This window comes from Acinetobacter legionensis, from assembly GCF_048551735.1.
In the GTDB taxonomy this organism is placed as follows: domain Bacteria; phylum Pseudomonadota; class Gammaproteobacteria; order Pseudomonadales; family Moraxellaceae; genus Acinetobacter.
Window position 1 is genome coordinate 1 of sequence record NZ_JBIMBV010000018.1, and the last position, 57671, is coordinate 57671.

General features: G+C 37.7%; 54 protein-coding genes, 3 tRNA genes and 1 pseudogene (1 of these 58 running past the window's edge). 41 read left to right on the top strand and 17 right to left on the bottom strand.

Annotation, left to right across the window (positions count from 1 at the left end; translation table 11 throughout):
* The first annotated feature begins 170 nt into the window (after positions 1-170).
* The 4 genes from ACG9ZL_RS15640 to ACG9ZL_RS15655 all read left to right on the top strand — a co-directional run bounded on the left by ACG9ZL_RS15640 (position 171) and on the right by ACG9ZL_RS15655 (position 1129).
* Positions 171-246 (top strand) — tRNA-Val (locus ACG9ZL_RS15640).
* A gap of 8 nt (positions 247-254) precedes the next feature.
* Positions 255-331, top strand: a tRNA-Asp gene (locus ACG9ZL_RS15645).
* Between the two features lie 182 nt (positions 332-513).
* Positions 514-589 (top strand) — tRNA-Val (locus ACG9ZL_RS15650).
* A 75-nt stretch (positions 590-664) separates the two neighbouring features.
* Positions 665-1129, top strand: a complete 465-nt coding sequence (locus ACG9ZL_RS15655) for a DUF2750 domain-containing protein (protein WP_419328179.1) — start codon at positions 665-667, stop codon at positions 1127-1129.
* 40 nt (positions 1130-1169) lie between these two features.
* On the opposite strand, the gene ACG9ZL_RS15660 is transcribed toward ACG9ZL_RS15655, so the two are convergent.
* The 4 genes from ACG9ZL_RS15660 to yccS all read right to left on the bottom strand — a co-directional run bounded on the left by ACG9ZL_RS15660 (position 1170) and on the right by yccS (position 7715).
* On the bottom strand, positions 1170-1955 hold the full coding sequence (locus ACG9ZL_RS15660) for a YdcF family protein (protein ID WP_419360685.1): 786 nt from the start codon (positions 1953-1955) through the stop codon (positions 1170-1172).
* 124 nt (positions 1956-2079) lie between these two features.
* Positions 2080-4722: a PepSY domain-containing protein gene (locus tag ACG9ZL_RS15665; protein WP_419360687.1), complete on the bottom strand. Its 2643-nt coding sequence runs from the start codon at positions 4720-4722 to the stop codon at positions 2080-2082.
* Between the two features lie 158 nt (positions 4723-4880).
* Complete coding sequence (locus ACG9ZL_RS15670) at positions 4881-5441, bottom strand: SdpI family protein (protein ID WP_336952123.1); 561 nt, start codon at positions 5439-5441, stop codon at positions 4881-4883.
* 99 nt (positions 5442-5540) lie between these two features.
* The gene (gene yccS, locus ACG9ZL_RS15675) at positions 5541-7715 is read right to left on the bottom strand and encodes a YccS family putative transporter (protein ID WP_336952122.1); all 2175 of its coding nucleotides are present in this window, start codon (positions 7713-7715) and stop codon (positions 5541-5543) included.
* Positions 7716-7861: 146 nt separating this feature from the next.
* On the opposite strand from yccS, the gene ACG9ZL_RS15680 reads away from it, so the two are divergent.
* Positions 7862-9079 carry a multidrug effflux MFS transporter gene (locus ACG9ZL_RS15680; RefSeq protein ID WP_419328183.1) on the top strand — a complete coding sequence of 406 codons (1218 nt, stop codon included), beginning with the start codon at positions 7862-7864 and terminating at the stop codon, positions 9077-9079.
* A 475-nt stretch (positions 9080-9554) separates the two neighbouring features.
* Positions 9555-10004: an ABZJ_00895 family protein gene (locus ACG9ZL_RS15685; protein ID WP_105714347.1), complete on the top strand. Its 450-nt coding sequence runs from the start codon at positions 9555-9557 to the stop codon at positions 10002-10004.
* Between the two features lie 107 nt (positions 10005-10111).
* Here ACG9ZL_RS15685 and ACG9ZL_RS15690 read toward each other — a convergent pair whose 3' ends face one another.
* Entirely contained in the window at positions 10112-10534 is a 423-nt protein-coding gene (locus ACG9ZL_RS15690) for a hypothetical protein (RefSeq protein WP_004817681.1), read from the bottom strand.
* Between the two features lie 536 nt (positions 10535-11070).
* On the opposite strand from ACG9ZL_RS15690, the gene ACG9ZL_RS15695 reads away from it, so the two are divergent.
* From ACG9ZL_RS15695 to ACG9ZL_RS15705, 3 genes are all read left to right on the top strand, one after another.
* Positions 11071-12693: a mechanosensitive ion channel gene (locus ACG9ZL_RS15695; protein ID WP_336952119.1), complete on the top strand. Its 1623-nt coding sequence runs from the start codon at positions 11071-11073 to the stop codon at positions 12691-12693.
* 84 nt (positions 12694-12777) lie between these two features.
* Positions 12778-12942: a hypothetical protein gene (locus ACG9ZL_RS15700; RefSeq protein WP_004723765.1), complete on the top strand. Its 165-nt coding sequence runs from the start codon at positions 12778-12780 to the stop codon at positions 12940-12942.
* A 145-nt stretch (positions 12943-13087) separates the two neighbouring features.
* Positions 13088-13240 carry a hypothetical protein gene (locus ACG9ZL_RS15705; protein WP_336952118.1) on the top strand — a complete coding sequence of 51 codons (153 nt, stop codon included), beginning with the start codon at positions 13088-13090 and terminating at the stop codon, positions 13238-13240.
* A 22-nt stretch (positions 13241-13262) separates the two neighbouring features.
* Here the strand turns inward: ACG9ZL_RS15705 and ACG9ZL_RS15710 are convergent, their stop codons facing one another.
* The 5 genes from ACG9ZL_RS15710 to ACG9ZL_RS15730 form a co-directional block, all read right to left on the bottom strand.
* A complete protein-coding gene (locus ACG9ZL_RS15710) occupies positions 13263-14462 on the bottom strand; it encodes a BaiN/RdsA family NAD(P)/FAD-dependent oxidoreductase (RefSeq protein WP_419360689.1) in 1200 nt (399 codons plus the stop codon).
* Positions 14463-14542: 80 nt separating this feature from the next.
* Positions 14543-15406 (bottom strand): 1-aminocyclopropane-1-carboxylate deaminase/D-cysteine desulfhydrase, encoded by an 864-nt coding sequence (locus ACG9ZL_RS15715; protein WP_336952116.1) that lies wholly within the window; start codon positions 15404-15406, stop codon positions 14543-14545.
* 161 nt (positions 15407-15567) lie between these two features.
* Positions 15568-16695: an HlyD family secretion protein gene (locus tag ACG9ZL_RS15720; RefSeq protein WP_336952114.1), complete on the bottom strand. Its 1128-nt coding sequence runs from the start codon at positions 16693-16695 to the stop codon at positions 15568-15570.
* A 75-nt stretch (positions 16696-16770) separates the two neighbouring features.
* The gene (locus ACG9ZL_RS15725) at positions 16771-18423 is read right to left on the bottom strand and encodes an MFS transporter (protein ID WP_336952113.1); all 1653 of its coding nucleotides are present in this window, start codon (positions 18421-18423) and stop codon (positions 16771-16773) included.
* A gap of 11 nt (positions 18424-18434) precedes the next feature.
* On the bottom strand, positions 18435-18983 hold the full coding sequence (locus tag ACG9ZL_RS15730) for a TetR/AcrR family transcriptional regulator (protein ID WP_419328191.1): 549 nt from the start codon (positions 18981-18983) through the stop codon (positions 18435-18437).
* A 209-nt stretch (positions 18984-19192) separates the two neighbouring features.
* Here ACG9ZL_RS15730 and ACG9ZL_RS15735 point away from each other — a divergent pair, with 209 nt between their 5' ends.
* The 5 genes from ACG9ZL_RS15735 (at position 19193) to ACG9ZL_RS15755 (ending at position 22328) form a co-directional block, all read left to right on the top strand.
* The gene (locus tag ACG9ZL_RS15735) at positions 19193-19864 is read left to right on the top strand and encodes a D-Ala-D-Ala carboxypeptidase family metallohydrolase (RefSeq protein ID WP_336952111.1); all 672 of its coding nucleotides are present in this window, start codon (positions 19193-19195) and stop codon (positions 19862-19864) included.
* Between the two features lie 72 nt (positions 19865-19936).
* A complete protein-coding gene (locus ACG9ZL_RS15740; RefSeq protein ID WP_419360692.1) occupies positions 19937-20572 on the top strand; it encodes a hypothetical protein in 636 nt (211 codons plus the stop codon).
* A 96-nt stretch (positions 20573-20668) separates the two neighbouring features.
* Complete coding sequence (locus ACG9ZL_RS15745; RefSeq protein WP_419360693.1) at positions 20669-21430, top strand: class I SAM-dependent methyltransferase; 762 nt, start codon at positions 20669-20671, stop codon at positions 21428-21430.
* Positions 21431-21489: 59 nt separating this feature from the next.
* On the top strand, positions 21490-22050 hold the full coding sequence (locus tag ACG9ZL_RS15750; protein WP_419360722.1) for a hypothetical protein: 561 nt from the start codon (positions 21490-21492) through the stop codon (positions 22048-22050).
* Between the two features lie 104 nt (positions 22051-22154).
* Positions 22155-22328, top strand: coding sequence for an NF038215 family lipoprotein (locus ACG9ZL_RS15755; RefSeq protein ID WP_336952108.1), 174 nt, complete (start codon positions 22155-22157; stop codon positions 22326-22328).
* Between the two features lie 89 nt (positions 22329-22417).
* Here ACG9ZL_RS15755 and ACG9ZL_RS15760 read toward each other — a convergent pair whose 3' ends face one another.
* Positions 22418-24037 carry an oleate hydratase gene (locus tag ACG9ZL_RS15760; RefSeq protein ID WP_419360695.1) on the bottom strand — a complete coding sequence of 540 codons (1620 nt, stop codon included), beginning with the start codon at positions 24035-24037 and terminating at the stop codon, positions 22418-22420.
* Between the two features lie 396 nt (positions 24038-24433).
* Here ACG9ZL_RS15760 and ACG9ZL_RS15765 point away from each other — a divergent pair, with 396 nt between their 5' ends.
* The 4 genes from ACG9ZL_RS15765 (at position 24434) to ACG9ZL_RS15780 (ending at position 26919) form a co-directional block, all read left to right on the top strand.
* A complete protein-coding gene (locus tag ACG9ZL_RS15765) occupies positions 24434-25057 on the top strand; it encodes a LysE family translocator (protein ID WP_336952106.1) in 624 nt (207 codons plus the stop codon).
* 131 nt (positions 25058-25188) lie between these two features.
* On the top strand, positions 25189-25860 hold the full coding sequence (locus tag ACG9ZL_RS15770; RefSeq protein WP_336952105.1) for a CsgG/HfaB family protein: 672 nt from the start codon (positions 25189-25191) through the stop codon (positions 25858-25860).
* 10 nt (positions 25861-25870) lie between these two features.
* Entirely contained in the window at positions 25871-26248 is a 378-nt protein-coding gene (locus ACG9ZL_RS15775; protein ID WP_336952104.1) for a DUF4810 domain-containing protein, read from the top strand.
* Positions 26245-26919 carry a DUF799 domain-containing protein gene (locus ACG9ZL_RS15780; RefSeq protein ID WP_336952103.1) on the top strand — a complete coding sequence of 225 codons (675 nt, stop codon included), beginning with the start codon at positions 26245-26247 and terminating at the stop codon, positions 26917-26919. Before ACG9ZL_RS15775 ends, ACG9ZL_RS15780 begins: the two co-directional genes overlap by 4 nt.
* A gap of 78 nt (positions 26920-26997) precedes the next feature.
* Here ACG9ZL_RS15780 and ACG9ZL_RS15785 read toward each other — a convergent pair whose 3' ends face one another.
* The 4 genes from ACG9ZL_RS15785 to ACG9ZL_RS15800 form a co-directional block, all read right to left on the bottom strand.
* A complete protein-coding gene (locus tag ACG9ZL_RS15785; protein WP_004723740.1) occupies positions 26998-27741 on the bottom strand; it encodes an amino acid ABC transporter ATP-binding protein in 744 nt (247 codons plus the stop codon).
* 13 nt (positions 27742-27754) lie between these two features.
* A complete protein-coding gene (locus ACG9ZL_RS15790) occupies positions 27755-28432 on the bottom strand; it encodes an amino acid ABC transporter permease (protein WP_336952102.1) in 678 nt (225 codons plus the stop codon).
* Between the two features lie 2 nt (positions 28433-28434).
* On the bottom strand, positions 28435-29277 hold the full coding sequence (locus tag ACG9ZL_RS15795) for an amino acid ABC transporter permease (RefSeq protein ID WP_336952101.1): 843 nt from the start codon (positions 29275-29277) through the stop codon (positions 28435-28437).
* 91 nt (positions 29278-29368) lie between these two features.
* Complete coding sequence (locus ACG9ZL_RS15800) at positions 29369-30280, bottom strand: amino acid ABC transporter substrate-binding protein (protein WP_004723734.1); 912 nt, start codon at positions 30278-30280, stop codon at positions 29369-29371.
* 524 nt (positions 30281-30804) lie between these two features.
* Between ACG9ZL_RS15800 and ACG9ZL_RS15805 the strand changes: the two genes are divergently transcribed.
* The 8 genes from ACG9ZL_RS15805 to hisC all read left to right on the top strand — a co-directional run bounded on the left by ACG9ZL_RS15805 (position 30805) and on the right by hisC (position 38592).
* Positions 30805-32253 (top strand): RNA polymerase factor sigma-54, encoded by a 1449-nt coding sequence (locus ACG9ZL_RS15805; RefSeq protein ID WP_419328197.1) that lies wholly within the window; start codon positions 30805-30807, stop codon positions 32251-32253.
* A 177-nt stretch (positions 32254-32430) separates the two neighbouring features.
* Positions 32431-32772 carry a ribosome hibernation-promoting factor, HPF/YfiA family gene (gene hpf, locus ACG9ZL_RS15810; protein ID WP_419360697.1) on the top strand — a complete coding sequence of 114 codons (342 nt, stop codon included), beginning with the start codon at positions 32431-32433 and terminating at the stop codon, positions 32770-32772.
* Between the two features lie 137 nt (positions 32773-32909).
* Positions 32910-33161 carry a BolA family iron metabolism protein IbaG gene (gene ibaG, locus ACG9ZL_RS15815; protein WP_004723729.1) on the top strand — a complete coding sequence of 84 codons (252 nt, stop codon included), beginning with the start codon at positions 32910-32912 and terminating at the stop codon, positions 33159-33161.
* A gap of 6 nt (positions 33162-33167) precedes the next feature.
* On the top strand, positions 33168-34427 hold the full coding sequence (murA, locus tag ACG9ZL_RS15820; RefSeq protein WP_336952097.1) for a UDP-N-acetylglucosamine 1-carboxyvinyltransferase: 1260 nt from the start codon (positions 33168-33170) through the stop codon (positions 34425-34427).
* Positions 34428-34431: 4 nt separating this feature from the next.
* A complete protein-coding gene (hisG, locus tag ACG9ZL_RS15825; protein WP_056515646.1) occupies positions 34432-35127 on the top strand; it encodes an ATP phosphoribosyltransferase in 696 nt (231 codons plus the stop codon).
* 99 nt (positions 35128-35226) lie between these two features.
* Positions 35227-35889 (top strand): DUF4272 domain-containing protein, encoded by a 663-nt coding sequence (locus ACG9ZL_RS15830; RefSeq protein ID WP_336952096.1) that lies wholly within the window; start codon positions 35227-35229, stop codon positions 35887-35889.
* Positions 35890-36017: 128 nt separating this feature from the next.
* Positions 36018-37319 carry a histidinol dehydrogenase gene (gene hisD, locus ACG9ZL_RS15835; protein WP_336952095.1) on the top strand — a complete coding sequence of 434 codons (1302 nt, stop codon included), beginning with the start codon at positions 36018-36020 and terminating at the stop codon, positions 37317-37319.
* A 175-nt stretch (positions 37320-37494) separates the two neighbouring features.
* A complete protein-coding gene (gene hisC, locus ACG9ZL_RS15840) occupies positions 37495-38592 on the top strand; it encodes a histidinol-phosphate transaminase (RefSeq protein WP_336952093.1) in 1098 nt (365 codons plus the stop codon).
* On the opposite strand, the gene ACG9ZL_RS15845 is transcribed toward hisC, so the two are convergent.
* Positions 38589-39935 carry an anthranilate synthase component I family protein gene (locus ACG9ZL_RS15845; RefSeq protein ID WP_336952092.1) on the bottom strand — a complete coding sequence of 449 codons (1347 nt, stop codon included), beginning with the start codon at positions 39933-39935 and terminating at the stop codon, positions 38589-38591. The genes hisC and ACG9ZL_RS15845 overlap by 4 nt on opposite strands.
* Positions 39936-40198: 263 nt before the next feature.
* On the opposite strand from ACG9ZL_RS15845, the gene filA reads away from it, so the two are divergent.
* From filA to filF, 6 genes and pseudogenes are all read left to right on the top strand, one after another.
* Positions 40199-41128, top strand: a complete 930-nt coding sequence (gene filA, locus ACG9ZL_RS15850; RefSeq protein WP_336952091.1) for a putative pilus system protein FilA — start codon at positions 40199-40201, stop codon at positions 41126-41128.
* A gap of 206 nt (positions 41129-41334) precedes the next feature.
* Entirely contained in the window at positions 41335-42168 is an 834-nt protein-coding gene (filB, locus tag ACG9ZL_RS15855) for a putative pilus system C39 family peptidase FilB (protein ID WP_336952090.1), read from the top strand.
* 51 nt (positions 42169-42219) lie between these two features.
* Positions 42220-43436 (top strand): annotated as a pseudogene (gene filC / locus ACG9ZL_RS15860) (putative pilus system protein FilC).
* A 13-nt stretch (positions 43437-43449) separates the two neighbouring features.
* Positions 43450-45114: a putative pilus system OmpP1/FadL family transporter FilD gene (gene filD / locus ACG9ZL_RS15865; RefSeq protein WP_336952088.1), complete on the top strand. Its 1665-nt coding sequence runs from the start codon at positions 43450-43452 to the stop codon at positions 45112-45114.
* Positions 45114-46391: a putative pilus assembly protein FilE gene (filE, locus tag ACG9ZL_RS15870; RefSeq protein WP_419360698.1), complete on the top strand. Its 1278-nt coding sequence runs from the start codon at positions 45114-45116 to the stop codon at positions 46389-46391. Before filD ends, filE begins: the two co-directional genes overlap by 1 nt.
* A gap of 10 nt (positions 46392-46401) precedes the next feature.
* Complete coding sequence (gene filF / locus ACG9ZL_RS15875; protein WP_419360699.1) at positions 46402-48348, top strand: putative pilus system protein FilF; 1947 nt, start codon at positions 46402-46404, stop codon at positions 48346-48348.
* Between the two features lie 103 nt (positions 48349-48451).
* Here filF and ACG9ZL_RS15880 read toward each other — a convergent pair whose 3' ends face one another.
* On the bottom strand, positions 48452-49000 hold the full coding sequence (locus ACG9ZL_RS15880; RefSeq protein WP_419360701.1) for an NUDIX hydrolase: 549 nt from the start codon (positions 48998-49000) through the stop codon (positions 48452-48454).
* A 125-nt stretch (positions 49001-49125) separates the two neighbouring features.
* On the opposite strand from ACG9ZL_RS15880, the gene ACG9ZL_RS15885 reads away from it, so the two are divergent.
* From ACG9ZL_RS15885 to ACG9ZL_RS15925, 9 genes are all read left to right on the top strand, one after another.
* Positions 49126-49740 (top strand): CoA pyrophosphatase, encoded by a 615-nt coding sequence (locus ACG9ZL_RS15885; protein WP_336952084.1) that lies wholly within the window; start codon positions 49126-49128, stop codon positions 49738-49740.
* Positions 49741-49799: 59 nt separating this feature from the next.
* Entirely contained in the window at positions 49800-50333 is a 534-nt protein-coding gene (locus ACG9ZL_RS15890; protein ID WP_336952083.1) for a gamma carbonic anhydrase family protein, read from the top strand.
* Between the two features lie 169 nt (positions 50334-50502).
* Entirely contained in the window at positions 50503-51168 is a 666-nt protein-coding gene (gene tsaB / locus ACG9ZL_RS15895; protein ID WP_419328205.1) for a tRNA (adenosine(37)-N6)-threonylcarbamoyltransferase complex dimerization subunit type 1 TsaB, read from the top strand.
* A 32-nt stretch (positions 51169-51200) separates the two neighbouring features.
* Positions 51201-52025: an undecaprenyl-diphosphate phosphatase gene (locus tag ACG9ZL_RS15900; protein ID WP_336952081.1), complete on the top strand. Its 825-nt coding sequence runs from the start codon at positions 51201-51203 to the stop codon at positions 52023-52025.
* Positions 52019-52837 (top strand): class I SAM-dependent methyltransferase, encoded by an 819-nt coding sequence (locus ACG9ZL_RS15905; RefSeq protein WP_419328207.1) that lies wholly within the window; start codon positions 52019-52021, stop codon positions 52835-52837. The genes ACG9ZL_RS15900 and ACG9ZL_RS15905 overlap by 7 nt, the downstream gene beginning before the upstream one ends.
* 121 nt (positions 52838-52958) lie before the next feature.
* Positions 52959-54377, top strand: coding sequence for a C13 family peptidase (locus tag ACG9ZL_RS15910; protein WP_419360703.1), 1419 nt, complete (start codon positions 52959-52961; stop codon positions 54375-54377).
* 124 nt (positions 54378-54501) lie between these two features.
* Complete coding sequence (gene fghA / locus ACG9ZL_RS15915) at positions 54502-55341, top strand: S-formylglutathione hydrolase (protein WP_336952079.1); 840 nt, start codon at positions 54502-54504, stop codon at positions 55339-55341.
* Between the two features lie 158 nt (positions 55342-55499).
* The gene (locus ACG9ZL_RS15920; RefSeq protein WP_336952078.1) at positions 55500-56606 is read left to right on the top strand and encodes a YjgN family protein; all 1107 of its coding nucleotides are present in this window, start codon (positions 55500-55502) and stop codon (positions 56604-56606) included.
* A gap of 20 nt (positions 56607-56626) precedes the next feature.
* On the top strand, positions 56627-57671 hold the 5' portion of the coding sequence (locus ACG9ZL_RS15925; RefSeq protein WP_336952077.1) for a M48 family metallopeptidase. The gene runs 80 nt beyond the window's last position; 1045 of the gene's 1125 nt are visible here — the first part of the coding sequence; it begins with the start codon at positions 56627-56629; its stop codon lies beyond the right edge, outside the window.

Sequence of the window (57671 nt, forward strand, 5' to 3'; positions counted from 1 at the left end):
GTTGGTTAGAATATCGGCCTGTCACGCCGAGGGTCGCGGGTTCGAGTCCCGTCCGCTGCGCCATTTATCTTTTTTCCTGAGATCAAGATATTTGGAAGTATAGGAATTTGAAAGAGAATTTTGTTTTCTTTTATCTTCTGATAAAGTAATATTGTGATGATCCTCACTCAGGGCGCTTAGCTCAGTTGGTAGAGCGTCTGCCTTACAAGCAGAATGTCGGCGGTTCGATCCCGTCAGCGCCCACCATATACAACGCAGCGGTAGTTCAGTTGGTTAGAATATCGGCCTGTCACGCCGAGGGTCGCGGGTTCGAGTCCCGTCCGCTGCGCCATTTATCTTTTTTCCTGAGATCAAGATATTTGGAACTGTAAGAATTCAAAGTTTTTGATTTTTAAAGATCAAATATTATATGCTTTGTATAGCTTATCCCCATCTTTAGGATAGAACTTAAAATTAAATCATCGATTTTCTATAGGTTCAAACAGAGTTAACAACTTTGTTCATCCTCGCTCAGGGCGCTTAGCTCAGTTGGTAGAGCGTCTGCCTTACAAGCAGAATGTCGGCGGTTCGATCCCGTCAGCGCCCACCATGTTTTCCGATCTAGTTATTTGTTTAGAACTTCTATATAATATATAAGCATAAGTATTTTAAGAATAAATTTTCAATGAGAAATCCATATCAACGTAAAGCTGCGTCCGCAACTCAAAAAAACTCAGTACAAACTCTAGATCAATACAAACATTTTGTGGAAACGATTGTTTCACAAACTAAGGTTTTTGTACTTTATGATGATGGTTGGGCTTTATGTGCATCACCTACCGGGCAACAGTCTTTAGCCGTTTGGCAAAGCCGAAATTTGGCACAAATTTTGATTAAAGATAACTGGAGCCGTTATGCGGTTCAAGAAATTGAACTCATTGTTTTTATTGAACAGATGATCCCTTTTATTAAACAAAATAATACTGCGATTTCTATAAATTTAACCCCAGAAGGGCAAAATATTTTAGTTTCAACAAATAAATTTCTACTTGATATAAAGAATTATTTATATCGAATGTATACGACTCAACCAGAACTATTTCAAAACAATAAGCGCTTGCCTTTACCACGTAAAATTCGCTTACATTAGTAAAGTCGTATATATAATCAACATGATGGCGTTGTGCATTTTAATATTCGCCTAAAATCCAACCACTGATATAGGCAAAATACTCTCTTAACCATGCGTTATAGCGTGTCGTGAGTGGGGTTTCAGCGCCTACTGTAATGAAATTGTGATAGCCTTGTTTTCTTGCGATTGCTGCGGCACGTAAAGTATGAAAATCACTGGTGACAATTGCAATTTTAGAATTTAAAGTCAAATCATGTTCTTTTAAAATCGCTTGGCTATTTTTAAGATTTAAGTCAGTACTGGTGCTTTTATTTTCTTGTAGAATTCTACTGGCTTTGATTTGCATATGCTCTTGTAAATATTGCGACATAATTTCTGCTTCAGGTTTTTCTTCACCAAAATCTAAACCACCACTGACAATGATCAAAGCTTGTGATTGTTGTTTTGCAATTTTACCCGCTTGATCTAAACGTTTTGCGAGGGTCGGTGAGGCTTTTCCTTGGGTAATGCCACTGCCTAACACAATAATTGCTTGTAGATTATTTTCTGCTGTATTTTGTTGGGATTTTAAGTGGATATAACCAAAGAAGCCGATTAAGCTGACAGACCAAAGCGTAAATAGAACCCATCCTAAACGCCAGATTTTCTTTAACTTTAAGTGTTGTGCTAAATACTGCTGAATGTGTTGGCTCCATAGCGCTGTAGTGATAAAGACTAAGCCAATCAGCAAAGGGAGTATTGTTCCTAAGTGGATTTTTTTATATAAAATTAAAATAAATCCATCGAGGAATAAGACAAATCCCAGCAAAAAAAAGACAATGCGGAAGAGTTTATTGTTATTCATGGGTGAAAACAAATCATTAAAAATTAGTCTAATTCTAAACGAAATCTGTGCATTTATTATATATGAATCAAAAAAAACCGAGCAATTGAACTCGGTTTTGGTGGGTAAATTTATTCAATAGCCCCTAATAAACATCACGACGATAACGACCATCTAAACGTAATTGTTCAACTGTGTCTTCTCCAAGGATATCAATTAAAGCGAGATCAACATCAGTCGCCATACCATTGATACTGCCACAGACATAGATCACCGCATCATTGGTAACCCATTTTTTCAGTTCTTCGGCATGATCACGCAGTTTATGATGTACATAAATTTTTTCAGCTTGATCACGAGAGAAAGCTAAATCAATACGTTTTAGCATTGCTGTATTTTGCCAAGCTTGAATTGTATCTTTAAAGAAATAATCGTTTGCTTGTTGGCGTTCACCAAAAATCAACCAGTTTTCAGTATAGTCCATACGGACACGGGCATGAATCAAACTCATTAATCCAGCAATTCCTGTACCATTTCCAATGCAAATAATCGGACGGTTATCCGTAATTAAATGGAATGATTCATTATTACGAATTCTCAACGCAATTTTATCACGTAATTGAACATGTTCCGTCAGCCAACCAGAGCCTAGACCAAGTTCACCTTGAGCATTCAGTTGCTGGCGAACTACTAAACGCAATACTTGCTGACTTGGAATACTGGCAATCGAATACTCACGAGTAGGTAGTGTAGGGAGTTGCTCTAGTAAATGCTGCATGTTGGCAAAAGGTTCAACATCAACCGTTAAATCGCGATCCCAAAGTGCTTCTTGAATACTTTGCTCGAGTGAATCCACGGTTGTATCTGCATGAACTTGATATTTATTTAAAAACAATTGAATACGTTCAGGACTATTCCCAGTTTGAATTTCTGCAATATCGCCAGCTTGCCAATCCGTATCATAGCTTGTTTGTAATTCAAGATTAAATGCGGGTGCGCCTAAGCTGTTTGGATTGAGTAATTCTCGTTTTGTTAGACGCCATTGATCAAATACTTTATCAATAGACATTGTTTGTAGATCGAGTTTTGTGGCTTTTGCTAAAGCATCATTCCAATGTTGGATATCTGCATTATTACCATTGTTGACTTCAAGCGTAGCAAACAATTGTTGCGCGCCAGAATGTTTTAACCATGCATCTATGCGATGCCCAAAGCTACAATAGGTCTCAGGATAGTCTTGTGAACCCAATGCTAGAACCGCATATTTCAAATGCGAAAGATCCAATGATGTAGCCATAAGCTTTTTCTCAAAGTGCGAGGCTAAGTCAGGTGCTTCACCTGTACCATAGGTACTTGCAATCAAGAGAATTTGTTTGGCTTGCTTGAGGTCATCTTCAGAGAGTTGTTGTACAGCTTTTACTGTTGTTGGCTGATGGGCTTCTTGCAGACTGGTTGAGGTGCGCCATGCCAATTGCTCAGACATTCCTGTTTGAGAGGCATAAGCAATTAACCAAGGTGTTGCGTTGGGATCAATTTGAATCGCTGAACCAGATTGTTTTGCAGCAAGGGTGAGTCGCTTTTGCTTACGACGTTTTAAATACAGCATCCATCCAGTAACAAAAAATAATGGCATTGCCAATGCTGCAAGCATTGCGATGAATTGAAAAACTGGGCCAAAGAAACTACCACGGTGCACAGGGAGCATACTTCCCATGATTTTTTCATTGAGTGGTTTACTTTCGTATAAGTCTAATTTTTCAATTTGTGCAGTTTGATAGTTATAGGTTGCTTTGTTTCGTGCACGCTCATGTTGTGGAATAGCATCAACAAAGGTGAGTTCAACTTTACCATCTGGCTTTTTAGGAATCGAAACAGTTAGTGTCGAATAGTCACGTTTAATTTGAGCATTAAACCCATTCCATGTTTGAGTAAGTACATGTTGAATTTGTTCTGGTTTTAAACCTTCTTTATTCTCATGCTTATTTTCACGGCCTGATTGTGCTTGATGACCTGCCGTTGGATTTTGCTTTTCGCCATGTTGTTGTTGAGGATTGCCAGAAGCCCCTTGACGTCCTTGACCTTCTCCACCGCGTACCGCTTGCATTTCAGGCTGAGGTCGTTCAACCCCCATTACTTTAAACATACCATTACGCCACCAGTCATACGACCAATACAGCCCTGTACATGCTAAAAGTAAATAAAAGATCACCACCCATGTTCCGACAACAGCATGTAGATCCCAAAGGAAATTACGACCTTTGAGTTTAGGCTTAATGGCAAACCATTGTTTAAAAGAATGCTTTTTCGGCCAGCGTAAATAGAGACCACTGAGTACAAAGAAAATTAACATCAAGGTACTGGCACCAGTAATTTGTTTACCGACTTCACCCACAGTTAAGTTACGATGTAATTGCTGTATAAATTGAAAAAAATCTTTGCCTTTCACTTCAGGAAGAACTTCGGCCGTGTAAGGGTTTACCATCATGGTATAACCTCTACGTGCGCCTTCTTTGACAATGTTAATATTTGAAGCTTCTTCAGCGGCTTTCGCAACCGTAATACTGTTGATCTTTATTTCAGGGTTTTGGGTTTGGAAATGCTGATAAATTTCAGCAGGCGTGAGTTTTGCCTGATTTTCAACTTTTACCGTGTAGCTATCTGGGTTTAACCATCTTTGAATAGGTTGTTCATAAGAATAGATTGCACCAGTCACTCCCATAATTGAGAGAATTAAACCAGCTGTAATCCCTAGAAACCAGTGAATTTGAAAAAAAGTCTTTTTAAACATGGCAATGCAAAGGGCAGAATATTTTGATAGCAAATTATAGCTGAATAAATCGGAGAGATAATGAATTTTGCAGATAATATTTATTCTCATTATCATTTTTATTAAAATAGCGAAGTACAAAAAAACCTCCAAAAATGGAGGTCTTTTAAAATTTTAAATTAAAGTGTCTTGGGTTCACCAACAACTTCTTTTAAATGTTTACGCAGTGTTTCAAAGGGGAAATTCTTGCTATTCATACGTTTAGGTAGAATATATGCGCCTTGTTGGCCTTTTACTTTAAAGTTTACCAGTAAGAATTCAGGGGTGTTGTACCATTCATAAATGTCTTTCCAAGCCACTGTTCCAACACCTTCTTGTACACCCATTTGTTGACGCATCACAATACCGCTTGGCTGTACACCTAATTTTACACCTTTGATTTCCTGAACTGGAAATTCATTCATCTTGCGTTTTACATACCATTCAAGACCGAACTTGCGAACCAAAAGATAGATGGCAACTGCAGCAAGAACCACCCAAAAAATAATGGTTGAATAGTTTTTAATTAAAGCGATGCCAAGTAATGAGAGTATGACTGCTACACCCATGATTGCCCAAGCTTTAATCCCAATTTTATTGGTACTACGCCAAATTGCAAGTTGAGCGCCGCGTTGTTCGGCTTCCGAAACTTCGTACGGAACAGGTTGTAAGGTATAAGCGTAAATATTCTTGGCAGTCATAGTGTCAGTAATGTATGTAAATCTAGTCAGAGTTTAGCACTAAATCTCAAGATTTAGTGCACCTATTGTACCAAATAACGATGCAATTTTGATGCAGATTTATAAAGAAGCCAATTCAGTAGATTGATCATCTCGTTCATGGCTTAAATTTTGTTTCAAGCTACTCAGTTGCTTTAAAATACTGAACATTAATGACAATTGTTGAAGAATAATGAGTGATTTAGAGTCTTCTGACTCAGATTGGCTTAAACGGGCACGAATGGCTTTCAACATATTATGCGCGGTTAAATCAGGCATTTCATCCCGTAATAAAGCCCCAGAGATATCATCTAAAGCTTGATCCAATAGATTAAGCACCTGTTGATCTTTCACTTGCTCACGATGTGCACCGAGTGCTGCGATATAGCTAAGGAAGGTATGATTTAGACATAAGAACTCAAAAGCTAAGCTTTTTTGACTTGGGTCAAAATCTGGTTCAGTGGCAAGGGTTGAAATCAGTGAGGCAACATCTGCATCGCGATTATGCGCAGCACGACGAACAATTCGATAATCTAAACTATTGTTGCGTCCCTGATGATATTGAACGACAACGTTTGCCAAATAATTGCATTGAGCTTCCAGTGAGCGTTGAATGGTGCGGGGTAAACGACGGAACTTCCAGTCAGGGAAAATAAAACTGACACCGAACCAGGCGAGGGCACAGCCAATAACAGTGTCGATCATACGGGGCAGAGCGGCTTCATACCCCAATCCGTCCAAGTTGAAATTGATCAATGCCATGATGGTAATAAAGGCTGTGGCTTGAGCATATTGTTTACTGCGTAAATCAAAAAACAATACACCACTGAGTACGAGTAATAAGAGTTGTCCTTCAATAGATGGCACAAAATACAAAATCATATAACCTAAAATAATACCACCCAATGTTCCAATAATCCGTAATCTCAAACGACGCTTGGTGGCGTTAAAGTTCGGTTGACTGACAAACAGCGCGGTTAATAGAATCCAGTAACCGTATTCAATATTGGTGAGTTGCACAAAAACGTAGCCAATAAACAAAACAATCGAAACGCGAATTGCATGTCTAAAAAGTACAGACTCGGGGGTTAAATTTTGTTTGATTCGAATGGCAATATCATCCCATCCTTTGAGGTCATCATCTTTGAGTTGGTTTTCAAAATTTTTACTTTGATCGTATTTTATATGTCGTTCAGTTTCGAGATTTTGTAATTGTGCATCAATCGACTTTAAGTTTTGATAAAGCGCAAACAGTGAATTGACCCAAATTAAGTCATAATTTTCTTCTTTTTTGAGTTTATCCAGCGAGTATCTGAGGTTTTTAAAAGCATGCTCAAAACGGACATTATGCTGGTAGGTGGTACGGTGTAAGATACTATCGCTTAGATCCTTGCAGGCTTTGCCTTGCAGCGCTAAAATGCGTTGAAAACGAAATAACACATCACTATGTTCAAACATTTTGGCCAGCTTTTGATAATCAATATGTGCTGAATCGGCCCGTTCATGAATATCTTGTGCAACAAAGTAATATTGTAAACTACGACGCGTATCTCGTTGACCTCGGTCACCCTTTAAACGCGTCAACAAGGCAGTACGCATATCATTAAAAATGCTGATGAGCTGCCCATTTTCCATAGACAAACTAATCATACTGTCTTGATAGCTGGTTGGTGTCATATCGACATCAAACAAATTGGATTTGGAAAATAGAAAATTACCTAATGATGAAAAACATTGAGACAATTTGTCTTGAACTTGCCGTACAGGGAACAGTAAAAAACTGATGGTTGAAATAAGCCCATACCAAATTGCACCAACCACCAATAGACTTGGCTGGATATACCATTGATCAAATAAATGCACCCCAAGCATGGAATACACAGAAACCACCAAACAGCCATAAGAAATGGTGGCATAGCGACGTCCCAAAGAACCCAATAAAATCCAACCGATACAAGAAACAATCAAACCTAAGGCAAACAGAATAGGGTAAGGAAAGAGCAGGCTCACTGAGGCAGCGGTGATAAAGAATCCAATATAGGTATAGATCAAATTCATGATACGTACAGAGAAGCGATCGTCTATATCACTGAGACCTGCTGCAACCACACCTAATGTAAGAGGAATAGTCATTAACTGCTGCCCCAACAGATAAGGTACAAATGCAGTCCCTGTAAAGGCAATGATCATTCTCAAGTTATACATGAAACTTGTGTTGTAGGTTGCTTTTCTGAGTTTTAACAGCCAAGTGTTCAAAGGAAATCCTTGTTAAATCAATAGGGTGTTATTTACTTGGGCAATGCGATTTGGCTTATATGGCTTTTCACTTATCTTTGTGACAAATCATACAATGGACAGTGTAAACTTGTCTGCAACATTCCTTATCAAATTATAAACCATCTATGTCTGAAAAAAACGTTGGTCAGCAGTATTCAACGGGCTGGATTATGCTTTTGGCTTTATTTACCTCTTTGGGCCCATTATCCATTGATATGTATTTGCCAGCATTGCCACAAATGGCGCAAGATTTTAATGTGACGACCCAGCAGATCGCCAATACCTTGCCGGCGTATTTTTTTGGTCTTGCTGTTGGTCAATTGATTTATGGACCAATCAGTGACCGTATCGGGCGTAAGAAACCGCTTTATTTTGGTATGACCTTGTTTGCTTTTGCTAGCTTGTTGTGTGTTTTAGCACCTGATCATTGGTCGTTGATTGCCGCACGTGTTTTACAAGCCTTAGGGGGCTGTGTGGGGGTGGTGATGGCACGGGCTGCAATTCGAGACCGTTTAGATGTGCAAGGTTCGGCGCAAGCTTTTTCCAGTATGATGATTGTGATGGGGATTGCCCCAATTCTTGCTCCAACCTTGGGTGCAGTGATTCTACAATTCTTTAGTTGGCAAAGTGTGTTTATCGCTTTGTTTATAATTGGATTATTTTGCTTGTTTTGTGTACATTTTTTCTTTAAAGAAACACTCGAATCAGAACGCAGGTTGCATCTCAATTTTAAACAAGTTTTTATCCTCTATGCTTCTATTTTTAAAGACCGAAGCTTTCGTTTTCCAATGTTGGCAGGTTGTTTTACCGGAGCAGCATTATTTTGTTATATCAGTTCCGCAGCAGCAGTGTTGATGGATGGCTATCATTTAACTCAGCAACAGTTTGCTATTGCCTTTGGTTTTAATGCTTTCGGTATTATTTTGCTGTCTTCTATCAATAAGCATTTAGCCAACCGACTCTCGGTGATTCTACGTTTAAAAATTGGTGGTGTGATTCAAGTAATAGGTGGGCTGATTGTTGTCTATGCGGGTTTCATGTCTATTGCGCCACTGGCGATTGTGATGTTGGGTTTATTCCTTACGGTTTCAGGTATTGGTTTTACTGGGCCGAATGCGATGGCATTAGCGATGTCTGAACAAGGCTCAAGAGCAGGAACTGCAAGTGCAATTATGGGCAGTATGCAGTTTGCTTGTGGTCTATTGGGTGGTGTTATATTGAATTTTCTCGTATGGAATCATTTATTGAATATGGGAATTTTGATGTTGGCTTTTACAGTCGCTGGGTTTATGGCGATTTTAAAAGTGGCTCAACAGTTCAAAATGAAGCAAACTTCACATTGAGCAGATGTTTAACCAGAGATTGTCTTACTTATTGACAATACAAAAAAGTGAAAATTGTTTTATCAACTACAAGGTGATTTATACATTTTTATTGTGGCATGATTTTAATTGCAAGTTTTAAAATTTTTTTGTCTTAGAACGAGTACACAAAGCACATGTAAGTTTTATCAGCAGAAACGCTAGAAACATAAACGCCAGAAAAACAAAAGCCGACGATTCGAGTGATGAGTAAATCGTCGGCCAAAATACTTCGTTATAAAGATTCAGGCTGCTAAGTTGAATCTTAAGAAGCATAAGTTTTTAGTTTCTCTGAGAGAAGGTCTCCAAATTTTTTTGCGGATGCCGTGCAATCAATTTGGTTGCTGCAGACCTTATACTTATATAACGACAACAGTTTCAAATTGGTTGACAAGAAAATGAAAAAAAGTTGAAAAAAAATTATAATATTGTTCTTTATGCAATCAAGGCTGTATTCATGGTGTCTTTAAACAAATATTTTTTGTGGTTTTTGCTGCTTTGTTTAGTCTTGACCATGGTTGCAGGTGTATTGGCTGCATTATTGCCCAATGAAATTGCTGGCGTGTTAACCGCAATACCTTATTTGATTGCGATGATTATCGTGTTATATCGTTTTCTCAAACAACAACGCCGTGCGCCTACAGACCAAGAGCGTAAAAAACTGACCCTTGGTTATACTGCAATATTTTGGGGCTATAATTTACTTGGGGTATTTGCGGGTGTTTGGTTTTTTTCTCAGAATGATCCAGAAGTGTGGAAAACCTTTGTGATGTATCTGCAAAATACTCAATTTTTGCTCACTGCATTGATCATGTTGCTGATGTTAGCAATCCCTTTATATTTAATTACCTATTGGTTTTATGGAAAGCAAGCGCAGCGTATGGCAGCTAAAATGTTTGGTCAATGAGCTATTTAAATTGTTGACTTTACTTTGAGAAATCAAAGTCATTGATGAAATTTGTATTAATACAAATAAGTAAAAATAAATCTTATTTTTAAGCTATGGATATGCTGTTAGTGTACGAACATATCCATAAATTCGCGTAATTCTTGAATGGCAATTTCAATGTCTGTTGTTAACCACGTCGGTTCAAAGATCCCTGCATAATGTTCTAAACGATCTTGAGGTACAACAAGTCGTATAGGGCAGTCTTCTTCAAGTAAACGCCATGGCACGATTGGAACTTCGTTATCCAGAAATGGCACAATATTGCGAATATCAATAATCATGGCATTGATACATTCTGGGAATGGCATAACTGATAATTCATCTGTACGGCGACGGAAATACTCCAAATCGCCCCATTTTAGAATATAACTTGGCTTATTAAATTCAATAATTCCAATGAGATGATCATCTCTTGAGGTATGTGTGAAGCATTGATGCGTGACATCAGTGTCCAAGTCCAACTCGACACTTTGTCGTTGATAAGCCATATCTACAATAGCCAAAAAATGGGGTACATATTATAGCTCATTTATCTTTCAAGAACTGCCCGAATTAAAATTTACTTTTGCTTAAAATATTTTTACACACAGATCACAAATAGCCTGTTAGTATAAAAATACATCAATTGATGGAGGTGGACGTCATGAAACACGATTTCAATAAACCATCTTATGTAACAAGTACTGAAGATATAACGCATAAGAATCGCTTACCCATTTATATGCTAATTCTTGTGGGGCTATTTCTCGTTTCCTTGCTTGTTTACATGATCGCTGACTGGCTTTAATTTTTATTTATCACATATAAATAAAATATTCATAAGACAAGACTCTAGCTTTAAAGCTGGAGTTTTTTATTTTTTGCATGCTTTTGTTGTATTTATGCAGTTAAATTTGCTCGTTATATAAGCAATAGATAAAGTAGAAGAGTAATTCATCAAGTATTCAATTCAAATAAAGAATGTTGCTTAAAGTCATTTGAGCACGCTCATATTGCTATAAATCTATAACTTGAGGGAATAAAAATGAATGAAATTTTACAAACAAGGGGTCGATTTGATGCCATGTATTATTGGGATCAATTCCATCCGATTCTTGCTGCTGTAGCCATCCTTATTGTTGGATGGATTATTGCACTTATTGTTGCAGCAGGAATTAAAAAAATCCTAGAAAAATTAGGTACAAATACAAAATTATCTTCCGCAACAGGTCATCGTTCAAATATTGAAAATATTCTTTCACGAATTATTTTTTGGGTCGTGATGGTGATTGCTGTGATTGGTGCATTAAATGTGCTTAATCTTACCAGCGTAAGTAGCCCATTCAGTTTGATGATTCAGCAATTCTTATTATTTATTCCACAATTACTTGCTGCTGTAGCTATTGGATTTATTGGTTGGATTGTAGCCAATCTGGTTAAAGTTGGTTTAAAAAAAGCGTTGGATCGTACTCAACTTGATGAAAAATTAAGTGCAGATGTGGGAGTGAGCCCGATCAGCCAAAATATCGCTGATATTGTTTATTGGCTCATCTTATTACTATTCTTACCAATTGTTTTGTCAATTCTAGGTTTACAAGGTTTATTGCTTCCAGTGCAGAATATGTTGACTGAAGCAGTCTCTTATATTCCAAATATTTTCATTGCGGGTGTAATCGTCTTTGTAGGCTATATCTTGGCAAAAATCCTACGAGGGATTGTCGAAGGTTTAATCAACAGTTTAAATTTACAAACCCAAATTGAAAAGGTAGGACTATTTAAAAACTCAAATCAAGGTTTAGCTAAGTTTTTAGGTTCTTTTGTTTTCGCAATTGTCATGATTACTGCTTTAATTGTGGCATTTGAAGCACTTGGTATACAAGCTATTTCACAGCCGGCAACCGCTATGCTGGGTGAAATCATGTATGCGATTCCACATATTATTGCAGCTGGATTAATTTTAATTGTGGCTTATGTGGTGTCTCGTTTTGTGGGGCGTTTGGTTTCAGAAGTTGTTGCTGGAACAGGTGTTGATGAGATTCCTGCAAAATTAGATTTGCAACGCTTTTTGGGTGACACTAAAGTTTCTTGTATCATTGGTTATCTGATTGTTTTCTTTACCATGTTATTTGCAGTTTCCGAAGCGGCAAATCGACTTGGATTTGAACAAGTCAGTCATTTGATCTCCATGTTTATTTACTTTGGTGCCAACATTTTGTTAGGCGCAGTAATTTTGGTGATTGGTTTTTGGTTGGCCAATATCGTGGCGAATGTGGTACAGCGTGGTGAGTACAATAGCTCAAGATGGTTAGGCAACTTGGTTCGGGTTTTGATCATGGGCTTGGTTATCGCAATGGGCTTAAAAGCTATGGGAATTGCTGACTCGATTGTTAACCTTGCATTTGGTTTAACCTTGGGTTCTGTTGCGGTTGCTTTTGCATTGGCTTTTGGTCTAGGTGGCCGTCAACCTGCAGAACGCGTTTTAACCGATTTAATTGATAAAGCCAAGAAAGAGGCAAATCAGCCGAATCCTTTAAAGCAAGAAAATACTTATTCATCACAGCCAAGTAGTACAGACGCTACGCAAGTAACAGCAGATACTCCTACGATTGAAAATGAGTACAAATCACTTACTGATTCGCTCAAACAGGATAAAGATGACCCGAATTAACATTTAAATTCTTTTAAAGATCGATCAGGATTGATGCTTGATCGATCTTTTTATTTTTAGGGCAAAAGTGAGAGGAAAATAAAGATGTCAAAGAAAAAGCCAAATAATTTTATTGCGCCGATTGTGATTGCAGGAATCACTGTAGGTTTTTTAGCAAGTGCTTATAAATTTGTATTTGCAAAACCCAAAAAGCAACCATCAGAAATCGTTAAGCAACAACATGAATCTCAAAACAAATCTCAAGAGTGATTGTATTTGCAACGCATGAATTTTATCGGCTTTTTTAAAGAAAATAGATAGACATCAGATGATTTATTGTCTAAATTTGATGGATAAATATGTAGGCGATATAAAATTTATATATCTGATAAATATCATTTTCAAAGGAATTGAAATGAAGATAATCTTTTTTTTAAACAAAATTCATCAGTCGTTATTTGCAAAAAACAATGATCTAAAGTCGATGGACTTGGCGATTCAACGGGTGACGCAGAAGCAGCAAATCCAAAGCCATCTTATTTTATTTAAAACAGATTATTTAGAATAAGCTTTCTATTGATCACTTTAGATTAAACATATTCTGAAGCGGCATGTGCTGAAGCCCATGCCCACTGAAAATTAAAACCGCCTAAATGACCTGTCACATCTAATATCTCACCAATAAAAAATAAACCTTTTTGTTTTTTACTTTCCATGGTTTTTGATGAAACTTCAGCGGTGTTGACACCACCTAAAGTGACTTCTGCAGTACGATAACCTTCAGTGCCAGAAGGCTTAACTTCAAATTGCTGTAATTTATTGGCTATATTTTCTAGTTTTTCATCACTTAATTGTCCAATCGCCGTTTCAGCCCACTCGGACCAAATGAGATTTTGGAGTTCAATCACCACACTTTTAGGTAGATGTTCAGTCAGTAAGGTTCTGATTAACACCTTCGGTTGGCTTTGCTTTTTGCGCTTTAAAAAAACAAACAGCTCAAGACTTGGTAGAAAGTTAATATGGAATGCTTGTCCTGCATGCCAATAATTTGAAAGTTGTAATGAGCTTGGTCCGCTTAAGCCACGATGTGTAAACAGCAACGCTTCAGTAAATGCAATTAGCTCGTTAGAAAGCGTGGCTTCAACCGCATTCCCGCTTAAACGAGTCGTAACTTCTTTAAATTGATCTGAAAAAGTGAAGGGAACTAAACCTGCGCGTGTAGGATAGATATGATGCCCAAATTGTTTGGCAATTTCATAGCCGATGCCAGAGCCACCCAATGTTGGTATAGATAAGCCACCTGAGGCAACAACAACAGATTCAGCTTGAAAATAGCCTAAATTGGTGGCGACTTGAAAAGTCTGATCGTCAACGGTATTTATCGCTTTGACTTCACAACTAGTTTTGATCTCAACACGATGTGTTTTTTCACATTCGTTGAGCAGCATGCTTAAGATTTCTTTTGCGCCATTTAAGGTAAACAGTTGTCCATGTTTGCGTTCTTCGTAGTCAATGCCATATTCACAGACCATTCCAATAAAGTCCCAATTGGTATAACGCGTCAGGGCAGAGATGACAAAATGTGGGTTATGTGAAATAAAATTTTCAGGCTCGACATAAAGATTGGTGAAGTTGCATTTACCACCACCTGACATGAGGATTTTTTTACCAATTTTATTGGCTTTCTCAACCACTAAGACTTTACGACCACGGGCAGCTGCTTTTGCCGCAAGCATTAAACCTGAAGCACCTGCGCCGAGGACAATCACATCATATTGGTTAGAAGACATATTACACTCATGGAATCTTTGAGCATGGGATTATAGACAAATTTAAATTAATTTTCAGGACAATTATAAACTGATGTGATTCAGCTACGTCCTTGCAAACCACCACTATGCAGGATCAAAATTTTTGAATTTTCTTTAAAGTAACCTTTTGAAATTAAATCAAAAACTCCATAAAACATTTTTCCAGTATAAATCTGTTCAAGCGGAATGCGATATTGCTGCTCAAAGTTATTTATAAAGCTAAGTAATTCATCATTGGTTTTGGCATAACCTCCAAAACAATAATCATCCAATATTTGCCAATTTTTTTTATGAGTGAGTTGACTGATATCTTGTTGTAAAAAATCACCTTTAAGTGCTGAAAATCCTAAAATTTCCTGCTGCGGTGAACTTGCGTTAATCAGACCGGTCATTGTGCCACCTGTTCCTACCGCACAGCAAATTACATCATAATGATTTAAATCTTTTATAGTTAAAATTTCCTGACAACCTTGTATAGCAAGCTCATTGGTTCCACCTTCAGGAATAATATAAGTGTTCGGATAATGTTGTGTTAATTCATCTATCCAGTCATGATTATTTTTTTGCCTATATTTTTCACGTGAAACAAAAACTAGCTGCATACCCAATTGTTGTGCTGTTGTCAGTGTCGGGTTGAGCGGTTTATGCGCTAACTCCTCACCCCTAATTATGCCGATGCTTTTAAATCCAAATAACTGTGCTGCATATGCTGTTGCAGCGATATGATTGGAATAAGCACCACCGAAAGTCAGAATCTGTTTTAGGCCAAGCTGACGTGCTTCAATCAAATTATATTTGAGTTTAAAAAATTTATTGCCAGAAATTTGTGGATGGATTAGATCAAGCCGTTTAACTATAAGTTGAACAGATCCAGCAACATCTAAATTTTGGTAGGGAATAGCTTGGGCAATATGATCAAACATGCTGATTTTTAACTGAATGGGGTTATATGAATCGCTTTGAATTAAGCCTGTTCAAGATATTCTAATCAAACCTGTAAAACAAGACAGGTTTGATTTAGTTTCATCCCTATATGCGTTTTTCAATCTCTAGGTTTTTAACTCAAGCTTTTCAATTAGGCGGATCATGGAGTGCTGGTATCTACGGAAGTCACTACAGACATCCCTGGTCGTAAAAATTCTAAACCTTTCTGATTGGGATCAATCGCGATTCGCACAGAAATACGCTGCACGACCTTGGTAAAATTACCTGTGGTATTGTCAGGTTTAAGTACACTAAACTCAGCACCAGCAGCAGGAGAAATCTGTTCAATACGGCCAGTAAATTTTTGATGTTTCATGGCATCTACTGTAAATGATGCTTTTTGTCCGATGTGCATATCGGCAATTTGTGTTTCTTTGAAATTGGCAATCACCCATGTTTGTTGTGGAATCAGATACATTAACTGGGTTCCAGCTGCAACATATTGTCCCACACGAGGGCTAACTTCGCCCAACTGCCCATCCATTGGTGCCGTAATCAGGCTGTAATCCTTTGTCGTTACCGCTTGATCAAATTGTGCCTTGGCATTGGTGACTTGTGCTTTTAAGCCCGATTGAGCCACTTGTGCTGTTTTTAATGCTTCTTGAGCAACCAATACATTGGCTTCAGCTTGTTTGAGTAAGGCTAAATTATTTTTTACATCCGCAGCCGCTTTGTCTTGCTCTGTTTTGGAGGTTGCACCACTATTTCCCAATTGTTGATAACGATTGAGCTGTGCTGTTGAAAGTTCATAACTTGCTTTGGCTTGTTCAACTTTGGCTTGTGCAGCCACAATGTCCGCTTTACGTTGTTCAATAGTTTGGGTTTGATTGGCTAAAGTGGTGTTGGCCTGATCAACTCCAGCTTCAGCCTGAGTCACTTTTTGATCATAGGTTGTAGTATCAATATGCATTAACGGCTGCCCCTTTTTGACATGATCAAAATCAGTCACCAACACATCTTTGACATAACCATTAATTTGAGAAGATAAAACTGTGGTTCTGCCTTTGATATAACTATTGTCGGTGGATTCTATGGTGCTATCAAAAGGACCAATTTTCCAAGCGCGCATAATCACAGCAATTCCCACTAACAAGACCAAGAGCATCAACAGCAATGTTCTTTTCGCTGTTGGAATAAGCTTACTGGATGGTGGTGGCGCTGCTGCTGTTGCAGGTGCTTGTGGTGGTGTAACTGCTGTTTGCTCTGTTGGTTTTTGATCTTGCGACATAAGAATTCTCAAATATTTTTTAATACATAGCGTGACATCATGGATCATCTGATCTAGAAATAGCCTGAGATCTGTCTAACTGCTATTGAGGAGCTGTTGCTGTTTTTTGAGTTGATAGCGTGTCCAAGCAATATTAAAGCTACTCCAAATCAACAGTAAAATGGCGAAAATTCCATTTAATGCAATCACATCATTATAGGCACGCACTTGCGCTTCTCGTGTCACAATCTGGTTTAAATTGCGATAAGCTTGGTTCTGTTCAAGTGCTACATCTAAAGTATATTTATTGGCTGCTTGCTGATAGGCTGCAAGTCGTTGTACCACCAATGGATCAGTTGGTGACAAGTCACTGACAATTTCAGCCCGATAATTTTGGGTGCGTAATTGTTGATAGGTTGAAAAAAATGAATTTCCAATTAAACCACCAAAGCTTTGTGTTGCAGAGAACAACACCACAAAAGTGACCATGTGTGATGGGCCTTTTTGTAAGGCATTAATAATCCCTGTCAGCAATAATGGTCCAATAAACATACCACTGGCAAAGCCAACGATAAATTGGCTGCGGTAAAAATTTTCTGGTCGTACATCATTGGTGAGGTGATAGTCTAGAGCGCAGGCAATAAGAACCAAGACCACAGCACCGACCAAGTGCCATGAGATGCGTTCTCTTTTAAAGGTCATGGCGCTAAAAACCGTGCCGAGCACAATGCCAAGAAAAATTACGCTATACAAGGTAACGAACTGATCAGGTCCCATGCCCATAGTTTTTAAAAAGTTAACAGCCGCATAACTTTGCTCAGACATAAGCAAACGAATTGCCAATGCACCAAACACAAACTTAAGTGTGGTGGCTGAGCCTAGCCAACGAGTGATGATAAGTGGATTGACACGGTAATGTTCATAAGTCAGTCCTATAATAATAAGACTGAATCCAGCAATTAAGGCATAACCTAACCATTTGACTTCAAACCACCAAAGGATTGGGCCTTGGGTCAAGACGATACATAGCAGCGCAAAACCGGGTGCAAGTAAGGCAAAAGTGAAAAAATCCTGTTTTTCAAAGACTTCGATTCTTAAGCTGCGTGGCAGTTTTAAAGAAACCACCATTGCCAAACAACATATCGCTAAACCTAACTCAAAGGTATAGAGCACAATCCAGTCATTTACATCGACCAGAGATGGGGAAATGATCCATGCTAGTGGAATACCCAATTGCTGAAAGCCCAGTGCGAGATAAATTCCTCGCCCAAAGTTTTCTCGTTTAAAGGCCTGCATGATGTAATACATGCCTAAAGAACTAAGAGGGGCAGCAACTAAACCACTGATCACACGGACAAATAATGCCATTTCAAAGGTATGCACAAAGATATGCAGCAGCAATACACAAATAAAAAGCACTAAACCAATTTCAGAAAAAAGCCGTAATCCATATTGTTGTCGAGCTTTAAACAGAATCATGTTGGAACTAATATTTGCCATCACATAAGCTGCGGGAATCCATGCGGCTTCTGAAGGCGTTAGCGAGTATTCACCCTGAATAAGTGGTAAATTTGCGGTAATAAAACCATTACTTAAACTGCCTGAAATGGCAACAAACAGACCAATAAAAAAATAAATCAGTTTTTTATGTGTTGGATGAGCGATAGCCGCAGGCGAACCTGGTAAGGTTGGACGCTCTTCAGGTGTCCAATCTGGAGCGGGTTCAAGTAAACGTGGCGATTTATCCATAACTGCCTCAATTACGCCTTGATGCCATCAATTAGTAAGTCGACTGCCCGTGCGGCCAGTTGAACTTGCTCTTCATCGGTTAATCCTTGAAAGGAAGCTCTTAGAATACCCGTAATCAGCGCATAATCTTTTGGGGTGAGATCTGGTCGGCAAATATGATGGTTAATGGCTTGATCAATCAGCGGTTGAAGAATTGCATCACGCCGTTGGTAAATATCCACCATACTTGGGTCATTACGATCAATCACGCGCCAATATTCCATCAATGCGGTGAGATAAGGCAGATTCTCGACATGGTTGCGAATTAACCGAATCAAACCATCAGGATATTCTGAAAAGCTTTTTGCACGTTCATCTAGACGAGTTAATGCTTGTTCCATTAAGGCGATGACCAACTCACGGCGATCTTGAAAATTTCGATAAAAGGTTGCTCGTCCAACACCAGCTTCATCAATCACAAGCTGTAATGGCGCACGAATCCCTTGTTTACGGAATATTTTCAGTGCAGCATTGAGCAAATCTTCGCGATTTTGTGCCGCTTGTTTTTGACGTATACGCATAGGGAAAATTGCATTAAATTTTATTATGATATTTAACGGACATTTTTGTCCGTTGTAAATTACTAACTCTGTGGATTTTTGTAAATAGCAGCTTTAAAGTGAATGAGATTGGTTAGAATGACTTATGGCAATGATTAATAAATCGTATAAATAGGTTTAGATTTCTAAATATTTACCCTTTAAAATAAAACAATAAGTGTGCTGAAATTGTGAAAATTTTTAAAAATATTGTTATTTCGATCTGCTGCATCGGTGTATTAGTTTTCAATGCCTGTACGCCATCTGAGAAAAAAGCAGATCAGGCCACATCTTCAAGAAAATCATCAGATCAACAGATTGAACAACAATTCAAGCTTTGGAAGGCGCAACAAGACCCCCAATTATTGGCAGATTATTATCAGTTTATGTCGCAGTATTTAAAACATCCGCCTAGTCTGATGGAGCTGACAACCAGCCGAAACTATATGCCAGAACAGTGTTTCTCAAAACGTTTTGCCATTCCACCTAAAGCCTTTTGGAAAAATGTGGTGAGTAGTTTGCAATTGGTAGAAAAATTAAATCGAAATGACTATTTTAAAACATATACGATTTCAGCGATCTATCGTGCCCCTGAATTAAATAAATGCATAGGTGGGGCTGAAAAAAGTAAGCATTTAAGTAATTATGCAGTTGATTTTCATGTGCTATCTCCCAAAGAAACGATTAAAAAAGATCGCGAAGTATTACTTAAAAAAATGTGTCATTTTTGGCAAGTGGAAGGCAAAAGTTATAAAATGGGTTTAGGCGTTTATGGTAATAATCGCTATCATATTGATACTCAAGGATATCGTACTTGGGGTAAGGACTTTAAATCGAAAAGTTCGCCGTGTGTAAAAAGTTAAAATTGTATTTTTTGAGCAAGAATTGAACTTGCATCTATATTAAAAAATGTTGAGATATCGGGAACGTTATTTATGTTGAAAATAATAAAGAGTTGTTTATTTGCTCTGCCTTTTTTGAGTAGCTGTTCTGCTATTGCGCAAGCTGATACTGCTGTCGAAGTTGATTCTGAATACGAAGTATTGGGGCGTGCAGGAAAACTGAAAATTCAAAAAGAGTCGTGTACTCAGTATGGTTCTAGTTGTGACTATGTGCTCTATGATGCGAAAGGAAAGAAGCAGGTATTAATGGAAAAATGGAGTAAAACCGCAAACGTTTATCAATTTAATCCAAATTTAATGGGTTTTTTGTTGGGGGTAACAGGAAGTGAGTATAATCTCACTGTGATTAACGATAAAAACCAACAAAAAGATTATGGCAGTTTTCTTGCGATGAATGCGCAGCAAAGTTGTTTTACAACTTTTGAATCGAATTTAAAAAATATGCCAAATTCATTGGTATTTTATAGTATTCCTGATTTTCGGGTACGTTTAGTGCTCAATAACAAAGTGCCGCAATTTAAAAAACTGAACTATCCTACAACGGCGAATTTTGAGGATAATGGTGATTTTTCATTTAACTATAATATCAAGATCGGAAACGAGATGGGGGTACAGGATGTCATCATTCAAAACCCGTGTCAGTCTGATTATCGGGTGATCATGAGCTAACAATAAAATAAAGTTATTAATTTTATTAAAATTCATTATTTTTATTTTTAAATTGAGTTGTATATTGTAGTTTTATTCAACAAGAAGGACACGATAATGACCACTCAACAGCAAGTTAATCAGTCACAATATCAAAATAAATCAGAAGCATACTTAAATAGCCAAGTACATGCACAAGGCATTGAGTTTGAAAAAATGCAAAATTTAATCCAACAGCATCAATTAAAGCGAGTTTTGGATCTTGGCTGTGGCGGTGGGCATGTGACTTATCAGATTGCAGCATTGACTGAGCAAGTGATTGCTTATGATATTACGACTGAAATGGTCAATCTTGTGACTGCGCAATCTCAAAACAAGGGATTCAATCATGTCATAGGGCAGGTTGGTGCGGCAGAACAATTGGACTTTCCTGTTGAGCATTTTGATTGTGTGATCAGTCGTTATTCTGCGCATCATTGGCAAAGTATCACTCAAGCGATTCATGAAATTTACCGTGTATTATGCGCTGATGGTAAAGTAATCTTGTTTGATATTATTGGTAATTCTAACCCTATTTTAGATACCTTTATTCAGACTATAGAAACCATTCGTGATCCAAGCCATGTTCGAAATTATAGTTTGGCGGAATGGGTAAAAATCGTTGAACAAGCGGGCTTTAAGGTAGAAACCATTGAAAAGCAAAGTTTACAGTTAAATTTTCAAAGTTGGGTAGAGCGTATGCAAACACCCGTAGAGGGGATCAATACCATTCGCTATTTACAGTCCAAAGCCGCTGATCAAGTACAACAGTATTATCAGATTCAGCAAGATGGTACATTTACCAGTGAGGCTGTATATTTGGTATTGAGTAAAACTTGATTAGAAGTCTGATGCCAAAAAAAATAATCAATACAATATTTCCGATATTATTTAGCATGATGGCTTATACAAGCAGTAGTTATGCTGAGCAGATTCATCGCACAGTGGCGAAGATAGGACAATTTTCAGTCATTCAGCAAACATGCGATGAAGATGCAAATTATCATTGTGATTTTGTACTCTATGAAGGTGATGATTATAGATTGCCCTTGGTCATGGATTGGGAGCGTGGTTTAAATGTCGAAAACCAAACCGAGGATTTCTTGCATTTAAGCTATGGCTATACTTTTAATGTTCATCATAGTCTTTTCATTTCGAAGGTAGGGATTGTTCAGGCTTTAGACAACGTTGTTGCTGTGGATGAAAACACCGGATGTATCGCTCGATTTGAATTAAACGATGCGCCTATGATTATTTTCCAAAAAGCATTTACCACGAAAATTTTAAACAAAATTCAACTTCAGCCAGAGCAACACCCTAAAATTGAGTCTGTAAGTGTAGATGCTTTTCAATATTTTAGTGACATGGAGTTTGATGGAAATGGTGGCTTTCACTATCGTTACAAAAATAAAAATGGTGAAGATCAAGCTGTTTTAATGATACATTCTTGTGATGTATAGCTACTTTCTATAGATAGACACCTTTTGAAATAAAAAATAGCTGTATTTTTAATCAGAACTGTTATGCTCGAACTATAAATAAAACAAAAAATGGAGGAGATACTATGAAAAAGCTAGCCATCAGTGTGAGTGTAATACTTGCAGTATTTTTGGTTGGGTGTGAAAAGAAACCACCTACACCAACAAAAACTGAAGTTCGTTCAATCCATATTGCAGGTATGCCTGTGTATGAAAAAGATTATCGTCTCAGTGCTCGTTCAGTGGATTCACAACCTTGATTTGTATTCAAAATATAAAAACGAGTGCATGAAAAGAGGATGCACTCGTTTGGTTTTAATTCTATTTAACTCAGTTGATTTTAAATGAATTAATGAAAAACAGTTTCTAAAGCTTTTAATCCGACTTTAGGATCAAGTAATCCATTATAGATCTCAGGAATTTTACGTTCTACGCCAAAGAACTCATAAATTGCAATCATGGCACCACGAACAGAATATTCAACAGTAAAAACCACATCATCTTCAATTTCAACAAATTGGCCCAAGAATGCGAAGTTTTTTGCACCTTGTGGAATAACCTGTGGGCGGTCACCAGGCTTACGACAGGCAAATAACGCCGATGCATAAGGCATCATTGCAGTTGTTACAATGGTATTTGCTAGAACATGCTCAAGAATTTCATCAAAACCGAGTTGTAGAATTAGTTCAGTAAGTATTTCATTACCTGTTGCTTGTGACATTGGTTTTTTGATGTAGTCACCAGTTTGATCAATTTGAAAGCCATAACCCCAGAGGGTAAATGTGCCTTTTGGCAAATTTGCAAAATGAGGTTGAGCAGGTACTACAATTGATAAATGCCAGCCCGATTCAAACCAAGTCATCAGTGCCCCAGTACCTGGCTGGTTGCCTGTGTAATCAATGATGCGATTTAACAGAACATCATCTTTCATGGTGAGGGTAAAAGACTCCCATTTATGTTCATCAATGTTGCCATAAAAGGTCATTGGTCGACCAAAGTCAGGTGCTTTTTTCGCAAGGGTTTCCCATAGCGTCCAACCATGATCAAGTCGATCACGAATAAGCGCTGGAACATCATCATTCCCTGCATAACGAGAATCTGCTGTAATTGAACCTAAAGTAAATATGGCTAGATCATTCTCCTGAAGGTCAATTTGCTCTGTACCTTCAGGAAGGTTGACATACAAGCGTGTTGCACGACGCTCTAGGGTTGCTTCATCGGTTAGAAAGTCTGCATCTGTCACATAATTGCTAAAACGAACGTCTACGCCTTGTGCAATCAACCAACGTTGTAGCGGCAAAATCATTGAATCATATTGATTGTATTTAGTTCTTTTTACTCCAGCTAGGGTATGAATGCGTGGTAACTCTTGGATAAAACGTAAGAAATAGCGACGAAGTTCTGCAGCACTGTGCCATTTTTGGAAGGCAAATGTAGTGCGCCACATACGCCAAAAGTTCGTTTCAAAGAAGATCTCATCAAAAAACTCATCAATACGACGACTGCCAATTTTTTCTTCTTTCGCTGCCAATAAGCGTAGCATCTGCGCACGATGGCGTGTATTTAAACCCAGTTTAGCGGCGTCTGAAATCACATGTTGCGCATCAATTAAACGGGCTTGTGCATGAGTTTTGACTTGTTCATTGAACTCACGACATTCTTCACGAACAGAAATTTCAGGATTTTCTAAGGATGGAATACTCGAAAATAAGTCCCAAAGGCATAAATATGTTTCATCTGTTAGCATCCGCCCACCACGGGTAACCCATGCTTGTGCAGCATGTGGTGTATGACCGCCATCCATTGAACCACCTGAGACATCTAACTCTTCGAGAATGTGGATATTTTTAGCGGGTACTTTAGCATCACGTATGGCAAATGCGGCAGCTGCCATTCCTGCAATTCCACCACCAATGATCCATAGATGTGCTTGGTTTGCATCTAAACGATTCGTTTTGTTGTTGTGCATTTTTTACCCCTAAGTATAAATATTGATTTTGGATAATTTAAAACCATAGTTTTATTATGGTTTTTTATAGCCTATAAATACATGAAAATGGAAGTTAATTTTTGTGATTAAAATGGTCGATTTCATAATTTTTTAGGATGTTTTATATACGTTGATGATTTTATTGATATAATTAAAATATTGAAAAATAAAATTTTTATTGAGTTTTTGCTCTAAAATAATTTATTTGCTCTGTGCATAATAATACACAAGTGTATTTAAATTCATGATTGAGACTTTAATGAATTTGCATTGAATAAAAGCGTGGTCGCGAAATAATAAAGATTTTTATATCTTCAAAAATCGGTTGTAGCGTAAAATATCTATTCTTAAAAATAGTTTGGGTTGGGGTGTCTCTTGGAATCATTATTGATTTTAGGTTCAATTGCATTGGCATTAATGCTAGGCGCAATTAGCCCTGGTCCTACATTTGTTTATGTGGCTAAAAATTCAATTGCGATTTCTCGTAAACATGGTCTGTTTACCGCTTTAGGGACTGGCACGGGCGCAGCTTTATTTGGTTTTTTAGCTGTAATGGGGTTACAAGCAATTTTATTGGCTGTACCTTCTGCATATTTAGCTTTAAAAATTTGTGGTGGTCTGTATTTACTTTGGCTGGCCTATAAAATTATTAAACATGCTAAAGATCCAATGGCACAAGCATCTGACTCATCCACGGTGATGAGTTATCAACAAGCGTTTCGTCTAGGTTTAATTACTCAATTAAGTAATCCTAAAATTGCGATTATTTTAGCCAGTATTTTTACTGCGCTTTTACCCAAAGAAATTCCAACGTATTTTTATTTTGTTTTGCCTATCTTGTGCTTCTTTATCGATGCAGGCTGGTATTCACTGGTTGCTGTTGCGCTTTCAGCGGAAAAACCGCGTCGTGTTTATTTAAAGTTTAAAAAAGTCTTCGATCGAATCGCGGGTGGTGTTATGACATTACTTGGTTTAAAGCTAATTTTTGGTATGAAATGATTGTTTTTACTAAAAAAATAGTTATGCATTTTATCAGTAAATTCTATTTGTTAAAAATTAATTAATGGTATGTTTATTTTTTATTATATATTTATTCATTATAATGGTTCAAACTTTAGAGAGATGTAATTTTGAAAAAAATATTATTGATTGCTGCCTTAAATGGCTTGGTACTTACAGCTTGTTCTACCACTGAAAGTTCTAAAACCATCCAAGCACCCCAAGTGGCTGTAGCGACTTCAGCGGTTAAATATTCAGGTGTGAAAACAGCAGTTTCGATTGGTAAGTTTGATAACCGCTCAAGTTATATGCGTGGAATTTTCTCTGATAATGTAGATCGTTTAGGCGGTCAAGCAAAAACGATTTTAGAAACACACTTGCAACAAACAGGTTATTTTTCAGTCTTAAATCGAGACAACTTATCTGAACTGCAACAAGAGGCTGGTTTTGGTAAAGCATCTCAATCAATTAAGGGCGCACGTTATGTGCTTACTGGGGATGTGTCTGAATTTGGGCGCAAAGAAGTGGGCGACCATCAATTGTTTGGGCTATTAGGGCGTGGTAAAACTCAAATTGCCTATGCAAAAGTCAATATTAATGTTGTTGATGTAAATACAGCAGAAGTTGTCCATTCTGTGCAGGGTGCAGGTGAATACGCGCTCAGTGAACGTGAAATTTTAGGTTTTGGTTCTACAGCATCTTATGACTCAACTTTAAATGGTAAGGTTCTAGATCTGGCTGTACGCGAAGCGGTTAATCACCTTGTCACAGATATTCAAACAAACAAGTGGTCCGTACAATAGGTTTGAATAAATGAAACGGGTTTTATTATTCTTAAGTTTTTTTTCTACGTTAACTTTAGTTGGGTGTGCATCTGGAACACACTCTTTATATAGTTGGGGCGGATATCCACAGCAGACTTATTTAATGCTGGCGGTTCCTGAAAAAACTTCGCCTCAGCAACAAATTTTAGCGCTCGAAAAAGATGTTGAGAAAGCAAAAGCAAAAAATGCTGCAGTGCCGCCAGGTTTATATGCACATCTGGGGCTGTTAAATCTTAATATTCAAAATGGCCCACGTGCAATTCAGTATTTTGAGTTAGAGCGCCAAATTTATCCTGAGTCAACTGTATTGATGGATCGTTTATTGAAGAAAATGACCACTCAATCGACTGAGGTAAATTCCAAATGAAAAATATGAAACAATTATTCATCCTTGGTTTACTGATGATGCTTTTTACAGGTTGTGCGGTGTCACCTAAACAAAATCGTGATTTAGCAGCATATCGTGAGCATATCCCTAAGTCGATTTTGGTACTTCCTCCAATCAATGAGTCTCCTGATACCCGTGCAACCTATGGATACTGGTCAACAGTAACATTGCCTGTGGCTGAGGCTGGTTATTATGTATTTCCAATTTCGGTTGTTGATATAATGTTTAAAGAGAATGGGGTGACCAATGGATTTGATGCTCAAGCAATCCCACCTCAAAAGTTAAAAGAAATTTTCGGTGCTGATGCTGCGTTATATATTAAAGTTAAAGAGTATGGTTCTAAATATCAGGTGATTCAATCTGTAGCAGCAGTTGCAGTAGAAGCCAAACTTATAGATTTGCAAACTGGCACATTACTTTGGCAAGGTGAGCAGAGACTTCAGCAAGCCAATGATAATAGTAATGCTGGTTTGATTGGCGCATTGGTGGGTGCTTTAGTTGATCAAATATCTAATCATCTGTCAGACAAAGCCTATACTTTATCCAATACTGTAAGTTCGCAACTATATTCACCGAGTATAAATCAGCAAAAAGGTCTGTTATATGGACCACGATCTCCAAACTTTAGCCAAAATGCGGCGAAACCTTAAGTAATGGTATTGTTTGTAGGTATTAAATAAAAACCCCAATTAAAAATTGGGGTTTTTATGTTTAATGCATATTGCTGATTAGTGCACCATAGAAATCTTGTCTAAGAAGAATTTGGTTCTTTCGTGACGCTCATCAGGCTTATTAAAAAAGTCATCTGTTGCACAGTCTTCCAAAATCTTACCTTGATCCATGAAAATAACCCGGCTTGAGACTTTACGGGCAAAGCCCATCTCATGAGTTACACACATCATGGTCATGCCTTCTTTTGCCAATTGACTCATTACTTCAAGCACTTCACCCACCATTTCAGGGTCTAATGCAGAAGTAGGTTCATCAAATAACATGCACACAGGATCCATACACAGACCGCGAGCAATTGCAACACGTTGTTGCTGACCACCAGACAGTTGTCCTGGGAACTTGTTTTTGTGGGCTGCCAAACCAACGCGATCTAAATATTGCAACGCTTTTTTCTCAGCCTCTGCTTTAGAACGATTTAATACCTTAAGTTGTCCAATGGTTAAATTATCCAAAACAGTCATATGAGGGAATAATTCAAAATGTTGGAAGACCATTCCCACACGAGAACGGAATTTAGCCAGATCAGTTTTTGAGTCTTTTAACGCAGTTCCATCAACGACAATATTACCTTCTTGGAATGGTTCTAATGCATTCACAGTTTTAATCAGGGTAGATTTACCCGAACCTGAAGGCCCACACACCACCACAACTTCACCCTTTTCAATTGAAGTAGTGCAATCTGTAAGAACTTGAAAATCTCCATACCATTTTGAGATATGTTGTATTTCTATCATTGGCATATTGATTCTCCAATTATCGAATTATTGCTATTTTTTGATGTAAACGCTTCACAAGTCGTGAAAGCGCAAAGGAGATACAGAAGTAAACAACGGCTACAATCAGGTAGAAAGTTGCTTTGGTTTCAGCACCGTAGGTATTTGCTAAGGTATTGGCATTACCCAAGAAGTCTGGCGCACTAATCACGTAAACTAATGATACGTCTTGGAAAAGTACGATAGATTGAGTCAGAATTACAGGGAGCATGTTTCTGAAAGCCTGTGGTAACACCACATTAGACATGGTTTGACCATAGGTAAAACCAAGTGCATAGCCTGCATTGACTTGACCTTTAGAGACAGACTGAATGCCTGACCGGACGATTTCTGAAAAGAATGCGGCTTCAAAAATTGCAAAGGTCACCACACTTGAAAACAGTGGGCCATAATAAGTATCCGACTGAAATTCAAAAATCTTTGGCAATAAAAAATAAAAAATGAAGATGACTTGAATCAGTGGCACACCACGGAAGAAATCGACATAAACTTTAGCAAAATTACTAGCGACTTTATTGTTAGATAAACGCATCATGGCCAAAGGTGTGCCAATCAGAATTCCACCAATAATGGATAGAATCGTCACAGTAACTGTAAATTTAAACCCTGCGAGTAGCGTTTGAATGACATCTTGATTTTGTAAAATACTAAAATCCATGACTATTTACCCCCCGAGCCTAGGCCAGGAACAGCCATACGTTTTTCAACCCAAGCCATGATCAATTTAATGGTATAGGTAATGACTAAGTAAACTGGTGTCGAAAGAATAAGAATAACAATATCTTGAGATGTTTCTTCACGCATGGTTTTAGTATAAGCAAAGAAGTTCAAAACACTGAGCGCATAAAGCACCGCAGAGTTTTTGAAAATATTCATTGCTTCAGAAGTGAGCGTTGGCCAAACAATACGATAAGCGACAGGGAGAATGACATAGCGATAACTTTGGCTTTGATTTAAACCAATTGCAAAAGCTGCATTTTTTTGTCCATTTGAAACCGTATTAATGCCAGAGCGTACTTGTTCAGCAATACGTGCAGCGGTATACAGACCGAGTGCAAATACCCCAACCACTGCGGGATTGTCATTGAGAATATTTTGCCACCATCCACCATGAACCATCTCACCACTACCCGTACTTAAGCTGAGTGGTAGTAATTGCGGGAATACGAATGCCCAGAAAAACAGTTGTACGATCAAGGGAATATTTCGGAAAAGTTCGACATAGCAGGTACCAATAAATGAAAGCGGTTTATTGGGTAATGTGCGTAAAATCCCGATCAGAGAACCAAGAAGAAATGCAATGAAAAATGCAGCAATCGCGGTCCAGACCATTGTCCAAACACCTGAACCTAGGAGTTGTAACCATGTTGGTGCATCTGCAACCGGGGAATAACTTTCACCACCAATTGCTTTACAGACAGATTCAGCCCATGCAGCTTTATCAAGACTATATTCATTCGAGGGGAGACAATAAGCTGTCCAGTTAAGTGAGCCTACGGACATGTGTGCTCCTTGTGTTTTTAATTTTATAAAAATTTATAGACCAGACTTTAAATATAATCTGATCTATAAACCGTTGTTTTAAACTACGTTTTTAGTTAATACCAGCATCCGTAGGATTCGCTTTAAGTTTTAAATATGATGAGCTCATTGGCATATTTAAATTGACATTTTTAGGTGCAATTGGTGATTGGAACCATTTTTTATATAGCGCCGCCATTTGACCATTTTTCCACATCGTCGTTACAGTTTTATCAGCAATTGCTTTATATGCTGCATCGCCTTTAGGTAACATAATGCCGTATGGTTCTGAAGAAAGTACTGGACCTACAATTTTAAAATCTTTTGGATTTGATGATTTTGCGATTAACCCTGCAAGAATATTATCATCCATCACAAATGCAGCTGCACGCCCAGAAGCCACCATTGCAAATGAGTCTGAGTGATCTTTACCATAAACATTGTTTACGTTAACTTTTTCGCCTTTCTCACCCATTTTGATATATTTGTCAGATGTTGTACCTTGTGTGGTAACTACCGCTTTACCATTTAAATCTGCAATCGTTTTAATTGGTGCACTCGCTTTAACTGCCATGCGTACTTCTGTTGCATAATAGTTTGTAGAGAAGCTTACTTGTTGTTGGCGTTGAATAGAGTTTGTCGTTGTACCACACTCCATATCAATGTTACCTGCTAACATTTCCGGAATACGCGTAGAAGAAGTGACAGCTTTATATTCAACTTTAAGATTTGGCATTTTGAGCGTTTTTTTCAGCTCATTGGCAAAGTTATTACAAATATCGACTGCATATCCCATTGGTTTACCACCAATAACATAGGAAATTGGATCAGATGACTCACGATATCCAATAATCACTTTTCCTGATTGCTTGATCTTTGCTAATGTGTCTGCTGCTTGAACCTGTGAAAAAGCACCGCCAGCCATAAGTACACCAAGCGCTGTGGTTAAAACTTTTTTTGATAGTGTTTTTGTAGATAGTGTCATTTTGAGTTCTCCATTACATGATTTTTTTGGCAGTTTAAGCCGCTCGTTTCTAAAATTAAGCAGTTATCGTGCCAAACCTTTTCCTTGAAACTACGATTCATCATATTTCTTTATATCATTATTTTTATACTCACTATTCCAATAAGTAAAGGATAAAAATAATAAATTTCAAAAACTAGAAATGTGACTGTTCTCACAAAGTGGAAACTATTTTATTTAAATATTTTGAAATAAATAGCCCTAAAGCCATTTATTTTTGCTTATAAGTTTTAAATCACTATTTATATAATTGATGACTATTTCAGCGCACCTAGAACTGATGATTTTTAAAAAAACTGAATAAAAAAACGACATAATTATAATTTATCTTTAATTGATAAATAACAAACATTTTTATGTAACGTATTCATTTTTTTTACTAGTCCTAATCTATTTCCTGTGATATAAAAAATGAGTAGGCATGAATTTTGCATTGCTTATTCACATAAGATGAAATGAAATAATACAGTGTGGGAACTATGGGTATGAAGTTATCGGTTGGATTAAAAGTTGCAAATTCGTTGTCGCTTACGCCACAACTGCAACAAGCCATTCGATTACTGCAATTATCGAGTTTGGAGCTTGAACAAGAAATTCAAATTCAACTTGATAGTAATCCTTTGCTTGAAAAGGTTGAAGAAGAGACACATGAAAGCCCTGAAAATGTAAAACAAGAACAACAAGAGTATGAACTTTCAGATTCTTTAAATGCCAATCACTTACCTGATGAGTTGCCTGTAGATACGGATTGGGATGATGTCTATACCCATCAAACAACAGCTATGGAGCGCCCTGAGTTTGAAGATCGTGAAGATAATCGTCATTCAGAAGCATCATTAAAAGAGCATATGTTAGGGCAAGTTAATTTATTGCATTTTTCTCCAGTCGATAAATTGATTGCATATTGTATTGTGGATGCTCTAGATGAAAAAGGATTTTTGGCTGCCGATATTGAAGAAATAGTGAGCTCTGTACAACATCTACTACAACAAATGGATTATGACATTGACGTTGAAGAGGATGAGGTTTTGGTGGTTTTAAAACATATCCAACGCTTAGAACCTCTTGGTATTGGTGCTCGTAGTCTTGCAGAATGTCTTTTTGTACAAATTGAGGCTTTACCTACAACTACATTGTTTAGGAAAGAAGCGCTGATGTTGTTGAAACATTATGAGCTTTTGGTGAGTAATGACTTAAATAAATTGATTAAGCAAACGGGTTTAAATGCTGAGTTATTAAAATCAGCAATTGATTTATTGAAAACACTTAAACCTTATCCAGGTGCTGAATTCGACCAAAAAGAATCAGATTATCAAATTCCAGATGTGGTTGTGTCTAAGAAAAATGACCATTGGTATGTCCAACTTAACCCTGATATTTTACCAAAACTTCGAATTAACTCATTTTATTCAGGCATGATTAAACGTGCTGATCAAAGCGATGATAATCAATATTTACGCAATCAAATGCTTGAAGCTAAAAACTTTATCAAAAGTGTCGATGAGCGTCACAAAACTTTATTAAAAGTTGCAAGTTGCATTGTGCAACATCAACGTGAGTTTTTGGAAATCGGCGCTGAAGGGATGAAACCCTTGGTATTGCGCGATGTTGCAGAAGAAGTTGAATTACATGAGTCCACGGTTTCTCGTGTCACCACAAATAAGTTTTTGTTGACACCACGTGGCTTATTTGAGCTGAAATATTTCTTTTCTAGCCATGTGGGAACAACTACTGGGGGAGAGGCATCGTCGACTGCCATTCGAGCAAAAATCAAAAAACTTGTTGCCGATGAAAACCCACGTAAGCCATTGTCAGACAATACAATTGCCAATTTATTAAAAGAAGAGGGAATTGATGTGGCAAGAAGGACAGTCGCAAAATATCGTGAATCGTTACATATTCCGTCTTCATCTGACCGAAAAGTGTTGATCTAAATTTTAAAGTGTGGCTATTCTAATTGTTCATTATGACGAAATAATGAATCGCTTTTTGTCTTTTGGAGTAACTTAAATGATTGCATGATATAGAGCAAAGTTTTCCTTAGCGAAGGCTGTCATGAGATCGTTTGGGTTATGACTTTCATATTCCTATATAAGGAGAGGGATAAAGCTATGCAAATTACAATCCGTGGACATCATTTAAGTATTACACCCGCAATAGAAGAAAACATTCGAGATCGATTTACCCAAATGACCAAGCATATTGATCAGGTGAACAGTATGCAGGTCAAACTCAGTAAAGATCATCAATTGGATAAAAGATCAAAAAAAGGCAGTGCAAATCATATTGCAGAGGCAATTGTTCGTTTGCCAGGTATAGAGCTTTTTGCTCAAGCCTCAGCAGATGATATGTATAATGCGATTACAAAATTGACTGACAAATTAAAAAGGCAATTACACAAGCATCGTAAAATGCAGTTGGATTATCAACCTGTAGAGATTTTAGCGACGTAAAATTGATATTTTTAAAAAGAGGTTGCAAAGACCTCTTTTTTTTATCTATATTTTTTGTACGAGTTAATGAATTATTTCGGTGAGTTATAGTAAAATAGCCAGTTTTTACACTGTCAGTCCTATAAGAGGTCGATGCAATGAATAGTGAACAGCTCACTGAAATCTTAAAAGCAGCTTTTCCTGATGCTGAAGTTGCTGTCAGTGGACAAGCAGGTAAATTTGACCTCCGTATTGTCGACAATCAGTTTGAAGGGAAACGTCCAGTTCCTCGTCAACAAGCTGTTTATGCGCCACTTAACTCTTATATTGCCAGTGGTGAGGTACATGCGGTAACTATTCGTGCAATGACTAAAGAAGAATGGCGCAAAGCCAGTATGTTTGGAGCTTAAGCGTCAATGGATAAATTTGTCATTCAAGGTGGTGTAAAACTCGAAGGTGAAGTTCGTATTTCTGGTGCAAAAAATGCGGCTTTACCTTTATTGGCTGCAATGATTCTTGCAGATACCCCGATTACATTAAAAAATGTTCCAGATCTTAAAGACGTTCGTACTTTAGTCAAGTTGATTGGTGGTTTAGGTATCACCATGAATTATGAGGGAGACACGGTTGTCGCAGATACATCTACACTGGATAATCAATTTGCTCCCTATGAACTGGTTAAAACCATGCGTGCATCTATTTTGGTGCTTGGTCCACTCTTGGCGCGCTATGGTAGTGCAAAAGTTTCACTTCCTGGTGGATGTGCGATTGGCTCACGCCCTGTTGATCAGCATTTAAAGGCTTTAGAGGCTTTGGGTGCACAAATTGAGGTCGAAGCAGGCTATGTACATGCCAAAGTGGATGGCCGTTTAAAAGGTGGCGAAGTCATCTTTGATATGGTGACTGTAGGTGGGACTGAAAATATTTTAACTGCAGCAGTATTGGCAGATGGTGTTACTACCATCCGCAATGCAGCCCGTGAACCTGAAATCACAGACCTTGCACTTATGCTCATTAAAATGGGTGCAAAAATTGAGGGTTTAGATACAGATACATTAGTAGTAACTGGTGTGGAAAGTCTACATGGTTGTGAATATTCTGTGGTTGCTGACCGTATTGAAACGGGCTCATATTTAGCCGCCGCAGCCATAACGGGTGGTAAGGTAAAAACCACACATACTGACCCAAATCTTCTTGAATCTGTTTTAGATAAATTTGAAGAAATGGGTGCAGAAGTCACACGTGGTGAAGACTGGATCGAATTGGATATGCTGGGGAAACGTCCGAAAGCAGTTAGCTTCCGTACCTTGCCCCATCCAGAATTCCCAACGGATATGCAAGCACAAATCATGGCGGTAAATGCCATTGGACGTGGTTTTGCAACAATTTCTGAAACGATTTTTGAAAATCGTTTTATGCATGTACCTGAGTTAGCTCGTATGGGCGCAAATATTCAGGTTGAAGGTAATGATGCTGTTGTAACAGGTGTGGAAAAACTATCTGCTGCGCCTGTTATGGCAACTGACCTACGTGCTTCGTTTTCTTTAGTTTTGGCTGCTTTAGCTGCTGAAGGGGAAACCATCATCGATCGTATTTATCATATTGATCGTGGTTATGAAGATATCGAAGCAAAGTTACAAGGTCTAGGTGCCCAAATTAAGCGAGTGAGCGAGTAAGTTAATGAGCGATATGAGAAACGATGATCCAAACTTTGACGTAATGGGCAATTTTGATCATGGTTTAACTTTGGCATTGAGTAAAGGGCGTATTTTAAAAGAAACGTTGCCTTTACTTGAAACTGCTGGAATTAACTTATTGGAAGATCCTGATAAATCTCGTAAGTTGATTTTTCCAACCACACATAAATCCGTTCGTATTTTAATCTTGCGTGCTTCTGATGTACCAACTTATGTGGAAAATGGTGCAGCGGACATAGGTGTAGCGGGCAAAGATGTGTTGATGGAACATGGCGCTCAAAATGTCTATGAACCATTGGATTTAAAGATTGCCAACTGTAAATTAATGACAGCTGGTAAAGTAGGCATGGTTCGTCCTAAAGGGCGTTTAAAAATTGCCACTAAGTATGTAAATTTAACTCGTCAATATTATGCAAGCTTAGGTGAGCAAGTTGATGTGATTAAACTTTACGGCTCAATGGAATTAGCCCCATTGGTTGGTTTGGGCGATTATATTGTTGATGTGGTGGATACTGGGAACACTTTGCGTGCCAATGGTCTAGAGCCTTTGGAAGAAATTTGTAAAGTCTCTTCACGTTTAATTGTGAATAAAGCGAGCTTTAAGCGTAAGCAAACTTTATTAAATCCAATTCTTACTCAGCTTGAAAAAGCAGTAGAAGAGCGTCAAAAAAACAATTAATCCATTCATGTTTGTTCAATAAAGATGCCGTCTAATTTTAGGCGGTTTTTTATGTAATTTATGTTAAAAAATAACCATGCATGAATCAAAAAAGAGCTTATGAAAACACCTCAACAACGCAAAGAACAGTCTATTTTAAAACTTAAAAATTATTCAATTCCTTATATTGACTGGTTACCTGTGATTGAATCTGCAGAAGATGTTCAAGCACGCAGTGCAGAACAAATTGCAAAACGCGCGATTGCTTGTTTATGGGTGATTCAGGTCGCATGTGACCTGAATAATGATCAATATGATGATGAAACAAAGATATTTATATTTGATGTTTTAAAAAAAATGCAAGTTTTTGATGCTTTAACAGAAAAAGAACAGGCAATTTTAAATCGTGATGCTTCCGCACAAGATGTCATCAATATGGTGTGGAAATATGAAGCATATTGGGTGCTGTTATGGGCTTTGGGTATTGTGGATGATTTGAGTTATCCGGTAGATATCGTTGATTGTGATTTTGCAATTCAAGCCGTTTCATCGTGCGATACATTTGCTGCATTTATGGAAAAAGTCCAATTACGAGATATTGAAGAAATCTTAGATCAGGCTGATTTAATTTATCGTTATGATTGGGCATGTGTAAATGCGCGTTTAAAGCAACAGGATGCACCTGAAAATTTAAATTCATCTGTTGTTGTGGAACGGCATGGCGCCTTGAACTGGCTGATTCAGACTGATAGTGACTGGGATTATCCTGATGTGAGTACCTAAATAAAAATTTGCTATATCAAAAGTCATTTGCAATCAAACTTTCCTCTGAAAGTAAATTGAAATGTTGCGGTGATGTTGCCCACAAGATACTTAAAACAAGGTAAACTAAATCTTTCTTAAACAACCTTGTGGGTAAATTGATGCGACGTTTATCGACTCAAGAGCAGAACTTTAAACAAGTCTTTGCTGACTTGTTAGCTTTTGAAACAGTGAGTGATCCTGAGCTTTTAAAAACAGTAGACCAAATTATTGCAGATGTGCGCCTACATGGGGATGCACATGTACTTAAACTCACTCAACAGTTCGATCGACATCCAGCGCATCAATTTTCAGATTTAGAACTGACACAAGAGCAACTTAAAGTTGCATTTGAAGGTTTAACTTCAGAAGTACGTGAAGCTTTGGAAATGGCGGCCAATCGTGTTCGCTCATTCCATCAGGCTCAAAAACAAGACGGTTGGTCCTATGTGGATGAATTAGGAAATACCCTTGGTCAAAAAGTTACCCCTTTAGACCGTGTGGGTATTTACGTTCCAGGTGGTTTGGCTTCTTATCCATCCTCTGTGCTGATGAATGCTCTACCCGCGCACGTGGCTGGGGTAGCAGAAATTATTATGGTGGTGCCTGCGCCAAATGGTGATTTAAATCCTTTGGTATTGGCGGCTGCTTATTTAGCGGGTGTAAGTCGTGTGTTTACGATTGGCGGTGCGCAAGCAGTTGCCGCACTTGCTTATGGAACAGAAACGATTCCTGCGGTAGATAAAATTACAGGACCGGGTAACCGTTTCGTTGCTGCCGCAAAACGTGCTGTTTTTGGTCAAGTTGGTATTGACATGATTGCAGGACCTTCTGAAATTTTGGTTTATGCAGAAGGTCATAATGACGCTAAATGGTTGGCGATGGATGTTTTGTCACAAGCTGAACATGATACGGTTGCGCAAGCGATTTTTATTACGCCTGATGAACAGCTGTTAAATGATGTCGAGCAAGCCATTGAAGAACATTTGGCTACATTACCCAAAGCTGAAATTGCACGAACTTCGATTGCAAATCGAGGTGCTTTGGTCTTGGTTAAAGATCGCCAAGAAGCCATTGATTTGATTAATCAAGTTGCGCCTGAGCATTTGGAATTGTGCTTAGATGATGCTGAGCAGATGTCAGAAAGTATTCGCCATGCAGGTGCAATCTTTATGGGGCGCTATACACCAGAAGCGATTGGTGATTATTGTGCGGGACCTAACCATGTCCTACCTACTTCTGGTACAGCACGTTTTTCATCACCTTTAGGTGTTTATGATTTTCAAAAACGTTCAAGTTTGATCATGTGTTCTGAGCAAGGAGTTAAATCGCTTGCTAAGGCCGCAGATATTCTTGCTCAACAAGAAAATTTAGATGCGCATGCCCGATCAGCTAGATATCGTTATCAATAATTTACCAATGGCCCAGTATCCGTACAAATCCTTCTCCCTTAGGGATAAGGTGAGGATGAGGGCGTAAAAATTTAACTGACTTACGTTTGGGGATTCTATTGAAATGCCCAAACCCTCTCCTAGAGTGAGAGCGCTTATATAAAGTAAGTCATGTGAGAAAAAATACGAGATAAAAATGCCAAATATTAGCCCTGAGCAAATGCGTTTTTGGAGTCCTGAAGTACGTGAGTTAGAACCGTATGTCCCAGGTGAGCAGCCTAAAATCCAAAACTTATTAAAACTGAATACCAATGAAAACCCATATCCACCATCGCCAAAAGTGGTTGCAGCAGTTCAGTCTGTACTTATAGATTCTGCAGATGTATTGCGCCTATATCCAGATCCAGATGCATCAGCACTCAAACAAGCGATTGCTAAGCAACAGCATGTAGCAGTAGAAAATGTCTTTGTTGGTAATGGTTCGGATGAAGTTTTAGCACATATTTTTAAAGCATTTTTTGTTCAAGAAAAACCAATTCTATACCCAGATATTACCTATAGCTTTTATCCTGTTTATAGTCAGTTTTTTGGAATTTCAACCCAAACTAAAATCTTGCCTTTAAATGAGAATTTTGAAATTGATGTGGCTGATTATAAACAGCCGAATGGTGGGATTATCATTACCAATCCCAATGCACCAACCAGTATTGCATTAGAGATATCTGCAATTGAACAAGTCTTGCAAGCCAATCCAGATTCTGTAGTTGTGATTGATGAAGCGTATGTAGATTTTGGTGCTGAGTCAGCCGTGAATCTGGTGGAAAAATACGAAAACTTAGTCGTTTGTCAAACCACTTCAAAATCTCGCTCTTTAGCTGGTTTACGAGTTGGCTTTGCAATTGCACAGCCACATTTGATCGCCGCATTGGAAGCTGTAAAAAATAGCTTTAACTCCTATCCAATTGATCGTTTTGCAATTGCAGCAGCTGTCGCATCATTTGAAGATCAAGAATACTTTGCAGCACAATGTCAAAAAGTGATTGTAAGTCGTGACAAACTTGTTGCAGATCTAGAGTTGCTAGGATTTAAAGTATTACCATCCTCAGCCAACTTTATTTTTGCTTGTTTACCCTCAAAAGATGCTGGTGAATTGGCAAAAGCATTACGTGAACATGGCATTATTGTTCGATATTTTAATAAGCCACGGATTGATCAATTCTTACGTATCACTATTGGTACAGATGAACAAAATCAACGCCTTGTTGATACGCTAAAACATGAGATTTTAGTCTAGAATTCATTTTGAGGTTGATGCCATGTGTTGAGTAAATCTAGCATGGCAGAAACTTTATCAAAACATTCTTGATATTCTGCATTACAATCTGAAGCAATGGTGATCCCACCACCTGCCCACAATGAAACTTCATCTTGATATTTTTGAATTGAACGAATCAAAATATTCCAAGAACCAGTTCCATCAAAATTAAAATACCCCAGTGAGCCGCAATAAGCGCCTCTTGGTGCACTTTCGAGTTCTTCAATAATTTGCATCGCGCGAATTTTGGGTGCGCCGGTAATTGAACCGCCTGGTAGTGCGGTGAATAAAACCTCAAATGGATTTACATCCGATTTTAAGGTTGCCGTGACTTCACTTACCATATGATGTACCTGCTTAAAAGATTCAATATTAAACAGTTTTGGGGTTTTTACTGAACCTGTTTCAGCATATACACTTAAATCATTGCGTAATAAGTCCACAATCATGACATTTTCAGCCTGATCTTTTTCAGAGTGAATCAAGGTATTTTTTGACTGCTCATCTAAAATTGGATCGTCATAACGAGGCATTGTCCCTTTAATGGGTTTGGTGGTGATTTTACGATCAGTCTCGAAATCAATAAATAACTCAGGTGAACAACTGAGTAACTCAAAATCATCAATTTTTAAATAACCTGAATAAGGGGCATCAGTGAGTTTCCAAAAATTTTCGGCTGTATCTAACAGTGAACCGTTTGCTTTTCCTATGAATTCTTGAGTTAAATTAATCTGATAACAATCACCAGCTTTAATATATTTTTGAATTTGTGCAAATGCTTGATCATATTGTGATTTTGTCCAAGTCGCACTACATTTTGATAAAAGTTTAAATTTTTGATTATTTAAGGATTGTGTTGCTAATAACTGTTGTATAAATTTAAAAAATGCTTCTGCGCAAGCTTCTAAACTATAAAAAAATAATTGCCCTTTTTCTTGTTTAATAAAGGTTTTATAAATCCCCACATAAAAATTGGGTTGAGATTTTGTATTAGCGTCAATGTGTTGCCGACTGGCATAGTTGTAATCAATAAAACCCATATATCCCCCCTGAAAAGTATGCTGTGTTTTTGGGGCAGATTGAGTTGTGAAATTAAAAAAGTGATTCAAAGAAGGATTGGTTTTGTCTTTTTGATAATGTGTAAAATGATTTCTTGAATAGCTAAAAAGTTGTTGCTGGATTGAAATGCAATATTGTTCAGGTGAAAAAGCAATAATGTCTTCACCTGAGTTTTTTAAATAGATACAACCGAATAATGAATCAAGTCGGTGTAATAAATCTGCAATGCCATTTGATGGAAAATCTAATAACTTCCGAAACATAGGGAGGTTTAACTCGAGCGCGAAAAGGGTTTGTAAAGCATTATTCTACCTGAAAATAGGACTTATAAAAGTGTTTACCGTTTATCGGTTTAATTGGCTTTTTGATAAACAGCAGTTGAACAAAAAGTAACATACAGTTAATTTAAAAGGGCAAAACGGACTACTCAAGGATTGGTGTTCTAAGTTGTAAAACAACTAAAACAACAGGGAACTACGGAGAGTGGTTAAAAATGAAAAAAAATGCTCTTGGGAGAGTACAGGTTATGAAATTATTTACTAAACTTGCTTTGGTTTCAGCTATCGCTATCAGTTCAAATGCAATGGCAATGCAAGCAATGGATGATGCAGCACTCAGTGCAACAACTGGTCAAGATGGTATTTCTATTGGAATTGGTATTTCAAAAGTTGAAATTGATAAAGTTCATGTGTTTGATGGTGATGGTTTATCTGCAACAGCTAAATTGGCGGATGGTGTAAATGGTACTACCGATGGGACAGCTATCACGGGTGGTACGGCAACAGCTGGTGCAATAACAATTAATAATATTGTATTAACTGCAAATACTGCATCTTTATTACAAAGCCATAATTTGGCAGATATTACTATTGATACTGATGGTAATGCGGGTAGTCCATTCCTAAATATTGGTGCTGCGGTTTCAGGTTTAAATATTTCTTTGGGTAAAATTGAAGTTAATGATGTAGATGCAACGACTACTACAAGCCCTTATAAAGTGGGTACTGGTACTGCAACTATTTTAAATGGTTTAACTTTGACTACGGGTAAAACTGCTGCAAATATCCAATTGGGTAACACTCCACAAGGTGCGATGATTAAATTGGCTGGTAGCATGACTGGTGGTTTAACAATTAGTAATCTTTCATTGCATGATGCATCAACTGGTGGTGGTGGTGATATTGTTCTTGGATCAATTAAATTGACAGATACAGGTTCTAATAACTTATCTACTGATGCGGCTATTGCTGTACGAGCAACAGGTGTGAGCGGTGCTACTGCAGATGGTCTTCAAATTACAGCGATGACTAAACCGACTGATATTTATATTCAAAAAATTCAACTGGGTAGTGCGTCAGCAGCTTCAATTGGTGATATTGCGATTAGTGGTTTGAAAGTTTATAACGGTAGTGCTGGTACAACTCCAGGTGCTGTGATCACAATTTCTGGTCACTAAGTTTAGTTATTAGAAAATGAAAGACGCATGCAACGCATGCGTCTTTTTTTTACAAAAAAGCTGAGTAAAAGCGACAAAAGTTGAAAAAAAAACTGTTTTTTTTTTCAAAAAACGTTATCTTCTAATCACAGGGAAGTAGAGTGTTCACTCTAAAAATAAAATCAGCACTTTAGGCAAAATACTGCCGATACTTGATAGTTAAAATTATGTTAGAAATTACTTTAGGTTCGGCATTAATGTATTATTTTGCCAACCATGCCCTAGATGTGAAACCCAAGCCAAAGGATGCAATTTACTATACTGAGCTTGCGGATTCCAGAGATAAATCGTTTACACGTAACCATCGTGAAATGGTACATGTTAAACCCGCCTTGGAAAATCAATTCCGTGGCATTGTACGTCAAGCATATGACTATAGCTGTGGTTCTGCTGCATTAACAACACTTTTAAATGGTTATGTTGGGACAAATTTAACTGAACAGCAAACCATGGAAGGCTTATTACGCTTTGGAGAATACAATCGTATTATTGAGCGTCGAAGTTTCTCATTGCTGGATATGAAGCGTTTTGTTGCTGCAATTGGATATGAGAGTGGTGGTTATAAGGGGGAGTTCACCGATTTAATCAACCAAAATCAACCCGTAATTGTTCCGATTTCTTATGCTGGTTTTAAACATTTTGTTGTATTTAAAGCATATAAAGATGGCCGAGTTTATGTCGCGGATCCTGCATTGGGGAATATTAGTTTTGATCAAGAGCGATTTAAGGACGTTTGGGAAAACAACACATTATTTGTGATCAATGCTCCTAAAGATCAACAACGGAATATGTTGGCCTTACAGGATGCCGATATGCGCCATGTGGATGATGCAACTATTAACCGCTATGCTTTAGTAGAAGCACAATATTCAACCGATTATACCAATAAATTAGCCGATAAGGCTTCTACGATGCGTAAGGTGATTGACCAAGATACCAAGTCTGCGACATACAATCAGCCAATTACATCCTATATGCGACTCTATTATAAACGTAAGTAAAGATGGATTAAAAATTACATAACTGAATTGGATTTTTGGAATAGGAATAATATGAATAATCAATGGATGAAAAGAACTTTACTTGCAATGAGTATTCAGTTTGCAATTGGAAGTTTATATGCAGCGGAGACAGATACAAGTGCTGAGGTTGCAGTAGATCAGGCTACAAGCACAGACAATAACAGTTCTGAAAACACGAGCCAAACAGTTCCTGTTACAGATGTTAAAGAAGATGTAATAATTAATAAAGATGAAACAAAATCTTTAGCACCTAAGCCTGGTACGCAAGCGGCAGAAGCATTACAGAAAAAAGAAGGCGATGCCTCACAAGAAACTAATTTACAAGAAGTTTTTACATCTAATGAGCGTCAATACTCTTTAATTAAAAAGGGTGAAATCTCAACTTTTTATGATTTAGATTATTCATACTATCGTGATTCACAGTTAAATTTAGGGATTAATGAAGGAACAGCCTACCAGCTCCGTGTTGATGAGGATGCTAGCCATACCATCAGTAATACTTTTACTGCGCAGTATGGGGTACGGGATAATTTAACCTTTACCGCATCTATCCCTTTTATTGCCAAATCAGATAGCTTGAAAGATGCCACGGCTGCAGGTTTGGGGGATATTAATTTAGGTGCTCGTTGGGAACCTTTCCCACTGAAAGCAGGACGATTACCTTTAATTTTATTTGGTAGCTTATCGACCAAAACTGGTGACAGTCCATATGAAATAAACCCTGAAAAAGACCTTTCAACAGGTAAAGGGTATTATTCAGTAGGAGTCGGTGCAAGTACCCGTAAATATATCGATCCAGTCGTACTCTTTGCATCTGTTTCTGCTAATTATGGATTTAAAGAAACTGGCTTGAATCAAGTCCGTGGTGGAGGTAATGCTAATGGGCAAGGTGGGGATCAGACTTATCAACGCGTTTTAGAAGAGTTTGATCCTGGTATGACAGGTGGTTTCTCTTTTGGTTTTGCATATTCATTTAACTATGATGTTTCGATGACTATGTCATACCAACAATCATTTAATATGAATACTTCATTTAAATAAAACCAACAGAGGGACTTGCAGATTCATATAAAGCAGCTGACCAATCTAGTGGAATGTTTTCAATTGCTTTAGGGGTTCGTGTTAATCCAGATACGATTGTAAATGGAACATTGGGTATTGGTTTAACTGAAGATTCACCAGATATTTCACTTGGCTTGTCTTTCCCATTGGACATCTTAGGCTTCGGTAAGAAGAAAGCTCACTAAAGGAGTGTAAAGTATGAAAAACATACGTTTGCGCCCATTAGTTACAGCGATTTTATTAACAGGGTGTTCGACTCAAGTATTTGCACATTTAGGACTTAACCTATCTGTAGATATACGCTCATTAACAATGGGGAATGCGGTAACTGCAGACCCACCGGGGATCAGTGCGATTCATTTTAACCCTGCCGGGTTAACTAAACTCAAAGGTTTGCAAACTGATGTACAGGGAATTATTGCAAACTTTGATGTACAGCGTGAATTTTCAGCCCCTCCTGGTTATAACGTGTTTGGGTATTCTGATGATCCTCTCATCTGTAATGATACGCCAGATAATCCTTCAAGTCTTTGTACAGATTATAAGGATTCAGTGCGTGGGGACGTGGAATACGCAAGTTTATATATTCCTATTCTAAAGAAAGTGGTGGATTTGGGGCCCGGTTGGCCAGTTTTAGCACCAACGGGGGGTATTTCTTATAATCCCCCTGGCTCAAAATTGACCTATGCAACAGCTGCATATGCTCCAATGGTTGCAGGCTTTGGTTCGGAAGATGGCAATCCTGGTAATTTTATGGGGCAACAAGTTGCGATTGAAAGGATAACCTACTTATCTCCATCTGTTGCCTACCAAGTCAGTGATGAACTGTCTATTGGTGCTTCAATAGGAATGTCATATAACGCAATGGCATTAAAAACCGATTTAAGATTTCCGAATGAAATGATCGGCGTTTTACGAATGATTGATGAGTCTGTTTGTGGTCCTTTCCGAAATAATTCAAATGTGATTACTGACCTCCTGCTATTTGGTATTTGTAATGCCGATGAAGGAATGAATCCTTTTGGCCAATTCGGAAAAATGCAGGTTAGTCTGGAGCAGAGTTTAAGTCCAAGTTATAACTTAGGCTTAATGTGGGAACCTACAGAGAATTTTGGTTTTGGTATGGTTTATCAAAGCTCAGCTAAAATGCGTATGAAAGGTAAATACTTTATCGACAATGCTAATGCACCACGAGAGCTGATAAAAGGTTTGAACTCTTCGGCAACAGGGCAAATTCTTGCTGCGATTTTAGGTTTTCCTGGTTATATCCCACCAACTGAATCTGGTTTGATTTCAATGGATTTGGAATATCCAGCTCACTTCCAAGCGGGGATAAAATATAAGGTTTTACCTGATTTACAGGTAAACTTTGACGTGGGCTGGACAGATTTTAAAGCATGGGAAAAGTTTCAGTTCGAATTCGATCGGCAAATTTCAGCATTAAAAATTGCAAAATTATTATCTAATCAAGTTACAGATACATCATTGGCTTTTCCATTGGGCTTTAAGTCTCCATGGAGTTGGGGTATCGGTGTTGAGTATTCTGCAAATGATCGCTTAAAGCTTCGTGCAGGTTATGAACCTCGTGCTAGTGCAATCCCAGATGATAAGCGTAATACCATGGTTCCGATTAACAATGCGCAATTATTTGGTTTAGGTTTGGGCTATCGTTTTGATGAAGATACGGATATTGACTTGTCTGTGGGTTTCCTGCGTAGTCGAGATAATATTCCTGCAAACACAAGTAGTTTGGCAAACAAAACAGGGGTAGATAACTTGCTACTGAACCCTTATGCTGGTTTAAATGTAAAAACCAATACAAAAGTTACAATTCTAGGGATTAACTACAGAACGAGATGGTAATGCGTTTAAACCTTGAAAAAAAAACAGTCGTAACCTCTTTGTGGCTAGCTTTAAGTTTTAGCTCAGCCACATCTGTTTCTTATGCTGCCAATTTTTATACCATTATTGGCCCTGATGGGCATCCAATGATTGTTCAGAAGCCTGAAACTAGTCCCAAAGGGGAAGTAAAGCAAAAAAACAAACAAATACAAGAAACTAAACAAATACAAGAAACTAAAGTTATAAAGCCAAATGTGCAAGGGATAGAAACCCTACCTGTAGTTAAACATAATCAGAAAGAGATTGAGCCGAAGAGTGCTTCATTGACTGTTCCGACTTCTCAGCCTGCCAGCCAACCTCCTTTAATGGATAACAACAAAGCTAAAGCTCAAATGAATCCTGTTCCGGCAACAGATCAGTCTTCATCGTCAGTATCACGAAAAACAACTCCTCAACTTGTCGTCGAACAGTCTTCACGGAAGCCCATTAGTACTGTTCAACAAAAAAATAAAGTCGAAAAACTAGCGAAAGAGAGTACACCACGCCAAGATGAAGTAAAGATCAATCAAGAGGTTGTGCCGAAAAATACTCAACCTGTAGAAGATCAGCATTTTACTGTCATTGATGGTGAAAAATATGTAAATAATGAGTATTTAGAAGATCGCGAATTCAATTTAGAAGGTAAAAAAAGATTTTATATGACGCCAGAAATTGGCGCAGTTCATGGGCGATATGAAACTATTGAACGACAAAAAGGGCTTAGTGCGAGTCTTTTAAACCGTATTCGTGGGAATTCAGAATCTGAAGAAAAGAAGCCCGTTGTTTTATCTTCTACCTATTTTCGTTTAGCTAAAGATGAGGTTGTTCAAAATTTAGAACAATCATGTTTCTCTGGAAAAAAATTAGTTAAAGCGAAAGATTTATCAATAAAAAATCAAGAAATTGGGCTTTGGCCAGTCGCACCAATTAAAGAAAGTTTTGCCTATGAAGTGGTGAAATTAGACCCTAAAGTGCAAAATGTATTATTAACATCGTATGCATCTTCTTCAAAGATCCAAAGTTATTATTGGCCATTAGTTGTATTTTTAGATGGACAAGGTTGTGTCCTTGAAGGTGTGAGTGGTTTTAAAAATGATGAATCTCACGACAATAATTTACAATACGCAGCGATGGAAGGCGTTTTAAGAAAACCTGATCAGGCAGTATATCTATTTTTAACACCATTATCCTCAGCATTAGATGTGGAAAATAAACAGTTAACAAATCATGGACAAATTAAGCTGAGTGTTATTCAGTAAGGATGAAAATATGAAAAAAAGATTATTAGCCCCTTTCGTTTTAACGAGTTTAGGCTTAGCACTCGCAGGTTGTGGCGGTGAAAGTTCGACAGTGAATGAAGATCCTTATAAAGGCATTAAAACGTATTCAAATGGTTGTGATGCTGATACTACAGAAAAATGTTTAGGTTTTTATGTTGACTATCCTGTTGATGGTTTAAATTTTGATTGTAGTACCGATACGAAAAATCATTATGTAACTAAACTTGAGGGTGGGTTAGCACTTGGTGGTTGTTTAATTGGAGATAAAGCAAAGTTCTTTATCCAAGGTTCTGAATCGGAAAGAAAAATCATTTTAGGTGATGTTGATCTTGCAAAAATTCGTCCGTTGAAAGTTCGTGGTCAACCTGCTGCTATTGGCTTGATCGATATTGCAAGTGCCATGACAGGTAAACAACCAGAAAGTATGACCATGAGTGATGATACGTTCAAGGTGATGGTTGGGTTGGTCCGAGTTTTCCAAGCGATAGGATTGGAACAGGATGCCAATCAAATAGGGGATGTACAACCAATTGAATTATCAGATAATATTAAAAATAATTTAAAAGCAGTTGATGCCAATATTGTCGTAACTGATTTTATTAATGGCAGTTATGTTGCAAAACTAAAACCATGGATCAATGTAGAAGCTGTTAATGAGGCTTCGGCAATTGCGACTGCGCAACGTTTGGTTCAACAGTCACTGGTTAATATTTATTCGACAAATTTCCTTATATTTAGTGGTGCGAACGTTGATATTCAAGGCTTTACAGGTAAAAGTGATTTAAGTACCAAGAATGAATCTATTGCCAACATGTATGTTGTTACTGACCGTCAAGGCTATACCTCAGGATATGCTATGCAATGGGTTGGCGTACCTCAAAAAGTGGAAGAGAGTACAATTGCTGACTCACTGTTAAAATTTTTACTGCTAAATCAAGTTGTTCCACAAAAACTTAATGTAAATGCCCAACAAGGTTGGATTAACCCACTCACACGTAAAATTACATCTCCACTTGTGTTTAAAAAAGATCAAAATTCAACGGATAAACTTGAAATTTATCAGGGAGCTTTGCTGAATAATACCAATGTTGCTGGCACAGAGTATATGTATAAGCGAGCAACAGGCGCAACAACAGCACCTACCGATCCAACAGTATACGGGAAATGGCGTCAAACTTTAAATGGTGATCAGCTTTCTGGGGGGATTGATATTTATAAAACTAATCCTGCTAATTACTTAGATCGCAAAGTTTTCCTGACTAAAAATACAGTAAAAACTGGTGAAAAATATTACTTCCCACTGTATGCAAATATTACATTTACGTTTGATAACAAAGAAGTTTCTCCAAATACGCAAACACTCGGTATTGTGATTGATGAAAATGGAGATATACGTACCAATTTAGGTAAAAATAGTGCTCTAAATTCAGATACATGTGCTGATGTAGATCCAAGCACTTATATTGACAAAGAAACAGGGGTACAACAATATCGTATTGGAACCACAGGTACAGCCTATATTAATGGGAATGTTGAAAAGTCGATTACAATGCGTATGATTTTAGCAAATCCTGTATTTGGCAGCCTTGATGGTGCATTAGCAGGTTTAAATGAAACATTAGTGATTACACCAACTAGCGGTTCATCTAATGATGATTTAGCCAAAGCATCTGTATCTTCTGGTGGTATACGTTTAAATCTTCAGAGATTAATCAATGAACAAAACACATCCAGTGGTGTAAATATTACCAGTTGGAATGGGGATCAAACGATTACTGCAACATGGGTAAATCTACAGGCAGTTTATCAATCAATCTATAACAATGTTGAAGCAAATAAAGAGAAAGTTACAGCTGAGCAAAAAGAGTTAGCGAAACGTTTATCGGGGACATTAACTGTAAGTTTACCGCAGTGTTATAGCATTAAAACCAAGTAATTTATGTCGATTAAAAAGCCTCAATTCAAGTGATTAGAATTGAGGCTTTTTTTACTCATATTTTTAATACTGGGCAGTTGATCAAAGGAATATCTATTCGATATTATCCTGTTTGGTCTAATCGAGTGCCCAAAGTTTCAAGATGCATTGGAAATGTATTGGTTTTACGGTCTTCAAAATAATGTCTTAAGGTGCGTTCTACACTTGGAAAAGCTAAATCGTTCCAAGGAATTTCATGTTCATCAAATAAACGACTTTCAATGGTTTCTTCACCAGCACCAAATACACCATCTTTTATTTGTGTTTTAAATAAAACATAAACTTGCCCAATCCGTGGAATATTATACATGCAGTAAAGTTGTGCAATCTCAACCTCAGCTTCAGATTCTTCACGTGTTTCACGGGCTGCGCCTTGTTCCATGGTTTCAAATAGTTCCATATAACCAGCAGGCAAAGTCCATAGTCCATAACGTGGTTCAATAGCACGCCGACAGAGTAAAACTTTATTTTCCCAGATCGCCAGTGCACCACAAATAACTTTGGGGTTAATATAATGAATGGTGCCACAGTGTGTACAAACTTTACGGATTTTTTGATCACCTAAAGGAATTTTTTCTATGGTTGTATGACCACATGCACTGCAAAAACTCATAAGCTTCATTAAAAATGTGAGATAACTCAGCATAACTGAAAAATTCTACTTTCGCATCATTTATAGCCTTATCGATAAAATTTCCTATATGATAGAACAAGAACAAAAAAGATAGAGTGAGATCAATGAAGGATGATGAGCTAACCCAAGTATTGCAAAATAGATTACGTTTTGGCAAAAGAACCTATCCAGCCAATGCCGCAGTGCTCATTGCTATTACTCAAGAAGCTGATCCTAAAATTTTGCTGACAAGACGTTCTGCTTACCTATCAAATCATGCTGGAGAAGTTTCCTTTCCTGGTGGTAAACGCGATCCAAATGATACCAGTAATATCGTTGTGGCTTTGCGAGAAGCATGGGAAGAAACCGCACTCAATCCATTTGATGTCAAGCTGATTGGTGATTTACCCATGGAGCGGGCAAAAAGTGGAATAACGGTAAAACCTGTGGTGGGATTAATCCCGCCTGACATTCAGTTGATTGCTCAGCCAAGTGAAATTGATCGTATATTCTATGCCCCGATTAAAAAAATGATGGAATCACAGCCTATTCCTTATGAAGTACGTTTGGCACATCAATCGGTGTATTTTCCCAGTTTAAGAATTGAAAATGAAATCATTTGGGGTTTAACCGCTCGAATTCTGATTTCATTATTTAAATATGGTTTGGATTATCAAAAAAACTGGCCGTTTTTATTGAACTCTCCATCTTTTAAGTCACAAATATTCAATAAGAAGTAATGCTAAAAAGTTATGATCAAAGTCAATGGTCTCAAAATATCTCAAAGGAATGTAATACCATGATGTATAAATTTAAAGGTTTTGCACCACAAGCTTTGCATGCACCTTTTGATGGTTGGATTGCGGATAATGCTACAGTGATTGGCCAAGTGGAACTCGGGCAACAAGTCAGTGTATGGTTTGGTGCAGTCATTCGTGCGGACAACGCTAAAATTCATATTGGGAATTTTAGTAATGTTCAAGAAAATGCCGTTTTACATACAGATACAGGGATTGAATTAATCGTTGGCGATTATGTGACCATCGGGCATCAAGCCATGTTGCATGGTTGTACGATAGGCGATAATAGTTTAATTGGTATTAACGCTGTAGTTTTAAATCATGCTGTGATTGGTAAAAATTGTATCATAGGTGCAAATAGTTTGATTCCAGAAGGTAAAGTTATTCCTGATAATTCCTTGGTGGTGGGTTCGCCGGGTAAAGTCGTAAGAACGTTGGATGAGAATGCGGAGAACTTATTAAAAATGAGTGCTTTGCATTATGCCTCCCATTACAAGAATTTTATTGATTTAGAAGAGTTTAAATTTGAATAAATGACTAGTTTTAAAATTTGTCACTTAAATGCCAAGCACAATGTCTTGGCATTTTTATGGATTATTTTGATCTAATGGATTTTATCTGACAGGCTTTATCTCTAAGCTCTCGCGCTATTGAAATGAGTGGAGTATCATAGGCAACATTTTTAACATGGTAAGGTTGTGCATGAAATTGCTGGCATTGGAAACTGCCAATGAGCAGTGTTCCGTTTCGATTGTTGATGAAACTCAAACACTCTATTTTCAACTTGATACGCGAGCAAAAGCACAAACTCAAACCATTTTGCCGATGATTGAGCAAGGTTTTGAGCAAAATAAAATTTCCAATAAAGACTTGACTGCAATTGCATTTAGTCGTGGACCAGGCTCTTTTAGTGGTGTACGTATCAATGCAGCTGTGACTCAAGCTTTGGCATGGGCAAATGATATTCCTGTGATTCCAGTTTCAACCTTGCAAGCGCTGGCTCAAGCTGCTTATCGTCAGGCCCAATTGACTGAAGTGACCGCTGTTTTAGATGCGCGTATGCAGGAAGTCTATATGGCAAGTTTTAAGCTTGACCAAAATAACATTATGCAACTTGTAGACGAAGAAAAATTATTGGACTATCAACACGCTGCGGAATATCAAAAATATATCTTGATCGGTTCAGGTTCAGCTTTGGTGAATGTTGAGGCAATAGCGTTTCAACAAATTGCTGCTTCCGCTGATGATATTGCCACAATTGCGCGTCAAAATGCACTGCAAAAGCAATGGTTCAGTGCAGAGCAGGCCTTACCTGTATATTTACGTGATAATGCATGGAAGAAAATTCCAGAACAAGGTAAACCATAATCGTTTTTCGCTTTAATTTTTAGGATTTCACAATGGATCTTTTACTGCTACTCAAAGCAGCCATTATGGGTATTGTTGAAGGTATTACCGAATTCTTACCTATTTCAAGTACAGGGCATTTAATTCTTGCATCCGAGCTAATGAATTTCTGGACCAAAGAAAAGAGTGATTTATTTGTTGTTGCCATTCAAATGGGCGCGATCGCTGCAGTGATTTATGAGTATTGGAGCAAGCTTTGGGGCGCAGCAACTGGTTTGTTTTCAGGTGAACCGAAAGGCCGTCATCTTGGGATCAGTATTATTGCGGCCTCTATTCCAATTATGCTTGTTGGCTTGACATTTGGGGATATCGTAAAAGAGCTGCTGTTTAATGATATTTCTGTTGCGATTGGTTTGATTGTCGGTGGTTTAATCATTTGGTGGGTTGAAAAAAATCCTCCAAAAGTCAATGCAGTTGAAGTGGATAATATTTCTATTAAAGAAGCCATTTATATTGGTTTAATCCAAGTATTGGCGCTTATTCCGGGAACTTCACGCTCAGGTGCAACCATTATTGGTGGCATGATGTTGGGTGTATCCCGTAAGGCTGCGACTGAATTTTCATTTTTCCTTGGCATACCTGTAATTGTCGGCGCAGGTTTATTAGATCTTTTTAAGAATTACCATATTTATGAAACGACACAAGATTGGACTGTATTCTTTGTGGGTCTTATCGTTTCTTTTGTTTCTGCTTTAATTTTGATCCGTATTTTGGTGGCTTATGTTTCTAAGCGTGATTTCATGGTCTTTGCTTGGTATCGTATTGCTTCAGGTTTGTTGATTTTATTGTTTGCATTAACAGGTTGGAAATTATGGTAAGCGAAATTCGCTTATTTACTGAATCCACATTTTTTGAGAAAGCACAGTCCTACCAAACTGTGCTTTCTTTACGTGGTGTCATAGTAAACATTGCAACAATTGAAAACCTCAATGCACGGTTTTTAAGGCTGAACCCTGAACTTGCCTTGTGTGTCGATGAACAAGGTTTAAGCCTGTGCGCCAATGGCATGAAAATGCAACCTGACTGGAAAGCTGAAATCCCACGTTTAAAACGTGCCAGTTTAAAATCTGAAATGATTGCACGGGCATGTAGTATTTCAGAAAAACCAAACTTAATTGATGCAACTGCGGGTCTAGGACATGACGCATTATTGATGGCACATTTAGGGGCAAAAATAACCCTGATCGAACGTCATCCAATTTTATTTACTTTACTGGAAGATTCAAAAAAACAGCTAGAAAACGATCCATTTTTAGCCAAAGTTGTTGAGCGTATTGATTTGGTTTTTTCTGATTCAGCTGAATATTTACAACAATTGATAATCACGCATCAAACTGTTGATGTTGTTTATTTAGATCCGATGTTTCCGCAACGGGATCAAAATCAGCAAGCCATAAAAAAACAGGCTCAAGTCAAAAAGCAAATGCAGCTATTACACATGCTTTTACCAGAAGATGGTGAAATGGATTTAGGCGATCATCTTTTAGTCCTAGCACGGCAAATTGCGAAGCGAGTTGTGGTAAAACGTCCTAGACTGGCTGTATTTTTAAATGATCAGGCAACCGATCATCAATGGCAAGGTGATGCTTGTCGTTTTGATGCCTATTTTAACAGCAAACTTATTGAGTAATTTGGTAACTGTTTCAATAATAGTCGAATTATTGATATATAGTTAAATCAAAGATTGATAATTTTTTAGCCAAGCCTAAACTAGATAGGCTGATTGAAGCCACTGCCTTAACAGAATCTTTATGATAGATCTTAAACCCTCGATTAACTTTTGGCAGGATTTGAAAAGTAACCAACGTGCAGGGATTTGGTTATTCTTAGGTTCGCGAAAGTCTTTACAAATTGTTCGTCCATCTATTCTTCAACTGATTTTTTGGGGACTGTTGGGTGCAGGTGCCAATACACTGTTTAGCTGGTTAGTTGCTGGTGATGGTGGTGTTTTTAATCGACAGGGGCTTGTCAGCTATGCATTGTGGCCTTTTATTGCCTTGATTGTGGGGATTTTTCTATCACAACGTACCAATAATCCACGCTTGATGTTGGTTCCAGCACTGTTATGGTTAGTGCTTGATACGCATATCATGTTGTTTCAATCTTTGCTTCAATATTTGGGCAACCAAGATCTACTGCCTTATTTCACTTATGATGTGATCCCATTGCTATTTTTTGCTTTGTTTATTTGGCAAAGCCTTGCTGTAGTATGGGTTTTTTCAAGAGAATTACAATGGCCATGGTGGGAACGTGCCTTAATCATGTTTGCTACAATAGCCACTTTGTTCACTTGGCAGGTTTCGATCAAGGAACAGCCAATTTGGAAAGTAGAAGAAGTTCCTCCAAGTCTCAGTGAAAGTGCTTTTTATGCACAAAGTCATTTGCTCAATAAAGCATTGGAACAGGTGCAGTTTGGTGAGTTTGCTCAAACACATTGGTACTTTTTGGGTGTTGCGGGTGCTAGTTATCAAGACGTGTTTAAATTTGAAATTGATCGAATTAAAGAACAATTTGATACCCGTTTTGGAACTTTTGGACGCTCTGTTGAGTTGGTTAATAACCCACAAAGCATTAAAGACACTCCTATTGCATCTAAAACCAGTATCGACCTTGCTTTACGCCGTATTGGTCAACAGATGAATCGCGAAAGTGATGTATTGTTTCTTTATATGACTTCTCATGGCTTACCTAATCGTTTTGAACTAGAAAATGAACCGATTAATTTGGATGATGTCGATCCAAAATGGTTAAGAGAAACCCTAGACAAATCGGGTATTCGTTGGAAAGTGATTGTGATTTCAGCCTGTTATTCAGGTAGCTTTGTTTCAGCACTCCAATCACCAGATACTTTGATTATTACTGCTTCTGCAGCAGACCGTGCTTCATTTGGTTGTTCAAATGAAGCTGATTATACTTATTTTGGTCGAGCTTTCTTTGATCAGGCAATGCGTGAACAAGGCTCTCTCAAAGCCGCATTTAAAGAAGCGACTGAAACAGTTGCGAAATGGGAAAATGCACAAGGCTTTGATCCATCTGAACCGCAATGGGTGATTGGGAAAAATATGGAAATGATGTTACCGCAATTGGAACAACATTTATTTCCACAACAAGGGGCTATTACTACTGCTCAAACTCAAAATGTAAAACTGAATACACAACAAAAGCCATGATAAATAGCGGCGCTTTAAATGCGAAAGCAAAAGCGCTTTTAATTTATATTTAGGTTGATTGTATTGATGCTTTAAGACTGTAGTTCTAAACAATTTAAAGATCGAAATATGGAGCGATGCGCGAATGGAACTTTTAAGTAAAAATATCTGTTTTGATGGTGAACAAAGAATTTACCAAATTCAGTCGAATTATTTAAAAGGGGCAACGAAGTTTGCGACATATCTTCCGCCTCAAGCATTAAAAGGACAGAAATGTCCTGCATTATTCTATTTAGCAGGACTGACTTGTACGGAAGAAACCTTTATTATTAAAGCACATGCGCAACGGTTGGCATCTCAGCTTGGCTTGATCTTGATTACACCAGATACATCGCCTCGTGGTGAACAGGTTGCGCAAGGTGATTCATGGGATTTGGGACAGGGTGCCGGATTTTATATTAATGCAACTCAAGCACCTTGGGCTGAGCATTTTCAGATGGAAAGTTATATTGTAGATGAACTTTATCCATTACTGATAAAAACTTTTCCAATTCAATCTGAGGCAGTGGGAATATTTGGTCACAGCATGGGCGGGCATGGCGCATTAACACTTGCTTGGAAACATCCAAATTATTTTAAATCAGTGTCCGCATTTGCCCCGATTTGTGCGCCTACTGAATGCCCTTGGGGTGAGAAGGCTTTTTCTCATTATTTAGGATCGAATAATCGTTCAGAATGGGCAAAGCATGATGCAACCCAGTTACTGCTTTCTAAAGGTCAGTTATTTGACGAAATACTTATCGATCAAGGCTTAAAAGATCAGTTTTTTAGTCAATTGAATCCTGAGAAATACCAGAAAGCCTGTAATAAAGTAGGGCAAAAAATCACATTAAGATTTCATGAAGGCTATGATCATGGTTATTATTTCATTCAAAGCTTTATTGATGACCATTTACAGTTTCATGCTTTGCAATTGCAAAAATAGTTGGGTCACCTAACAAAAAATTAAATTTTGAGTAAAAGTAAACTATAGTTTACTTTTACTCTATTTCTTTCAGCTTAGAAAAAATATAAACTACTTTTTGAGGTTTTATTTCATATCATTTTAGATTGTCATTAAATAATTTAAATAAAGAGAAGAATATGCAAGAACAAATACCGCCTCCATTTCCAAGTCATTTGAATTTGGAAAAGGGCGCTACACCACCAGAAATACAGCAACCCATAGACCAGCAGTATCCTAAAATTCATCGTTTTAAATTTCACGGTGATGCGATGGAATATTTTGGTATATGGATTGTGAATATCCTATTGACCATCATCACCTTAAGTTTGTATGCACCTTGGGCGAAAGTGCGTCGTTTACGTTATTTTTATGGCAATACTGAATTCTTTAAAAGACGTTTTGACTTCACGGGTATTCCAACCAAGATTTTAGTTGGACGATTGATTGCATTGGGTATTTATGCAGCCTTTTCAATTTCCTCGCAGTATTCCATGATTGCAACGGTAGTTGGTCTAGTTGTGCTATATGCAGCAGTACCTTGGCTTATTCGGGCAACAATGCGCTTTACTGCAAGAAATAGTAAGTTTGGAAATAGTCGTTTTTATTTTGCGGGAACCACAAAAGAATCCTATAAAGTCTTTTTTCTTAGTATTTTAATTTATATTTTTAGTTTAGGTATATTTTCTCCTGTTGCGATCTGGTTGTATAAAAAATACTACATTGATCATTTATATGCAGGTCAGTTGGATTTTAAATTGAATGCCGATTGGTCAGCTTATATGGGTGCAGTCTACATTCCAATTTTTATGTCTTTTGGAATCATGCTTGTATTTGGCATTATCTATTTTGGTATTATCGGTTTTATTGCTGGGTATACACCAAACTTTTTTATCTTTGGTGTCTTTGCAATGTATGCTGTGGCAGGTTTGTTTATTTATCCATTGATCGCAGCACGTATTTTTATTACTACATGGAACAATACAACGGTGGGGAGTAGCCAATTTAAAACAGATTGTAATCAATGGCGTTATGCATGGATTGTGGCATCAAATTGGCTGGTTAAAATTCTAAGCATTGGTTTAATGTCTGCATGGGCGGCAATTCGTATTCACAAATATCAAGTTGATTCGATGAGTTTAATTTTGCATGATGATCCAGATCAAATGATGAATCTTGCACAGCAAGAGCAAAGTGCTTTAGCTGAAGAAATTAGTGACATCTTCGACATTGATATTTCTTTATAATGATATGAGTTGAATAATTTATGTCACGACCAATAGAAGTCATTTTCTATGATGGTGTGGTGTCTAAACCACACCATGCCCAACTTTCTGCTCAATCTGAGTTCGAAGTGCTGATTCAGTATGGTGAGCGTTTAGAGCATCAACGCCGTTATGCATATCGCGATATGGAATTAATTGGCGCACTGGGGCAATTAAATCCTGCGATTGAGCTTAAAGATGACGCTAGGATTGAGTTTCAGGGGGCTTTACCAGAATGGTTTAATTTTGGGACTAAAAATGTTCAGCATTCAATTTGGAAATTAGAACGTTCTCCAAGTTTAATTGTATTCAGTATCGTCTTTGTCGCGGTTTTTGTTTTTGCTTTAGTGAAATGGGGTGTTCCAGCAGCATCACATTATGTTGCTTTTCAGCTGCCTGAAAATAGTTTGAATAAATTAGGTGATGAAGCGGAAAAATATGTATTGAATAATTGGACTAACCCCAGTCATTTGGCACAAGGTCAAAAAGATCTAATTTCCAAGCAATATCTAAATACCATCGCTGAAGGAAAACCTGCAAAATTGGTCTTCCGTGAAGGTGGGCAATTGGGTGCCAATGCAGTGGCTTTACCCAACAATACCATTATTATCACTGATGAGTTGATTGAAATGGCGCATAGTGATCAAGAGATTTTAGGTGTATTGGCTCATGAGCAAGGGCATTTGGTTGAACGGCATAGTTTACAACAAGGCTTGACCAGTCTGGGGTTGAGTGTGTTGTATATTGCCATGACGGGTGATAGTTCAGACCTATTGACCTCGTTACCTGCCGCGATGATCGGTGCAAATTATTCACGTAAATTTGAAGCTGAGGCGGATATGTATGCGCTGAAATTGATGGATCGTAAAGGCATTGAAGTGTCTCATTTTGCGAATTTCTTACAACGCTTAAGTGATGAAACTGCACTGGAAGAAAAACCAAAGCAATCAGGTAAAACAGCAGAAGCTGATAAAAAAGCGGATCCAAATAAAAAACAACCTCAAAATGAATCTAGTGAAAAAGAAAGCTCTCTAGAGATTTTTGATG

Bases quoted from the DNA above. Each gene is read 5' to 3' on its own strand.
- ACG9ZL_RS15655 (WP_419328179.1), top strand. From the start codon at position 665: ATGAGAAATCCATATCAACGTAAAGCTGCGTCCGCAACTCAAAAAAAC.
- ACG9ZL_RS15660 (WP_419360685.1), bottom strand. From the start codon at position 1,955: ATGAATAACAATAAACTCTTCCGCATTGTCTTTTTTTTGCTGGGATTT.
- ACG9ZL_RS15665 (WP_419360687.1), bottom strand. From the start codon at position 4,722: ATGTTTAAAAAGACTTTTTTTCAAATTCACTGGTTTCTAGGGATTACA.
- ACG9ZL_RS15670 (WP_336952123.1), bottom strand. From the start codon at position 5,441: ATGACTGCCAAGAATATTTACGCTTATACCTTACAACCTGTTCCGTAC.
- ACG9ZL_RS15680 (WP_419328183.1), top strand. From the start codon at position 7,862: ATGTCTGAAAAAAACGTTGGTCAGCAGTATTCAACGGGCTGGATTATG.
- ACG9ZL_RS15685 (WP_105714347.1), top strand. From the start codon at position 9,555: ATGGTGTCTTTAAACAAATATTTTTTGTGGTTTTTGCTGCTTTGTTTA.
- ACG9ZL_RS15690 (WP_004817681.1), bottom strand. From the start codon at position 10,534: ATGGCTTATCAACGACAAAGTGTCGAGTTGGACTTGGACACTGATGTC.
- ACG9ZL_RS15695 (WP_336952119.1), top strand. From the start codon at position 11,071: ATGAATGAAATTTTACAAACAAGGGGTCGATTTGATGCCATGTATTAT.
- ACG9ZL_RS15700 (WP_004723765.1), top strand. From the start codon at position 12,778: ATGTCAAAGAAAAAGCCAAATAATTTTATTGCGCCGATTGTGATTGCA.
- ACG9ZL_RS15705 (WP_336952118.1), top strand. From the start codon at position 13,088: ATGAAGATAATCTTTTTTTTAAACAAAATTCATCAGTCGTTATTTGCA.
- ACG9ZL_RS15710 (WP_419360689.1), bottom strand. From the start codon at position 14,462: ATGTCTTCTAACCAATATGATGTGATTGTCCTCGGCGCAGGTGCTTCA.
- ACG9ZL_RS15715 (WP_336952116.1), bottom strand. From the start codon at position 15,406: ATGTTTGATCATATTGCCCAAGCTATTCCCTACCAAAATTTAGATGTT.
- ACG9ZL_RS15720 (WP_336952114.1), bottom strand. From the start codon at position 16,695: ATGTCGCAAGATCAAAAACCAACAGAGCAAACAGCAGTTACACCACCA.
- ACG9ZL_RS15725 (WP_336952113.1), bottom strand. From the start codon at position 18,423: ATGGATAAATCGCCACGTTTACTTGAACCCGCTCCAGATTGGACACCT.
- ACG9ZL_RS15730 (WP_419328191.1), bottom strand. From the start codon at position 18,983: ATGCGTATACGTCAAAAACAAGCGGCACAAAATCGCGAAGATTTGCTC.
- ACG9ZL_RS15740 (WP_419360692.1), top strand. From the start codon at position 19,937: ATGTTGAAAATAATAAAGAGTTGTTTATTTGCTCTGCCTTTTTTGAGT.
- ACG9ZL_RS15745 (WP_419360693.1), top strand. From the start codon at position 20,669: ATGACCACTCAACAGCAAGTTAATCAGTCACAATATCAAAATAAATCA.
- ACG9ZL_RS15750 (WP_419360722.1), top strand. From the start codon at position 21,490: ATGGCTTATACAAGCAGTAGTTATGCTGAGCAGATTCATCGCACAGTG.
- ACG9ZL_RS15755 (WP_336952108.1), top strand. From the start codon at position 22,155: ATGAAAAAGCTAGCCATCAGTGTGAGTGTAATACTTGCAGTATTTTTG.
- ACG9ZL_RS15760 (WP_419360695.1), bottom strand. From the start codon at position 24,037: ATGCACAACAACAAAACGAATCGTTTAGATGCAAACCAAGCACATCTA.
- ACG9ZL_RS15775 (WP_336952104.1), top strand. From the start codon at position 25,871: ATGAAACGGGTTTTATTATTCTTAAGTTTTTTTTCTACGTTAACTTTA.
- ACG9ZL_RS15780 (WP_336952103.1), top strand. From the start codon at position 26,245: ATGAAAAATATGAAACAATTATTCATCCTTGGTTTACTGATGATGCTT.
- ACG9ZL_RS15785 (WP_004723740.1), bottom strand. From the start codon at position 27,741: ATGCCAATGATAGAAATACAACATATCTCAAAATGGTATGGAGATTTT.
- ACG9ZL_RS15790 (WP_336952102.1), bottom strand. From the start codon at position 28,432: ATGGATTTTAGTATTTTACAAAATCAAGATGTCATTCAAACGCTACTC.
- ACG9ZL_RS15795 (WP_336952101.1), bottom strand. From the start codon at position 29,277: ATGTCCGTAGGCTCACTTAACTGGACAGCTTATTGTCTCCCCTCGAAT.
- ACG9ZL_RS15800 (WP_004723734.1), bottom strand. From the start codon at position 30,280: ATGACACTATCTACAAAAACACTATCAAAAAAAGTTTTAACCACAGCG.
- ACG9ZL_RS15805 (WP_419328197.1), top strand. From the start codon at position 30,805: ATGAAGTTATCGGTTGGATTAAAAGTTGCAAATTCGTTGTCGCTTACG.
- hpf (WP_419360697.1), top strand. From the start codon at position 32,431: ATGCAAATTACAATCCGTGGACATCATTTAAGTATTACACCCGCAATA.
- ibaG (WP_004723729.1), top strand. From the start codon at position 32,910: ATGAATAGTGAACAGCTCACTGAAATCTTAAAAGCAGCTTTTCCTGAT.
- murA (WP_336952097.1), top strand. From the start codon at position 33,168: ATGGATAAATTTGTCATTCAAGGTGGTGTAAAACTCGAAGGTGAAGTT.
- hisG (WP_056515646.1), top strand. From the start codon at position 34,432: ATGAGCGATATGAGAAACGATGATCCAAACTTTGACGTAATGGGCAAT.
- ACG9ZL_RS15830 (WP_336952096.1), top strand. From the start codon at position 35,227: ATGAAAACACCTCAACAACGCAAAGAACAGTCTATTTTAAAACTTAAA.
- hisC (WP_336952093.1), top strand. From the start codon at position 37,495: ATGCCAAATATTAGCCCTGAGCAAATGCGTTTTTGGAGTCCTGAAGTA.
- ACG9ZL_RS15845 (WP_336952092.1), bottom strand. From the start codon at position 39,935: ATGTTTCGGAAGTTATTAGATTTTCCATCAAATGGCATTGCAGATTTA.
- filA (WP_336952091.1), top strand. From the start codon at position 40,199: ATGAAATTATTTACTAAACTTGCTTTGGTTTCAGCTATCGCTATCAGT.
- filB (WP_336952090.1), top strand. From the start codon at position 41,335: ATGTTAGAAATTACTTTAGGTTCGGCATTAATGTATTATTTTGCCAAC.
- filD (WP_336952088.1), top strand. From the start codon at position 43,450: ATGAAAAACATACGTTTGCGCCCATTAGTTACAGCGATTTTATTAACA.
- filE (WP_419360698.1), top strand. From the start codon at position 45,114: ATGCGTTTAAACCTTGAAAAAAAAACAGTCGTAACCTCTTTGTGGCTA.
- filF (WP_419360699.1), top strand. From the start codon at position 46,402: ATGAAAAAAAGATTATTAGCCCCTTTCGTTTTAACGAGTTTAGGCTTA.
- ACG9ZL_RS15880 (WP_419360701.1), bottom strand. From the start codon at position 49,000: ATGAGTTTTTGCAGTGCATGTGGTCATACAACCATAGAAAAAATTCCT.
- ACG9ZL_RS15885 (WP_336952084.1), top strand. From the start codon at position 49,126: ATGAAGGATGATGAGCTAACCCAAGTATTGCAAAATAGATTACGTTTT.
- ACG9ZL_RS15890 (WP_336952083.1), top strand. From the start codon at position 49,800: ATGATGTATAAATTTAAAGGTTTTGCACCACAAGCTTTGCATGCACCT.
- tsaB (WP_419328205.1), top strand. From the start codon at position 50,503: ATGAAATTGCTGGCATTGGAAACTGCCAATGAGCAGTGTTCCGTTTCG.
- ACG9ZL_RS15900 (WP_336952081.1), top strand. From the start codon at position 51,201: ATGGATCTTTTACTGCTACTCAAAGCAGCCATTATGGGTATTGTTGAA.
- ACG9ZL_RS15905 (WP_419328207.1), top strand. From the start codon at position 52,019: ATGGTAAGCGAAATTCGCTTATTTACTGAATCCACATTTTTTGAGAAA.
- ACG9ZL_RS15910 (WP_419360703.1), top strand. From the start codon at position 52,959: ATGATAGATCTTAAACCCTCGATTAACTTTTGGCAGGATTTGAAAAGT.
- fghA (WP_336952079.1), top strand. From the start codon at position 54,502: ATGGAACTTTTAAGTAAAAATATCTGTTTTGATGGTGAACAAAGAATT.
- ACG9ZL_RS15920 (WP_336952078.1), top strand. From the start codon at position 55,500: ATGCAAGAACAAATACCGCCTCCATTTCCAAGTCATTTGAATTTGGAA.